51 protein-coding genes and 1 riboswitch (2 of these 52 only partly in view) are annotated in these 56518 nt (G+C 73.6%); of the genes, 17 read left to right on the top strand and 34 right to left on the bottom strand.

The window, feature by feature from the left end; translation table 11 throughout:
- A protein-coding gene (gene ileS, locus ACIGZJ_RS02220) for an isoleucine--tRNA ligase (RefSeq protein ID WP_396455495.1) crosses the window boundary here: on the top strand, nt 1-1137 show its end. It extends 1992 nt beyond the left edge of the window; the window shows 1137 of its 3129 coding nt (coding positions 1993-3129); its start codon lies beyond the left edge, outside the window; it ends in the stop codon at nt 1135-1137.
- A gap of 199 nt (nt 1138-1336) precedes the next feature.
- Here ileS and ACIGZJ_RS02215 read toward each other — a convergent pair whose 3' ends face one another.
- From ACIGZJ_RS02215 to rsmH, 16 genes are all read right to left on the bottom strand, one after another.
- Nucleotides 1337-2683: a DivIVA domain-containing protein gene (locus tag ACIGZJ_RS02215; protein WP_396455494.1), complete on the bottom strand. Its 1347-nt coding sequence runs from the start codon at nt 2681-2683 to the stop codon at nt 1337-1339.
- Nucleotides 2684-2742: 59 nt separating this feature from the next.
- Nucleotides 2743-3024 carry a YggT family protein gene (locus tag ACIGZJ_RS02210; protein ID WP_148645520.1) on the bottom strand — a complete coding sequence of 94 codons (282 nt, stop codon included), beginning with the start codon at nt 3022-3024 and terminating at the stop codon, nt 2743-2745.
- 93 nt (nt 3025-3117) lie between these two features.
- Complete coding sequence (locus ACIGZJ_RS02205) at nt 3118-3720, bottom strand: cell division protein SepF (RefSeq protein WP_392927716.1); 603 nt, start codon at nt 3718-3720, stop codon at nt 3118-3120.
- 301 nt (nt 3721-4021) lie between these two features.
- A complete protein-coding gene (locus tag ACIGZJ_RS02200; RefSeq protein WP_396455493.1) occupies nt 4022-4810 on the bottom strand; it encodes a YggS family pyridoxal phosphate-dependent enzyme in 789 nt (262 codons plus the stop codon).
- A complete protein-coding gene (gene pgeF / locus ACIGZJ_RS02195; RefSeq protein WP_396455492.1) occupies nt 4807-5538 on the bottom strand; it encodes a peptidoglycan editing factor PgeF in 732 nt (243 codons plus the stop codon). The genes ACIGZJ_RS02200 and pgeF overlap by 4 nt, the downstream gene beginning before the upstream one ends.
- A 6-nt stretch (nt 5539-5544) precedes the next feature.
- Nucleotides 5545-6774: a cell division protein FtsZ gene (gene ftsZ / locus ACIGZJ_RS02190; RefSeq protein ID WP_396455491.1), complete on the bottom strand. Its 1230-nt coding sequence runs from the start codon at nt 6772-6774 to the stop codon at nt 5545-5547.
- A gap of 364 nt (nt 6775-7138) precedes the next feature.
- Nucleotides 7139-7951, bottom strand: a complete 813-nt coding sequence (locus ACIGZJ_RS02185) for a cell division protein FtsQ/DivIB (RefSeq protein ID WP_396455490.1) — start codon at nt 7949-7951, stop codon at nt 7139-7141.
- Nucleotides 7944-9050 carry an undecaprenyldiphospho-muramoylpentapeptide beta-N-acetylglucosaminyltransferase gene (gene murG / locus ACIGZJ_RS02180; RefSeq protein WP_387940460.1) on the bottom strand — a complete coding sequence of 369 codons (1107 nt, stop codon included), beginning with the start codon at nt 9048-9050 and terminating at the stop codon, nt 7944-7946. The genes ACIGZJ_RS02185 and murG overlap by 8 nt, the downstream gene beginning before the upstream one ends.
- Before the next feature lie 6 nt (nt 9051-9056).
- Nucleotides 9057-10430, bottom strand: a complete 1374-nt coding sequence (ftsW, locus tag ACIGZJ_RS02175) for a putative lipid II flippase FtsW (protein ID WP_392927706.1) — start codon at nt 10428-10430, stop codon at nt 9057-9059.
- A gap of 132 nt (nt 10431-10562) precedes the next feature.
- Nucleotides 10563-11996 (bottom strand): UDP-N-acetylmuramoyl-L-alanine--D-glutamate ligase, encoded by a 1434-nt coding sequence (murD, locus tag ACIGZJ_RS02170; protein ID WP_396455489.1) that lies wholly within the window; start codon nt 11994-11996, stop codon nt 10563-10565.
- Complete coding sequence (gene mraY, locus ACIGZJ_RS02165; RefSeq protein ID WP_396455743.1) at nt 11993-13054, bottom strand: phospho-N-acetylmuramoyl-pentapeptide-transferase; 1062 nt, start codon at nt 13052-13054, stop codon at nt 11993-11995. The genes murD and mraY overlap by 4 nt, the downstream gene beginning before the upstream one ends.
- Nucleotides 13054-14457: a UDP-N-acetylmuramoyl-tripeptide--D-alanyl-D-alanine ligase gene (gene murF, locus ACIGZJ_RS02160; RefSeq protein WP_396455488.1), complete on the bottom strand. Its 1404-nt coding sequence runs from the start codon at nt 14455-14457 to the stop codon at nt 13054-13056. The genes mraY and murF overlap by 1 nt, the downstream gene beginning before the upstream one ends.
- Entirely contained in the window at nt 14454-16106 is a 1653-nt protein-coding gene (locus ACIGZJ_RS02155) for a UDP-N-acetylmuramoyl-L-alanyl-D-glutamate--2,6-diaminopimelate ligase (protein ID WP_396455487.1), read from the bottom strand. Before ACIGZJ_RS02155 ends, murF begins: the two co-directional genes overlap by 4 nt.
- Before the next feature lie 6 nt (nt 16107-16112).
- Nucleotides 16113-18272 (bottom strand): penicillin-binding transpeptidase domain-containing protein, encoded by a 2160-nt coding sequence (locus ACIGZJ_RS02150; protein ID WP_396455486.1) that lies wholly within the window; start codon nt 18270-18272, stop codon nt 16113-16115.
- Nucleotides 18269-18769, bottom strand: a complete 501-nt coding sequence (locus tag ACIGZJ_RS02145; RefSeq protein WP_396455485.1) for a septum formation initiator family protein — start codon at nt 18767-18769, stop codon at nt 18269-18271. Before ACIGZJ_RS02145 ends, ACIGZJ_RS02150 begins: the two co-directional genes overlap by 4 nt.
- A gap of 117 nt (nt 18770-18886) precedes the next feature.
- Nucleotides 18887-19861: a 16S rRNA (cytosine(1402)-N(4))-methyltransferase RsmH gene (gene rsmH, locus ACIGZJ_RS02140; RefSeq protein ID WP_392927694.1), complete on the bottom strand. Its 975-nt coding sequence runs from the start codon at nt 19859-19861 to the stop codon at nt 18887-18889.
- A 580-nt stretch (nt 19862-20441) separates the two neighbouring features.
- On the opposite strand from rsmH, the gene ACIGZJ_RS02135 reads away from it, so the two are divergent.
- The 4 genes from ACIGZJ_RS02135 to ACIGZJ_RS02120 all read left to right on the top strand — a co-directional run bounded on the left by ACIGZJ_RS02135 (nt 20442) and on the right by ACIGZJ_RS02120 (nt 26165).
- Nucleotides 20442-20984 carry a beta-class carbonic anhydrase gene (locus ACIGZJ_RS02135; protein WP_387940444.1) on the top strand — a complete coding sequence of 181 codons (543 nt, stop codon included), beginning with the start codon at nt 20442-20444 and terminating at the stop codon, nt 20982-20984.
- Nucleotides 20985-21431: 447 nt separating this feature from the next.
- Entirely contained in the window at nt 21432-22397 is a 966-nt protein-coding gene (locus tag ACIGZJ_RS02130) for an AAA family ATPase (RefSeq protein WP_392928305.1), read from the top strand.
- Nucleotide 22398: 1 nt separating this feature from the next.
- The gene (locus tag ACIGZJ_RS02125; protein ID WP_396455484.1) at nt 22399-23721 is read left to right on the top strand and encodes a DUF58 domain-containing protein; all 1323 of its coding nucleotides are present in this window, start codon (nt 22399-22401) and stop codon (nt 23719-23721) included.
- Nucleotides 23718-26165: a transglutaminaseTgpA domain-containing protein gene (locus ACIGZJ_RS02120; RefSeq protein WP_396455483.1), complete on the top strand. Its 2448-nt coding sequence runs from the start codon at nt 23718-23720 to the stop codon at nt 26163-26165. Before ACIGZJ_RS02125 ends, ACIGZJ_RS02120 begins: the two co-directional genes overlap by 4 nt.
- Before the next feature lie 83 nt (nt 26166-26248).
- Here the strand turns inward: ACIGZJ_RS02120 and ACIGZJ_RS02115 are convergent, their stop codons facing one another.
- From ACIGZJ_RS02115 to ACIGZJ_RS02105, 3 genes are all read right to left on the bottom strand, one after another.
- Nucleotides 26249-26635 (bottom strand): DUF3040 domain-containing protein, encoded by a 387-nt coding sequence (locus tag ACIGZJ_RS02115; protein ID WP_387940438.1) that lies wholly within the window; start codon nt 26633-26635, stop codon nt 26249-26251.
- Between the two features lie 425 nt (nt 26636-27060).
- Nucleotides 27061-27813: a methyltransferase domain-containing protein gene (locus tag ACIGZJ_RS02110; protein ID WP_396455482.1), complete on the bottom strand. Its 753-nt coding sequence runs from the start codon at nt 27811-27813 to the stop codon at nt 27061-27063.
- Between the two features lie 117 nt (nt 27814-27930).
- Nucleotides 27931-28455: an SAV_6107 family HEPN domain-containing protein gene (locus ACIGZJ_RS02105; protein WP_396455742.1), complete on the bottom strand. Its 525-nt coding sequence runs from the start codon at nt 28453-28455 to the stop codon at nt 27931-27933.
- A gap of 613 nt (nt 28456-29068) precedes the next feature.
- Between ACIGZJ_RS02105 and ACIGZJ_RS02100 the strand changes: the two genes are divergently transcribed.
- Together ACIGZJ_RS02100 and ACIGZJ_RS02095 are read left to right on the top strand one after the other, a co-directional pair.
- On the top strand, nt 29069-29692 hold the full coding sequence (locus tag ACIGZJ_RS02100) for a DUF4126 domain-containing protein (protein WP_392927686.1): 624 nt from the start codon (nt 29069-29071) through the stop codon (nt 29690-29692).
- A gap of 11 nt (nt 29693-29703) precedes the next feature.
- The gene (locus ACIGZJ_RS02095) at nt 29704-31182 is read left to right on the top strand and encodes a phytoene desaturase family protein (protein ID WP_396455481.1); all 1479 of its coding nucleotides are present in this window, start codon (nt 29704-29706) and stop codon (nt 31180-31182) included.
- A gap of 21 nt (nt 31183-31203) precedes the next feature.
- Here ACIGZJ_RS02095 and ACIGZJ_RS02090 read toward each other — a convergent pair whose 3' ends face one another.
- A complete protein-coding gene (locus tag ACIGZJ_RS02090) occupies nt 31204-32091 on the bottom strand; it encodes a hypothetical protein (protein WP_396455480.1) in 888 nt (295 codons plus the stop codon).
- Between the two features lie 134 nt (nt 32092-32225).
- Complete coding sequence (gene metF / locus ACIGZJ_RS02085; protein WP_396455479.1) at nt 32226-33140, bottom strand: methylenetetrahydrofolate reductase [NAD(P)H]; 915 nt, start codon at nt 33138-33140, stop codon at nt 32226-32228.
- 196 nt (nt 33141-33336) lie between these two features.
- Here metF and ACIGZJ_RS02080 point away from each other — a divergent pair, with 196 nt between their 5' ends.
- Complete coding sequence (locus ACIGZJ_RS02080; RefSeq protein ID WP_396455478.1) at nt 33337-34443, top strand: polyprenyl synthetase family protein; 1107 nt, start codon at nt 33337-33339, stop codon at nt 34441-34443.
- Between the two features lie 27 nt (nt 34444-34470).
- Here the strand turns inward: ACIGZJ_RS02080 and thiE are convergent, their stop codons facing one another.
- Genes thiE through ACIGZJ_RS02065 form a run of 3 tightly spaced genes read right to left on the bottom strand, consistent with a single transcriptional unit; the run spans nt 34471 to nt 36732 of the window.
- Nucleotides 34471-35118: a thiamine phosphate synthase gene (gene thiE, locus ACIGZJ_RS02075; protein WP_392927678.1), complete on the bottom strand. Its 648-nt coding sequence runs from the start codon at nt 35116-35118 to the stop codon at nt 34471-34473.
- Complete coding sequence (locus tag ACIGZJ_RS02070; protein ID WP_396455477.1) at nt 35118-35483, bottom strand: Rv2175c family DNA-binding protein; 366 nt, start codon at nt 35481-35483, stop codon at nt 35118-35120. The genes thiE and ACIGZJ_RS02070 overlap by 1 nt, the downstream gene beginning before the upstream one ends.
- A gap of 52 nt (nt 35484-35535) precedes the next feature.
- Nucleotides 35536-36732 (bottom strand): NAD(P)/FAD-dependent oxidoreductase, encoded by a 1197-nt coding sequence (locus ACIGZJ_RS02065; protein ID WP_396455476.1) that lies wholly within the window; start codon nt 36730-36732, stop codon nt 35536-35538.
- 120 nt (nt 36733-36852) lie between these two features.
- Nucleotides 36853-36965: riboswitch (TPP riboswitch) on the top strand.
- 32 nt (nt 36966-36997) lie between these two features.
- Between ACIGZJ_RS02065 and thiO the strand changes: the two genes are divergently transcribed.
- The 5 genes from thiO to ACIGZJ_RS02040 all read left to right on the top strand — a co-directional run bounded on the left by thiO (nt 36998) and on the right by ACIGZJ_RS02040 (nt 42544).
- Nucleotides 36998-38128: a glycine oxidase ThiO gene (gene thiO, locus ACIGZJ_RS02060; protein WP_396455741.1), complete on the top strand. Its 1131-nt coding sequence runs from the start codon at nt 36998-37000 to the stop codon at nt 38126-38128.
- Nucleotides 38125-38334, top strand: a complete 210-nt coding sequence (gene thiS, locus ACIGZJ_RS02055; RefSeq protein WP_396455475.1) for a sulfur carrier protein ThiS — start codon at nt 38125-38127, stop codon at nt 38332-38334. Before thiO ends, thiS begins: the two co-directional genes overlap by 4 nt.
- Nucleotides 38335-38337: 3 nt before the next feature.
- On the top strand, nt 38338-39156 hold the full coding sequence (locus tag ACIGZJ_RS02050) for a thiazole synthase (RefSeq protein WP_396455474.1): 819 nt from the start codon (nt 38338-38340) through the stop codon (nt 39154-39156).
- A 108-nt stretch (nt 39157-39264) separates the two neighbouring features.
- Nucleotides 39265-41040 (top strand): Stk1 family PASTA domain-containing Ser/Thr kinase, encoded by a 1776-nt coding sequence (gene pknB / locus ACIGZJ_RS02045; protein ID WP_396455740.1) that lies wholly within the window; start codon nt 39265-39267, stop codon nt 41038-41040.
- Nucleotides 41041-41176: 136 nt separating this feature from the next.
- Nucleotides 41177-42544: an FAD-binding oxidoreductase gene (locus ACIGZJ_RS02040; protein WP_396455473.1), complete on the top strand. Its 1368-nt coding sequence runs from the start codon at nt 41177-41179 to the stop codon at nt 42542-42544.
- 10 nt (nt 42545-42554) lie between these two features.
- Here the strand turns inward: ACIGZJ_RS02040 and ACIGZJ_RS02035 are convergent, their stop codons facing one another.
- The gene (locus tag ACIGZJ_RS02035; RefSeq protein WP_396455472.1) at nt 42555-43184 is read right to left on the bottom strand and encodes a sulfite oxidase-like oxidoreductase; all 630 of its coding nucleotides are present in this window, start codon (nt 43182-43184) and stop codon (nt 42555-42557) included.
- A 217-nt stretch (nt 43185-43401) separates the two neighbouring features.
- On the opposite strand from ACIGZJ_RS02035, the gene bfr reads away from it, so the two are divergent.
- Nucleotides 43402-43881 (top strand): bacterioferritin, encoded by a 480-nt coding sequence (gene bfr / locus ACIGZJ_RS02030; protein ID WP_396455471.1) that lies wholly within the window; start codon nt 43402-43404, stop codon nt 43879-43881.
- Between the two features lie 43 nt (nt 43882-43924).
- On the opposite strand, the gene ACIGZJ_RS02025 is transcribed toward bfr, so the two are convergent.
- Entirely contained in the window at nt 43925-44248 is a 324-nt protein-coding gene (locus ACIGZJ_RS02025; RefSeq protein WP_396455470.1) for a bacterioferritin-associated ferredoxin, read from the bottom strand.
- Nucleotides 44249-44436: 188 nt separating this feature from the next.
- Nucleotides 44437-45774, bottom strand: coding sequence for a class II 3-deoxy-7-phosphoheptulonate synthase (locus ACIGZJ_RS02020; protein WP_387940403.1), 1338 nt, complete (start codon nt 45772-45774; stop codon nt 44437-44439).
- Between the two features lie 302 nt (nt 45775-46076).
- Between ACIGZJ_RS02020 and ACIGZJ_RS02015 the strand changes: the two genes are divergently transcribed.
- Complete coding sequence (locus tag ACIGZJ_RS02015; RefSeq protein WP_396455469.1) at nt 46077-48011, top strand: anthranilate synthase family protein; 1935 nt, start codon at nt 46077-46079, stop codon at nt 48009-48011.
- 45 nt (nt 48012-48056) lie between these two features.
- On the opposite strand, the gene ACIGZJ_RS02010 is transcribed toward ACIGZJ_RS02015, so the two are convergent.
- Genes ACIGZJ_RS02010 through ACIGZJ_RS02000 form a run of 3 tightly spaced genes read right to left on the bottom strand, consistent with a single transcriptional unit; the run spans nt 48057 to nt 50832 of the window.
- Entirely contained in the window at nt 48057-48758 is a 702-nt protein-coding gene (locus tag ACIGZJ_RS02010; RefSeq protein ID WP_396455468.1) for a response regulator, read from the bottom strand.
- Complete coding sequence (macS, locus tag ACIGZJ_RS02005) at nt 48751-49947, bottom strand: MacS family sensor histidine kinase (RefSeq protein WP_396455467.1); 1197 nt, start codon at nt 49945-49947, stop codon at nt 48751-48753. Before macS ends, ACIGZJ_RS02010 begins: the two co-directional genes overlap by 8 nt.
- A gap of 33 nt (nt 49948-49980) precedes the next feature.
- The gene (locus ACIGZJ_RS02000; RefSeq protein WP_396455739.1) at nt 49981-50832 is read right to left on the bottom strand and encodes a lysophospholipid acyltransferase family protein; all 852 of its coding nucleotides are present in this window, start codon (nt 50830-50832) and stop codon (nt 49981-49983) included.
- A gap of 323 nt (nt 50833-51155) precedes the next feature.
- On the opposite strand from ACIGZJ_RS02000, the gene ACIGZJ_RS01995 reads away from it, so the two are divergent.
- Both ACIGZJ_RS01995 and ACIGZJ_RS01990 read left to right on the top strand, forming a co-directional pair.
- Entirely contained in the window at nt 51156-51950 is a 795-nt protein-coding gene (locus ACIGZJ_RS01995) for an alpha/beta hydrolase (RefSeq protein WP_396455466.1), read from the top strand.
- A gap of 10 nt (nt 51951-51960) precedes the next feature.
- Nucleotides 51961-52740 carry a hypothetical protein gene (locus ACIGZJ_RS01990; RefSeq protein ID WP_396455465.1) on the top strand — a complete coding sequence of 260 codons (780 nt, stop codon included), beginning with the start codon at nt 51961-51963 and terminating at the stop codon, nt 52738-52740.
- A 123-nt stretch (nt 52741-52863) separates the two neighbouring features.
- On the opposite strand, the gene ACIGZJ_RS01985 is transcribed toward ACIGZJ_RS01990, so the two are convergent.
- From ACIGZJ_RS01985 to ACIGZJ_RS01970, 4 genes are all read right to left on the bottom strand, one after another.
- A complete protein-coding gene (locus ACIGZJ_RS01985) occupies nt 52864-53649 on the bottom strand; it encodes an endonuclease/exonuclease/phosphatase family protein (protein WP_396455464.1) in 786 nt (261 codons plus the stop codon).
- Between the two features lie 121 nt (nt 53650-53770).
- The gene (locus ACIGZJ_RS01980) at nt 53771-54715 is read right to left on the bottom strand and encodes an ROK family glucokinase (RefSeq protein WP_396455463.1); all 945 of its coding nucleotides are present in this window, start codon (nt 54713-54715) and stop codon (nt 53771-53773) included.
- 192 nt (nt 54716-54907) lie between these two features.
- Nucleotides 54908-55267: a DUF5304 family protein gene (locus ACIGZJ_RS01975; RefSeq protein WP_396455462.1), complete on the bottom strand. Its 360-nt coding sequence runs from the start codon at nt 55265-55267 to the stop codon at nt 54908-54910.
- Between the two features lie 135 nt (nt 55268-55402).
- Nucleotides 55403-56518, bottom strand: the 3' portion of a protein-coding gene (locus ACIGZJ_RS01970) for an ArsA family ATPase (protein WP_396455461.1). The gene runs 57 nt beyond the window's last position; 1116 of the gene's 1173 nt are visible here — the last part of the coding sequence; the start codon falls outside the window, past its right edge; its stop codon occupies nt 55403-55405.

Below are 56518 nucleotides of genomic sequence, written 5' to 3'. Positions count from 1 at the left end.
GGGTGGGCCCCCTCCGCGGCCGACCCGGCGCCGGCCGACCGCCCGCAGCTGGACCGCTGGGTGCTCTCGGAGCTCAACACCCTGGTCCGGGAGACCGACGCGGCACTGGAGGCCTACGACACCCAGCGGGCCGGCAAGCTGCTCTCCGCCTTCGTCGACGACCTCTCCAACTGGTACGTCCGCCGCGGCCGCCGCCGCTTCTGGCAGGGTGACGCGGCCGCGCTCGCCACCCTGCACGAGGCCCTGGAGACGGTCACCCGGCTGATGGCCCCGCTCACCCCGTTCATCACCGAGCGGGTCTGGCAGGACCTGGTCGTCCCGGTCACCCCGGACGCCCCGGCCTCGGTCCACCTGGCCACCTGGCCGCAGGCGGACGAGACCCTGATCGACACCGACCTCTCGCGCCACATGGCGCTGGTGCGCCGGCTGGTCGAGCTCGGCCGGGCCACCCGCGCCGAGTCCGGGGTGAAGACCCGCCAGCCGCTCTCCCGGGCGCTGATCGCCGCCCAGGGCTGGGAGGAGCTGCCCGCGGACCTGCGCGCGCAGATCGCCGAGGAGCTCAACGTCTCCGCCCTGGAGTCGCTGGCGGAGGTCGGCGGCTCGCTGGTCGACACCACCGCCAAGGCCAACTTCCGCGCGCTGGGCAAGCGCTTCGGCAAGGGCGTGCAGGACGTGGCCAAGGTGGTCGCCGCCGCCGACGCCGCCCGGCTCGCCGCCGAGCTGCGCTCGACCGGCACCACCGGCGTGGAGCTGAACGGCGAGCGGATCGAGCTGGGCCCGGACGAGCTCGTCATCACCGAGACCCCGCGCGAGGGCTGGGCGGTCGCCAACGAGTCCGGCGCCACCGTCGCGCTCGACCTGCACATCACCCCGGAGCTCAAGCGCCTGGGCGTCGCCCGCGACGCCATCCGCCAGATCCAGGAGGCCCGGAAGAACTCCGGCCTGGACGTCTCCGACCGGATCGTGCTGCGCTGGCGGGCCGCCAACGAGGAGACCGCCGAGGCGATCGCCGAGCACGGCCCGCTGGTCGCCGAGGAGGTGCTGGCCACCGACTTCGCGGCCGGCGCCGCCGACTGGGAGTCGGAGACCTTCTCCGACGAGGCCCTCGGCCTCGCCTTCCAGCTCCGCAAGGCCTGACCGGAAAGCCCCGAAGCCGCCGCCACCCCCGGATGGCGGCGGCTTCGCCGTACCCCCGGCCCGAGCGCCGGCCCGCCCCGGGAGGCACCCCCGACCCCACCGCCCCCGGCCCGACCGGACCCGGACACACCGACGAGGGCGCCCCCGCCATGACCCGGAAGGTCAGACGGGGGCGCCCTCGAAGTGCCCGGCTACAACCTCAGTTGTCGCCGTCCTCGTCGATCAGGAACCCGCGCATCGGCGCCGGCGCCTGCTGCATCGGCTGCGGCGGCTGCGGCCGGACGGCGGCCATCGGCTGGGTCATCCCGGCCGGGGCCATCTGCGGCGCACCGGAGTTGCCACCGGAGGACTGCCCGCCGAAGCTCGGCGCACCGTTGTTGCCGCCGAAGGAGCTCTGCCCGCCGAACGACGGCTGGTTGCCGCCGAAGGACGGCTGGTTGCCACCGAAGCTCGGGGCACCGCTGCTCATCGCGGACGCACCGGCCGGGGCCATCGACGACGCGGCCGGCGGCAGCGAGGCGGTGGCCGGGATGCGCGGCGGGGCGAGCGAGTCGTCCGCCTGCGACTCCAGCTGGCGCAGCTGGGTCTCCAGGTAGGACTTCAGGCGCGTCCGGTACTCACGCTCGAACGCCCGCAGGTCCTCGACCTTGCGCTCCAGCGTGGCCCGGGCGGACTCCAGGGAGCCCATCGCGACGCGGTGCTTCTCCTGCGCGTCCCGCTCCAGGGCGTCGGCCTTGGCACGGGCGTCCCGCTCCAGGCCCTCGGCCCGGCTGCGCGCCTCGCCGACGATCTTGTTGGCCTCGGAACGGGCCTCGGAGATCGCCTGGTCGGCGGTCTGCTGGGCGAGCGCCAGGACGCGGGCGGCGCTGTCGCCACCGGGGCCCTGCTGCTGCATCGGACCGCCCATCGGGCCGCCCATCTGCTGCTGCTGGCCGCCCATCGGGCCGCCCATCTGCTGCATCTGCTGCTGGCCCATACCCTGGCCCATGCCCTGGCCCATGGGGTTGCCCTGGCCGGGACCCTGCTGGCCCATCGGGCCGCCCATCGGCTGGAGCATCTGACCGCCCATCGGCTGGACCAGCTGCTGCTGGCCGCCCATGGTCTGGTTCATCTGCTGCTGCGGGCCGCCCATCGGGCCGCCCTGCCCGGACGGGAGCTGCGGCGCGCCGGACGGCAGGCCGAGCGGCTGGTTGCCCATCTGCTGCTGCTGCGGGCCGCCCATCTGCTGCGGACCGCCGGGGCCACCCATCTGCTGCGGGCCGGGGCCCTGCTGCCCGGGGACCGGCGGGCCGGATATGGCGGCCGGCACGGGGGCGCCGGGACGCGAGTCCTGTGGCGGCTCCTTGCGCATGTTGGCCTGGTTCTGCGCGGCGGCACGGGTCGCGGCGGCCAGCTTGGCGCGCAGGTCCTCGTTCTCGCGGAGAAGGCGGGTCAGCTCCGCCTCGACCTCGTCGAGGAAGGCATCGACCTCGTCCTCGTCATAGCCTTCGCGCAGGCGGACGGTCGTGAACTGCTTGTTCCGAACGTCCTCGGGGGTCAATGGCATCTCTTCACCTCAACGTGATCGTCGGCACACCGGCATCCTGTCGCATCGCTCACCTACGACTAGGGCCGCACAAGCGAGATCAGGACATACACAATGATCATCAGTACGAAGAAGGACAGGTCGAGCGCCACGCCCCCGAGACGCAACGGCGGGATGAACCGCCGAAGAAGCTTGAGCGGCGGATCCGTGACAGTGTACGTGGCCTCCAGGACCAGGACCATGGCCTTGCCGGGCCGCCACGAACGCGCGAACTGGAAGACCCAGTCCATCACCAGCCGCACAAGCAGGAACACCAGGAAGACGGTCAGCGCGTAGTAGAGCACCGCCCACACGATCCCCATCGCGCTTCCCTCTCCCCTGTACTCGGGCCATTCGGCCTGTCGCCTGTCGTTAACTCACTGTCGATCAGATCCACACGTAAAGTCGTGGCCGGGTCAGCTCTGGTTGAAGAACCCACCCTCGGCGATCCGAGCCTTGTCCTCCGCCGTGACATCGACGTTAGCAGGAGACAGCAGGAACACCTTCTGCGTCACGCGCTCGATACTGCCGTGCAGACCGAAGACGAGTCCAGCGGCGAAGTCTACGAGCCGCTTCGCATCGGTGTCGTCCATCTCGGTCAAATTCATGATCACAGGGGTGCCGCCACGGAACTGTTCCCCGATCGTACGGGCCTCGTTGTAGGTCCGAGGGTGCAGCGTGGTGATGCGGTAGGGCTCTCGTTCGTTCACTACCTTGGGCATGATCACCGGGGCGCTCTTCTCCAGGTTGTGGCGGCGTTCGGGTGTGATGGACGACACTGGGGCCATCCTCGGGGGCTCCTGCCGAATCGGTACCGCGGCCGGCACCGGCTGCGGCGTGATCGAGGAGACCGGGGCGGGCGCCGGCGACGCCGGGCGGGGGATGTCCTCCGTCCGCCCCGTGCGAATCGGCTCGGGGTCCGCGTCGTAGTCGTCGTCGGGGTCGTACCCCTGGCCGTCGTACGTCTCGTCCTCCACGAGGCCGAGGTAGACCGCCATCTTGCGCATTGCGCCGGCCATGCTCCTGTCTCCTCCGCTCATGCCCACCTCGCTGCGCTCGGTGGTCGCTTCGCGAACGCGCGCCGTCGATGGTCGCTCGCTCCGCCTGCTCCGTGGTGGATCGACTCCGTCCCGACGACCGGGCCGTCCGGCCCCGTCTGCGGATACCCGCGGCCCGCCCGCGAAGGACCGTCAGGCCGACGGCCGGTCAGAGATCGTGGGTGGGTGCCGCGGAGCTGCGATCCACGGTTCGCTAGCGCTCTGGAAAGCTGCTAGTTTCTGTCCTATTTTGTCCTGCAGTCTGATCTACTACCCGGTGACGTTACCTGAGGGGTGACCGCACTCCGAGTACCGCCGTTCCGACGCGCACATGTGTCGCCCCGGCGGCAATCGCCTGCTCCAGGTCACCACTCATTCCTGCGGAAACCATCGTGGCAGCAGGATGGGCCGTGCGTACGGCGGTTGCGATTTCCGCCAGCCGCTCGAAGGCGCGGGCCGGGTCGCCGGCCAGCGGCCCGGCGAGCGGGGCGACGGTCATCACACCGTCCAGCCGCAGCCCGGGCGCGTCGGCGATCGCGTCGGCCAGCGCCGCGACGTCCTCCGGCGCGACCCCGGCCCGGCCCTCGCCCTCGCCGCTCTCCTTGTCCAGCGCCACCTGCACCAGGCAGCCCAGCTCCGGACGCTCCGACTTGAGCACCGCGGCGGAGAGCGAGCCGACCAGGCGCGCGCGGTCCACCGAGTGCACGTGGTTCGCGTACCGGACCACCGAGCGGACCTTGTTGGTCTGCAGCTGGCCGACGAAGTGCCAGTCCAGCGGAAGGTTTCTGCACTGCTCCGCCTTGGGCCCGGCGTCCTGGTCGCGGTTCTCCGCGACATCGGTGACGCCCAGCCCGGCCAGCAGCGCGGTGTCCTCGGCCGGGTAGGTCTTGGTCACCACGACCAGCCTGACCTCGTCCCGCGCCCGCCCCGCGGCCGCACAGGCGTCGGCGATCCGGCGCTCGACGACCTCGAGGTTGGAGCCGAGTTCCTCGTACCGGGCCCGCTGGCCCTCCGTCAGGGCCGCCGAGAACTCGGCGCTGCCCGGGAACGGTCCGTAGATGTCGTTCGTCATGAGAGTTCAGAGCCCAACCAGACGTAGCTCGCGAGCCGACCCGTCCGCTGCTCGCGACGGTAGGAGTAGTGATCGGCGGATTCGAGGGTGCAGACAGATGATCGCACCAACTCGGTGACCCCCGCAGCGGCCAGTTGCGCCGCCACTCCCTGCGCCACGTCCAGCGCCGGGGTCCCCCAGGAGGTCTCGGCGTACGCGGCCGGCACCGCCTCGGCCACCTCGGCCCGCAGCGCGGCCGGCACCTCGTAGCAGCGGCCGCAGACCGCGGGGCCGGTGGCGGCGGTGATCCGCCCGGGCTCGGCGCCCAGCTCCACCATCGCCCGGACCACCGCGGGCACCACGCCCGCCGCCAGCCCGGGCCGGCCCGCGTGGGCCGCGCCCACCACGCCCGCCACCGGGTCGGCCAGCAGGACCGGGGTGCAGTCGGCGGTCAGCACCGCCAGCGCCAGCGGCCGGTCGGTGACCACCGCGTCCACGGTCGGGGCCTGCCCCTGGGGTTGGCGCCCGGTCACCACCGCGACCTCCGCGCCGTGCACCTGGTTCATCCACACCACGTCCGCCGGGTCGAGCCCGAGCGAGCGGGCCGCGATCGCCCGGTTCTCCCGGACGGCCTGCGGGTCGTCCCCCACCGCGCCGCCGAGGTTCAACTCCCCGTACGGCGAAGTGCTCACCCCGCCCCACCGGTCGGTGAAGGCGAAGTGAGCACCGTTGCGTACTGCGTGTTCCACCACGGACTACTTCAAGAAGTCCGGGACGTCGAGCTCCTCGGCGGGGCTCTCCACGAACGGCTGGCGGACCGGCTGCACCTGCGGCGGCACCGGGGCCGCGGTCGCGGTGGCCGGAGCCTCGGCCTGTCGGGAGCCGACCGAACCGTCGTGGTCCGAACGGGACGTCACCGAACCGATGTTCCCGTACGGCGGCCGACCGGCCGGCCGCTCGGGCGCGGCGCTCGGCGTGCCCGCCGGGGGCGTCGCCGGGGTGGCCTTGACCACCGGGTCGCGGACGATCGCCGGCGGCTGCCCGCCGTCGAAGCCGGCCGCGATCACGGTGACCCGGACCTCGTCGCCGAGCGCGTCGTCGATGACCGCGCCGAAGATGATGTTGGCCTCGGGGTGGGCGGCCTCGCTGACCAGCTGGGCCGACTCGTTGATCTCGAACAGACCGAGGTCGGAGCCGCCGGAGATGGAGAGCAGCACACCGCGGGCGCCGTCGATGGACGCCTCCAGCAGCGGCGAGGAGATCGCCATCACGGCGGCCGCCTTGGCGCGGTCCTCGCCCCGGGCGGAGCCGATGCCCATCAGCGCCGAACCGGCGTCCGACATGACGGACTTGACGTCGGCGAAGTCCAGGTTGATCAGACCGGGGGTGGTGATCAGGTCGGTGATGCCCTGGACACCGGAGAGCAGCACCTGGTCGGCGGAGCGGAACGCGTCCAGCACGCTGACCTGGCGGTCCGAGATGGACAGCAGCCGGTCGTTGGGGATCACGATGAGGGTGTCGACCTCTTCGCGCAGGCCGGCGATGCCGTCCTCGGCCTGGTTGGCGCGACGGCGGCCCTCGAAGGTGAAGGGGCGGGTGACCACGCCGATGGTCAGGGCGCCGAGCGAGCGGGCGATGTTGGCCACGACGGGCGCGCCGCCGGTGCCGGTGCCGCCGCCCTCGCCCGCGGTCACGAAGACCATGTCGGCCCCCTTGAGGACCTCCTCGATCTCCTCGCGGTGATCCTCGGCGGCCTTCCGGCCGACCTCGGGGTTGGCGCCGGCGCCCAGGCCCCGGGTGAGTTCACGGCCCACATCGAGCTTGACGTCGGCGTCGCTCATCAGGAGGGCCTGCGCATCGGTGTTGATCGCGATGAACTCGACGCCCTTGAGACCGACCTCGATCATCCGGTTGATGGCGTTGACACCACCGCCGCCGATACCGACGACCTTGATGACTGCGAGGTAGTTCTGCGGTGCTGCCACGTCGAAGGCCTCTCGCCTCGAATTTCCGGGTCGGCTCGGCGCCTGTGGGATGCCGTGCCGACGGATGTCGATGGGTAGGGAGCCTGGTTTCTGACTGAATGTCCGAAATGCCGACCGCCGACCCCAACCCTAAACTTGACCTTTAGGGTTAGTGCTGTGCCTCCGTCACATCGCCAGAGAACACAGTCTGGTGACACAGGACACTAGGTCGCGCCGGGCTCGTGTTTCAACGAACACGCCGAGCTTCCCTTTTTCTTTTGAGCCTATGTGATCATCAACCGGCTAATGAAACCGGGGTGACCACCTAGGTTCGGGCCGACACCCAAAGGCGTCAACCCCTCCCCCAGACAGAGAACCTACCGGATCATCCCGACACCGCCGGCGCGTCCGGAGTGCTCACATCGAAGTTCGTACCCTTCTGATGCAGCAGTGCCACCAGGACCCGGGCCTTGCGATCACTCTGTTCCGGACTCCCCCAGCGCACCGTCGCACCCCCGTTGAGCTGCAGCTGAATGTCGTCGTAGGAGTGCACCAGCACCGCCCCGGCCCGCTGCGCCACTTCGGCCGGAAGTCGCGCGGCCACCATCACCGCGCCCTGCACCAGTTGCGGACGGGTGATCACCGCCTCGACGTCCTTCGCCTGCTGACTGAGTTGCAGTTCCACCACCGGCACCCCTTCGGGAGCGGCCGACTCGGTGGCGAAGCTCACGCCGCCCGCGTCGACCTGGGTGAACCGGCCGTCCTCCCCCTTGACGGCGGCCACCGCCTTCCGCTGGGTGATCTTCACCCGCAGGGTGTGCGGCCAGCCGCGCCAGACCTCGGCCGAGGCCACCCGGGGGATCGCCTCGACCCGCCGTCTGGCGTCCTCCAGGTCCACCCGGGCCAGCGGGCCGGCGCCGACCCCGCCGATCGCGGCGCGGACCTGGTCGGCCGTCAGCCGGTCGTCCTGGACGCCCTGCACCGCGACGCTGCGCACGTCCAGCACCGAGGAGAGGAACAGCACCCAGGTCAGCACGCCCAGCACCGCGGCCACCAGCGCGCCCAGCACCAGGACGCCCCGCCGGGAGAGCCGGAGCCGGGGAGCGTACTCCTCGGCCTCGAACTCCACCTCGTCCCGGGGGTGTCCGCCTCCGGCCCGTCGGGCCGGAGGCGGGTCGGCGAGGCGACCGTCAGCCACGACGGCGGCCGCCCCGCGCAGCCTCGATCGCCTCGTACACCATCCCGACCAGCAGCTCGTCGGCGTCCCGGCGGCCGAACTCGGCGGCGGCGCGGCTCATGTCCCAGAGCCGCTGCGGGTCGGTGAGCACCGGCAGCACGTTCTGCAGCACCCAGTCCGGGGTCAGCTCGGCGTCGTCGACCAGCAGGCCGCCGCCGGCCTTGACCATCGGCTGGGCGTTCAGCCGCTGCTCGCCGTTGCCGATCGGCAGCGGCACGAAGGCGGCGGGCAGGCCGACCGCCGCGAGCTCGGCCACCGTCATGGCGCCGGCCCGGCAGAGCATCAGGTCGGCCGCCGCGTACGCGAGGTCCATCCGGTCCACGTACGGCACCGCGCGGTACGGCGGCATCCCGGGGATGTCGTCGACCTGCGGCAGCTCGTTCTTCGGGCCGACCGCGTGCAGGATCTGCACGCCGTACTGCTGGAGCCGCGGCGCGATGGCGGTGACGGTCTCGTTGAGCCGGCGCGCGCCCTGCGAGCCGCCGGAGACCAGCAGGGTGGGCAGCCGCTGGTCGAGGCCGAAGTAGTGGCGGGCCTCCGGGCGGGCCGCGTTGCGGTCCAGGGTGGCGATGGTCCGGCGCAGCGGGATGCCGATGTAGCGGGAGTCCCGCAGCTTGCTGTCCGGCGTGGAGACCGCGACGAAGTCGCTGTACCTGGCGCCGATCTTGTTGGCCAGACCGGGCCGGGCGTTGGCCTCGTGCACCACGATCGGCACACCGGCCCGCTTGGCGGCCAGGTAGGCGGGCATCGCGACGTAGCCGCCGAAGCCGACCACCGCGTCCGCCTTGACCCGCTCGATGATCTCCTGGGCGGCCCGGACCGTCCCGCGCAGCCGGCCCGGAACGGTGATCAGCTCGGGGGTGGGCTTGCGGGGCAGCGGAACGGCCGGGATCAGTTCCAGCTGGTAGCCGCGCTCGGGTACCAGCCGGGTCTCCAGGCCGCGCTCGGTGCCCAGGGCGGTGATCCCGATGGACGGGTCGTGCCTGCGGAGGGCGTCCGCGAGGGCGAGGGCCGGCTCGATGTGACCGGCGGTCCCCCCGCCGGCGAGTACGACATGCACCGAAATTCACCGCTCCCTGCGTGCCGGCACCGGGGCCGGGCGCGCTGTGGTTCGTCGTCGTGGCAGCACCCGGACCAGTCGTTTCCTGAACCGGGAGTTTTTGCTCCGGGCGGCCAGGGCCGCCTTCGCTCCCGGGGTGCTGCGTGCGAGGCACAGCAGCACACCGATCGCGCTCATGGCCGACAGCATGGCGGAACCGCCGTAGGAGAACAGCGGGAGCGGGACGCCCGCGATGGGCAGCAGTCCCAGCGCCGACCCCAGGTTGACCACGGCCTGCGCCATGATCCAGGTGGTGACGGCTCCCGCGGCGTACCTGACGAAGGGGTCCTTCGTACCGATGGCCACACGGATACCCGCGTAGCCTAGTGCCGCGAAGAGACCGATCACCGACAGCGTCCCCACCAGTCCGAGTTCCTCGCCCGTCGCGGCGAAGATGAAGTCGGTGTGCGCCTCCGGCAGCTGGCCCCATTTCTCGACCCCGGCGCCCAGGCCCGAACCCCAGGGGCCGCCGAGCGCGAACGAGTAGACGCCGTGCAGGGCCTGGAAGCAGGCGCCGTTCGGATCGAGCTTGGTGACGCCGATGCAGGAGAGCCGCTCGGCCCGGTGCGGGACGGTGACCACCAGGGCGGTGCAGACCACGACCGCGACCCCGACGGTGGCGACGAACAGCCGCAGCGGGGCTCCGACCATCCAGAGCAGGCCGAACAGCATGGCCACCAGGATCATCGAGGTGCCCATGTCGCCGCCGAGCATGATCAGCGCGAGCAGCAGCAGGGCGCCCGGCACCAGCGGGACCAGCAGGTGCTTCCACTGGTCGAGGGTGCCGTTGCGCTGTTTGCGGGCGAGCAGGTCGGCGGCCCAGAGCACCAGGGCGAGCTTGGCGAACTCGGAGGGCTGGAACTGGAAGAAGCCGAGATCCAGCCAGTTCCGGTTGCCGTTGACCTCCACCCCGACGCCGGGCACCGCGACCAGCGCGAGCGCGCCGATGACGGCGAGCAGCACCGGGTAGACGATCACCCGCAGTACCGCGACCGGCACGCTGGCGAAGCCGATCAGCAGCACCGCGCCGAGCATGGCGGCGACCAGCTGCTTGAGGAAGTAGAACTGCGCGGAGCGGTGCTGGCCGAGGGCCAGGATCTGCGAGGCGGAGAAGACCATCACCAGGCCGAGCACCACCAGCAGCAGCACCGAGCCGAGGATCAGGTAGTAGGGCGTGAGCGGCCGCTCCAGGGTGTACCGCAGCCGGGCCCGGAAGGCCTGCACACGGGCCAGCGGGCCGGCCGACTTGTAGGCGGTCGTGGTGGCCGAGATCAGTCTCAGCGGGTGGGCGGCGCCCTTTTCCGGCGCGCCGGGACCGCCCGCCCTGCCCTGACCCGCCACCACGTTCTCCTCTTCTGCGACGCGCCCTGCGCGGGGTCGCTCCCGGCCCGGTACCGGCGGCCCGCCTGCCGCGCCCGGCCACCGGGCGGGCCGCGCGGCGGGGCTGCCGGCCGGCGGCCCCGCCCGGTCCCGCTAGCGGGGCGACAGCTCCCGGACCGCGGCGGCGAACAGGTCGCCGCGCTCGCCGTAGTTGGTGAACATGTCCATCGACGCGCAGGCCGGGGCCAGCAGCACCGTGTCACCCGATTGGGCGAGTGAGGCGGCCGTGCGGACCACCTCCGTCATCGCCACCGCGCCAGTCTGGCTCTCGGCCGCCTCGATCACCGGGACATCCGGCGCGTGTCGCGCCAGCGCCTCGCGGATCACCGCGCGGTCCTGGCCGATCAGCACCACGGCGCGCAGCCGCTCGGCCGCGCCCTGGACCAGGTCGTCGAAGGCGGCGCCCTTGGCCAGGCCGCCGGCGATCCAGACGATCGGCCGGTAGGCCGCCAGCGAAGCCGCGGCGGCGTGGGTGTTGGTGGCCTTGGAGTCGTCGATGTACGTGACCCCGTCGACCACGCCGACCTCGGCGATCCGGTGGGCGTCCGGGCGGAAGGCCCGCAGGCCCTCCCGGACGGCCTTGGCGTCCACGCCGTAGGCGCGGGCCAGGGCGGCCGCGGCGAGCGCGTTGGCGATGTTGTGCGGGGCCGGCGGGTTCACGTCCTCGACGGAGCCCAGCTCGGCGGCGTTCTTGGTCCGGTCCGGCACGAAGGCGCGGTCCACCAGCAGGCCGTCGACCAGGCCGAAGTTCGACGGGCCGGGCGCGCCGAGGCCGAAGCCGATCGCCCGGCAGCCCTCCTCGACGTCGGCCTCGCGGACCAGCGCCTCGGTGGCCGGGTCGGCCAGGTTGTAGACGCAGGCGACGACGTTGCCCTCGTAGATCCGGCCCTTGTCGGCGGCGTACGCCTCCATCGAGCCGTGCCAGTCCAGGTGGTCGGGGGCCAGGTTGAGCACGGCCGCCGCGTACGGGCGCAGCGAGGGCGCCCAGTGCAGCTGGTAGCTGGAGAGCTCGACGGCGAGCACCTCGTAGGGCTCCTCGGCGAGCACCGCGTCCAGGACGGAGACCCCGACGTTGCCGACGGCGGCGGTCCGCCGGCCGGCGGCGGTGAGGATCGAGGCGAGCATCTGGACGGTGGTGGTCTTGCCGTTGGTGCCGGTGACGGCCAGCCAGGGGGCGGGCTCGCCGGTGGACTCCAGCGGCCTGCGCAGGCGCCAGGCGAGTTCGACGTCGCCCCAGACCTCGACGCCGGCCGCCTCGGCGGCGGCGAACAGCGGGCTGCTCGGCGGCCAGCCGGGCGAGGTGACGATCAGCCGGGTGCCCTCGGGCAGGCTGTCGCCGTCCTGGAGGCGGACGGTGATGCCCTCGGCCGCCAGCTCGTCGGCGCGCGCCTGCAGGCCCGCGCCGGAGCCGCCGTCCACGACGGTGACCCGGGCGCCGAGGCCGTGCAGCGCGCGGGCGGCGCTGATGCCGGAGACCCCGAGTCCGGCGACGGTGACCGGCAGTCCGGTCCACTGGAGGTCGGTCATCCGGCAACCCATCCCGCGTAGAAGAGGCCGAGGCCGACCGCCACGCAGAGGCCCTGGATGATCCAGAACCGAACCACGATCAGGACCTCGCTCCAGCCCTTGAGTTCGAAGTGGTGCTGCAGCGGCGCCATCTTGAAGACGCGCTTGCCGGTCATCCGGAAGGATCCGACCTGGATGATCACCGAGAGGGTGATGATCACGAACAGGCCGCCGAGCAGCGCGAGCAGCAGCTCGGTGCGGGAGCAGATCGCCAGGCCGGCCAGCGCGCCGCCGAGGGCGAGCGAGCCGGTGTCGCCCATGAAGATCTTCGCGGGCGAGGTGTTCCACCAGAGGAAGCCGAAGCAGGAGCCCATCAGGGCGGCGGCGACCACCGCGAGGTCCAGCGGGTCGCGGACGTCGTAGCAGCTGGCGGTGGCGGAGATCGTGTACGCGCAGCTCTGCCCGTACTCCCAGACGCCGATGAAGGTGTAGGCGCCGAAGACCATCACCGAGGCGCCGGTGGCGAGGCCGTCCAGACCGTCCGTCAGGTTCACGCCGTTCGACATCGCGGCGATCATGAAGTACGCGAAGATGACGAACAGCACCGGGCCGATCGACCAGCCGAAGTCGCGCACGAAGGACAGGTGCTGGGACGCCGGGGTGAGCCCGCGGCTGTCGCTGAACTGGAGCGCCAGGATCGCGAAGGCCAGCGCCACGGCCGACTGGCCGACCAGCTTCGCCTTGGCCCGCAGGCCGAGCGAGCGGCGCTTGACGACCTTGATGTAGTCGTCCAGGAAGCCGACCAGGCCCAGGCCCACCGTCAGGAACAGCACCAGCAGCCCGGAGGCGGTCGGGGCCTCGCCCGTTATCGCCTTGGTCCCGAAGTACGCGATCAGCGTCGCCAGGATGAAGGCGATGCCGCCCATGGTGGGCGTGCCCTTCTTGCTGTGGTGCGCCTTGGGTCCGTCGTCGCGGATGTACTGCCCGTAGCCGTTCTTGGCGAGCACCTTGATCAGGGCCGGGGTGCCGAGCAGCGACAGGATCAGGCCGATGATGCCGGAGATGAGGACTTGCTTCATCATGATGCGGCACCGTCCGCGAGCAGTTCCTCGGCCACCTTCTCCAGACCCACCGAACGGGAGGCCTTCACCAGGACCACATCCCCCGGCTGAAGCTGACTGCGCAGCAGTTCGACCGCCGCGTCCGCGTCGGACACCAGCACCGACTCCTCACCCCACGAACCTTCGTTCCTCGCGCCCAGTTCCATACAGGCCGCCTCGCGTCCGCCGACCGCCACCAGCTTGGTGACGTCCAGCCGTACCGCGAGCCGCCCGATGGCGTCGTGCTCGGCCAGGCTCTCCTCGCCGAGCTCCCGCATCTCGCCGAGCACCGCCCAGGTGCGGCGGCGCTCCGGGCCGCGTCCCCCCATCGAGACCAGCGCCCGCAGCGCGGCCCGCATCGAGTCGGGGTTCGCGTTGTAGGCGTCGTTGACGACGGTGACACCATCGGCCCGGTCGACGACCTCCATGCGCCAGCGGGACAGCGCATCCGCCTCGCTCAGCGCTTCGGCGGTGTCGTCGACGGACATCCCGAGCTCCACCGCCACCGCTGCGGCGGCGAGGGCGTTCGAGACGTGGTGCTCACCGTACAGGCGCAGCTGCACGGGTGCGGAACCGGCCGGGGTGGTCAGCGTGAACGATGGCCGTCCGGTGGAGTCGAGGCGAACATCCTGCGCCCGGACGTGGGCCTCCCGGGACTCCCCGAAGAACACCACCCTGGCCCTGGTGCGGGAGGCCATCGCGCGCACCAGCGGGTCGTCGGCGTTGAGGATCGCCGCGCCGTCGGCGGGCAGCGCCTCGACGAGTTCGCCCTTGGCCTCGGCGATCGCCTCCTGGGAGCCGAACTCGCCGACGTGCGCGGTGCCGACGTTCAGCACCAGGCCGATCCGCGGCGGGGTGATCGAGGTCAGGTACTCGATGTCGCCCTTGTGCCGGGCGCCCATCTCCATCACCAGGTGCCGGGTGCCGGCCTCGACCCGCAGCGCGGTCATCGGGTGGCCGATCTCGTTGTTGAGCGAGCCGGGCGGGTAGACGGTCAGGCCGCGGCGCTGGAGCAGCTGGGCGATCATGTCCTTGGTGCTGGTCTTGCCGGCCGAGCCGGTCAGTGCGACGACGGTGGTGTCGTCGGCGCGGGCGACCACGGTCCTGGCCAGCTTGCCGAGCGCGTCCACCACGCTGTCGACCAGCACGGCGGGCACGCCTAGCGGGCGGGAGGCGAGCACCGCGACGGCGCCGGCCGCGACCGCGGTGTCGGCGTAGTCGTGGCCGTCCACGTGCTCGCCGACGAAGGCCGCGAACAGGCCGCCGGGCCGCACCTTTCGGGAGTCGACCTCGACCGGTCCGGTCACCACGGTGTCGGGGTCGGCGCCGTCCAGGGTGCCCCCGACTGCTGCGGCCACCTCTGCGAGGGTCAGTGCGATCACGGCTGGTCTACTCCTCCGGTGCCCCGGGCGGCCGTGGTCCGCACGATCGACTCGCGCAGCACCTCCCGGTCGTCGAAGGGGCGGATCTCGTCTCGTACGTACTGGCCGAGCTCGTGGCCCTTGCCGGCCACCAGCACGGTGTCGCCGGCCTGGGCGCGGGCGACCGCGAGCCCGATCGCCTCGGCCCGGTCGGGGACGACCAGGACGGCGCCCCGCTCGGCCTCGGGCACCGAGGCGGCGCCGGTCAGCATGGTGGCGAGGATCGCCAACTGGTCCTCGCTGCGCGGGTTGTCGCTGGTCAGCAGGGCGGTGTCGGCGAGCCGGGCGGCGATGGCGCCCATCGGACCGCGCTTGTGCGGGTCGCGGTCGCCGCCGCAGCCGACGACGACGTGCAGCCGGCCCTTGGTGACCTCGCGCAGCGAGCCGAGGACGGCCTGCAGGGCGTCCGGCTTGTGCGCGTAGTCGACCACCGCGACGTACGGCTGGCCGGCGTCCACCCGCTCCAGCCGGCCGGGCACCCCGGGTACCGCGGCGATCCCGGCGACGGCCTGCTCCAGCGGCAGTCCGGCGGTGACCAGCAGGGTGATCGCGGCCAGCGCGTTGGCGACGTTGAACGGGCCGGGCAGCGGCACGGAGGCGTCCGCCTCGGCGCCGTCGGGGCCGAGCACCCGGAAGGTGGAGCCGACCGGGCCGAGCTGGACGTCCACGGCCCGCCAGTGGGCCTCGGGCGCGCCGGTCGCGGAGAACGAGGTGATCGGGATCTTCGCCTCGGCGGCCAGCCGGCGCCCGTACGCGTCGTCCAGGTTGACCACGCCGCTGCGGGACTTTCCGGGCTGGAACAACCGGGCCTTGGCCTGGAAGTAGTCCTCCATGTCCGGGTGGAAGTCGAGGTGCTCGGGGGTGAGGTTGTTGAACAGGGAGACGTCGTAGACCACGCCGTCGGTGCGGCCGTAGACCAGCGCGTGGCTGGAGACCTCCATGGTCACCGCGTCCGCGCCGCGCTCGCCCATCACCGCGAGGATCGCGTGCAGGTCGGTGGCCTCGGGGGTGGTCCGCTCGCTCTTGATCCGCTCGGTGCCGACCCGCATCTCGACGGTGCCGATCACCCCCGGGCTGCGCCCGGCGCCGAGCAGGCCGCCCTCGACCAGGTAGGAGGTGGTGGTCTTGCCGTTGGTTCCGGTCAGCCCGATCATCAGCAGCCGCTCGGAGGGCCGGCCGTAGACGGCGGCCGCCAGCTCGCCCATCCGGGCCCGCGGCCGGTCGACCAGCAGCAGCGGCAGGCCGGTGTCGGCCGCCAGCTCGGCGCCCGCCGGGTCGGTGAGCAGCGCCACCGCGCCCGCCGCGGCGGCCTGGCCCGCGAAGGCCGCGCCGTGGTGGTTGGCGCCCGGGAAGGCCACGTACACGTCGCCGGGGCGCACCGCGCGGGCGTCGTGGGTGACGCCGGTGACCGGGCCCCCCTCGACGGGCGCGAGGCCCAGCAGACGGGCCAGCTCGGCGAGCGGCAGGGCCCCGGCCCGGGCGGGGCGCGGCGGGCTCACGGTGATTTGATCGGGTTTCGGCACGGCGGGAAGGCTATCCGCCGAAGGGTGTCCAGGGCCAAACCGGGCCTTCGCCGCGCCGTCGTCCAAACCGGCCCGCTTGTCGCTCATGGTCGATCACGGCTTCCAGTCGACGGCCAGGTTGGGGGCCTCGCTACCGCTCGGCGGGATCTGCAGGGTCTTCAGCGTGAACTCCATCACCTGCTTGAACACCGGCCCGCAGAGCTGGCCGCCGAAGTGGCCGTTGACCGGGTCCTGGATGGTGCAGGAGACGGTGACCCGGGGCGCGTCGGCCGGGGCGAAGCCGATGAAGGAGGCGGTGTAGCCGCGGTATCCGCCGGTCTTCGGGTCCACCCGATCGGCGGTGCCGGTCTTGCCGGCGACCCGGTAGCCGGGGATGGCGGCCTTGCCGCCGGTGCCCTGCTCGTCGGAGACCACCGACTCCAGCATCTCGGTGAGGGTCCTGGCGGTCTCCTCGCTGACCACCCGGGTCTCCTTGCCGGGCGCGGCCGGGGTGTACCGGCCGTCCGGCGAGGTGGTGCCCTGGACGACGCCGGGCGCCACCCGCACACCGCCGTTGGCGATGGTGGAGTACACCGAGGTCGCCTGCAGGGCGCTGACGGACAGGCCCTGCCCGAACGGGATGGTGAACTGCTTGGAGGCCTTCCAGTCCTCGGGCTTCTCCAGCAGTCCGGCCGTCTCGCCGGGGAACCCGAGCCCGGTGGTCTCGCCGATGCCGAACTTGCGCAGGTAGTCGTAGAGGATCCTGTTGGACTCCGGCTGGGTGGCGCCCAGCTGCTCGGCGGCCTCGATGGTGCCGATGTTGGAGGACTTGGCGAGCACCCCGGCGAGGGTCAGGTACCAGGTCTCGTGGTTGACGTCGTCCTTGAACTCCTGGCCGCCGCGGACCAGCCGGTTGGGGACGGTGACCTTGGTGTCCCAGGTGGCCTTTCCGGAGTCCAGCACGGCGGCCAAGGTCATCAGCTTGGCGGTGCTGCCGGGCTCGTAGACGTCCTGGAGGGCCGCGTTGCCGAGCTGGCCCGGCTTGGCCGAGCGCAGGTCGTTGGGGTTGAGGCCGGGCGAGGTGGCCATCGCGAGGACCTGGCCGGTCTTCACGTCCTGGACGACGACATAGCCCTTCTCCGCCCCGGCGTTGGCGACCTGGTCGGTGATGGCGCGCTGGGCGGCCCACTGGATGTCCCGGTTGACGGTCAGCCGCAGGTCGGTGCCGGGCACGGCCGGGTCCAGCGAGCCCCCGGCGGTGGGCACCAGCCGGCCGCCCGCCTGGGCGTAGCTGCTCCTGCCCTCCTTGCCGGCCAGCACCGACTGGTACTGCGACTCCAGACCGCCCGCACCCTCGCCCTCGGCGTTGACGAAGCCGACCAGGTTGGAGGCCAGCCCGTCCGAGGGGTAGACGCGCTTCTGGGTCTCCCGGTTGAAGACGCCGGCCAGCGGGTTGACGCACTCGTTGTCCAGCCTGCTCCGCCCGCCCTCCTCGGCGGACTTGTTGAGCAGCCGCCGCTGGGCGGCGCAGGCCTTGGAGCCGGCCTGCCGCTCCAGGCCCGACTTGAGGTCGCTGATCTGGTTCTTGGTGTCCGGGGTCTGCTGCGCGGCGAGCCGCTTGTAGCGGGTCTTGGGGGTGTGCAGGTCCGCGGCGATCTTCTCCTTGGGCACGCCCAGGATCGGCGCCAGCAGCGCGGCGGCCTGCTCGGGGGCGTCCGGGATGCCGGAGGCCTCCGGGGTGAACATGGCCGGGTCGGCGGTGATGTCGTACGCGTCGACGGTGGTGGCCAGCGCCACGCCGTCGGCGGTCGTTATCGAGCCGCGCTCGGCCGTGATCGGGATGTTCTGGTAGCGGTTGGTGTTGGCATCGGCGGCCAGGGCGTCCGAGTCCAGCAGCTGGAGCTGGATCAGCCGGCCGGCGAAGACCGAGAACACCAGCGACATGACCACGGTGATGACCCGCAGCCGGCGACGCGGGTCGGCCAGCCGGATCGCCTTCGGCTGCGGGCGCAGCGGCGGGCGGGCCTTCGGACGGGCCTTGGCCGGTGCCTGGCCGCGGGCGGGCGGACGGCCCTCCGGGCGGCGCTGCTGCGGGGTCCGGGCGGCGGCCTTCGGGGGCTGCTTGGCGCGGGCGGGCTGCGGCTTCGCGGGCTGGGCCTTGCCGGGCTGCGCCTTGGGGGCCTGCGGCCTGCCGGGCTGGGCGCTGCCGCCCTGGCCACGGGGCGCCGGACGGCGGCCGCCGGACCCGCCGGAGGGCTGTCGGGGTGTGCTCATCGGCCGGCACCCCCGCTCGGGACGGCCGGCGCCACCGGGTTGATCTGGACGGTGGTGTCACCGCCGGCCGGGGCGGTCGGCTGGGCGCCCGGCTTCGGCTGCCCGCCCGGCCACGGCTCGGTGGTGGAGCGCTTGACCGGTGGATTGTCCTGGGCCGCGCCGGGTTTGCCGAGCACCGTGCCGTCCTCCTGGAGGAAGGCCATGCCGCCGGCCGGCACCATCCCCAGCTCGCGGGCCCGGCGCTCCAGCGCGTCCGGTGCGGAACCCTGGTCGATCTGGTGCTGGAGGCCCTGCTGCTCGTCCGTCAGCACGGTGGTCTGCTTCTGCAGCCTGGACAGCTCGAAGGAGCCCTCGTTGAGCGCGGTGTTCAGCGCCAGCAGCCCGAGCAGGCCCGCCGTCAGCAGGACCACCACCAGGACCGCGAAGGGCGTCCGCCCCCGGACGGGTCGCCGCCCGGGCCGGACCGTGATCCGTGCTCTGCCCTGACCGGGGAGCACGCCGCTCCCCGCCCGGGCCCGTCCGCCCCGCCCGCCCTCGGGCAGGAGGGACCCACCGCCAACCACCGGCGCCACCACTGTGTTCTTCCTCCGCCCCTAGGACCGCCCGTTGCCTGGTCAGCGCCGGGTGCTTCGGTCCCTGATCCTCTCCGCCACCCGCAGCCGCACGGGTGCGGCACGCCGGTTCTCCTCGATCTCCTCCTCGGTGGCCATCTCGGCACCGCGGGTGATCAGCTTCAGCCAGGGCTGGTGCTCCTCCGGGACGAACGGCAGCCCGGGCGGGGCCGTGGTGGTCGCCCCGGCCGCGAAGTACTGCTTGACCAGGCGGTCCTCCAGCGACTGGTAGGACATCACGGCGATCCGCCCGCCCAGTGCCAGCACGTCCAGCGCCCCCGGGATCGCCCGGTCCAGCACCTCCAGCTCGCCGTTGACCTCGATCCGCAGCGCCTGGAAGGTGCGCTTGGCCGGGTTGCCGCCGGTGCGCCGGGTGGCGGCCGGGATGGCATTGCGTACCAAGTCCACCAGACGCGCGCTGGTGGTGAACGGTTCCTTCTCGCGCTCCCGCACGATCACCGAGGCGATCTTCCCGGCGAACCGCTCCTCGCCGTAGACCTTGAGGATCCGGGCCAGCTGGCCGTGGGTGTAGGTGTTCAGCACCTCGGCCGCGCTCAGCCCCCGGGTCTGGTCCATCCGCATGTCGAGCGGGGCGTCCTGGGCGTACGCGAAGCCGCGCTCGGCCTCGTCCAGCTGCATCGAGGAGACGCCGAGGTCGAACAGGACGCCCTGGATCTCGGGGATGTCCAGGCGCTCCAGCACCTCGGGGATCTCGTCGTAGACGGCGTGCACCAGGGTGGCGCGGTCTCCGAAGGGGGCCAGCCGCTCGCCGGAGAGCTTGAGCGCCGCCGGGTCGCGGTCCACCGCGACCAGCCGGACCTCCGGGAACTGGGTCAGCAGGGCCTCGCTGTGCCCGCCGAGGCCGAGGGTGGCATCGACCACCACCGCGCCCGGTCGCGAGATCGCCGGGGCGAGCGCGTCCATGCACCGCTGCAGCATCACGGGGACGTGCTTGGGGGCCGGATCGTTGGTGCTCATGCGCTGTGGCGCCCTTCTTCGGTGCGAAGCCGCCCGAGGTCCGGGGGCTTCGACCATTTTGGCCCACCGCGCACCGGAGCCGACGCAAGGGCCTGCGGCCGGGCGGACGCGGCCCGTGGTCCCCGCCCGCTCACTGGGGAAGATCGTGACCGCCCGGCACCGGGGAAGGTGCGCCAGGAGGCACGGGAGCGGGTGGAGGCCACGGGCCGCGTCGGCCGCCGCACCGACCGGAAAGACCCGGTTGACGGGCCCTGGCGGCTGTGCTCCACTGCGCCGCAACTCTATCGCCCACACCCCGTCAGTCAATGGCCCGCTCCGGCGCACCACCCGGGCGGCGGTACGGATCACCGCAGGTCGCGGCGGCCCGGCGCGGCCCGTCGGGGTCGGCCTCCGGTCCGCGCGGCGCCCCCGCGCGCCCCTGCCCACGCGGCCGCCGTACCCCGCCCGCACCCGGACCGGGCAAACCAGGACAGAACGCCCCGCCGGGCCCGGCCGTTGTCGATATGCACTCGGTCACAGCCTCGCGCTCTGTAGGCCTCGGCCCCACCATCGGCACCGGAATCGCACTAACGTCTCCGATATGACAGTGACCCCCGACCGGCCCACGCCGACCGCCGCTGCCGACACCACCGGATCCGACATCATCGACCGCTTCGTCTCGGCCAACCGCGAGTACGCGGTCACCTTCCGAGACGGCGGCATGGACGCCCGCCCCGTCCAGAAGGTCACCGTGGTGGCCTGCATGGACGCCCGACTCGACCTGTTCGCGGCGCTCGGCCTCGAACTGGGCGACGCCCATGTCATCCGCAACGCCGGCGGCGTCGTCACCGACGACACCATCCGCTCCCTCACCATCAGCCAGCGTGCCCTGGGCACCCGCTCGATCGCGCTGATCCACCACACCGGCTGCGGCCTGCTCGGTCTCACCGAGGACTTCCGCCGCGAGCTGGAGCAGGAGGTCGGTCAGCGCCCGCAGTGGGCGGTGGAGTCCTTCGTCGACCTCGACAGCGACGTCCGCCAGTCCATGCAGCGGGTGCGCACCTCGCCGTTCCTGCTGCACACCGACGACGTCCGGGGCTTCGTCTTCGACGTCCACACCGGGCTGCTCCGCGAGATCCACTGAGCCCGGCCGTCCCGCAGGCCCGGCCAGCGTCGTCCGGGCCTCCGCCGGGGCCATCCCCCGGCAACCCCGCCGCGCCCGACCGGCGTTGCCCCCGGATCCGCCGCCCCTCCCCGCCGTCCGGTCGACGCCTGCGCGCCGCCCCGCCGGTGTTTCCCCCGTGCTTCCGGGCCGGATGGTGACTTCTGGCCACCGGCCGGGGGAGAATGCGCCTGCCGGTCAGGCCCCGAACCACCTGGGGCGGCCAGGCCGCAGGCCACACCCCGGTACCGGCTCCCCCACGGAACCGCTCCCGGAGGGGCCGCGTCAAGCATGGGGTGGGGGCCCGCCTCGGGGTGAGGCGGGCACGGTGTGCCAGGGAGCGTACGGGTGACGAGCTACAACGATCAGGCCGGTCTTGAGGGTCGTGCGGGGGGCGACCAGGGGGCCGACGGGTACCACCGGGTCGGCCTGCCCGAGCTCGGCGCGGTCGTGGACCGGGTGCGGGCCAACATCGAGAGCGTCATCGAGGGCAAGCCGGAGGCCGTCCGGATCGCGCTGACCGTCATGCTCGCCGAGGGCCACCTGCTGCTGGAGGACGTGCCGGGCGTCGGCAAGACCATGCTGGCCAAGGCGCTCGCCAGGTCCGTCGACTGCACCGTGCGGCGCATCCAGTTCACGCCCGACCTGCTGCCCTCGGACGTCACCGGCACCAACATCTACGACCAGCAGCAGCGCGACTTCGAGTTCCGCCCGGGTGCGATCTTCGCCCAGATCGTGGTCGGCGACGAGATCAACCGGGCCTCGCCCAAGACCCAGTCCGCGCTGCTGGAGTCGATGGAGGAGCGCCAGGTCACCATCGACGGCACCAGCTACGAGCTGCCGTCGCCGTTCATGGTGGTGGCCACCCAGAACCCGGTCGAGATGGAGGGCACCTACCCCCTCCCGGAGGCCCAGCGGGACCGCTTCATGGCCCGGATCTCGATGGGCTACCCGAGCCCCGAGGCCGAGTTCGCCATGCTCGACGTGCACTCCGGCGCCAGCCCGCTCGAGGACCTCCAGCCGGTCGCGCACGCCGCCGACATCCTCAAGCTGATCGAGCTGGTGCGCACCGTGCACATCGCGGACCCGGTCCGCCGCTACGCCGTCGACCTGGTCTCCGCCACCCGCACCAGCCCCGAGCTGCGCCTGGGCGCCTCGCCGCGCGCCACCCTGCACCTGGTGCGGGCGGCCCGCGCCGCCGCGGCGCTGGACGGCCGCGACTACGTCACCCCGGACGACATCCAGCGCCTGGCCGTCCCGGTGCTCGCGCACCGGCTGATGCCGACCGCCGAGACCCAGCTCAGCCGCCGCACCTCCGAGCAGATCGTGGCCGACCTGGTCGCCCGCCTGCCGCTGCCGCGCCCGCAGGGCGGCCCGGCCGTCCGGAGGGGCTGAGGTGGGCCCGTCCGACGCACCGTCGGGCCTGCGCGCCGGCCTGCGCGGCCTCACCACCCGGGGCCGCTCCTTCCTCGCCGCCGGCGTGACGGCGGTGCTCTGCGCGTACCTGCTCAACCAGGACGCGCTGCTGCGCGTCGGCGTGCTGCTCGCCGCGCTGCCGCTGGCCGCCGCGCTGCTGCTGGCCAACACCCGCTACCGGGTGGCCAGCGGCCGGCGGCTCAGCCCGCGCCGCGCCGTGGCCGGCCAGGAGGCCCGGGTCCACCTGCGGGTCGACAACGTCTCCCGGGTGCCCACCGGCCTGCTGCTGCTGGAGGACAAGGTCCCGTACGTGCTCGGGCCGCGCCCGCGCTTCGTGCTGGACCGGGTCGAGCCGCACGGCAACCGCGAGGTCTCCTACCGGGTCCGCTCCGACCTGCGCGGCCGCTACCCGCTCGGACCGCTCCAGCTGCGGCTGTCCGACCCGTTCGGCATGTGCGAGGTGAATCGTTCGTTCGCCGCCTCCGACGTGCTCACCGTGGTGCCGCAGGTCCAGACCCTGCCTCAGGTGCGGCTGAGCGGCGAGTGGGCGGGCCAGGGCGAGAGCCACACCCGCAGCCTCGCGCTGGCCGGCGACGACGACGTGATCCTGCGCGAGTACCGCCCCGGCGACGACCTGCGCCGGGTGCACTGGAAGTCCACCGCCAAGTACGGCGAGCTGATGGTGCGCCGCGAGGAGCAGCCCCAGCGGGCCCGGGCCACCGTCCTGCTGGACACCCGGGAGACGGGCCACCGGGGCAGCGGTCCGGCGTCCTCCTTCGAGTGGGCCGTCGGCTGCGCCGCCTCGGTCGCCGTCCACCTGCTGGAGCGCGGCTACCAGACCCGTCTGCTCACCGACATCGGCCACAGCGTGCCAGGGCCGGACGCGGGCGGCCGGAGCAGCGCCGCCGACACCTCGGGCCTGATCCTCGACGCGCTCGCGGTGGTCGACCTCTCCGACGGCGGCGGGCTGTCCCGCGCCGAGGAACCGCTGCGGGCCGGGGGCGAGGGCCTGCTGGTCGCCGTCCTCGGCGAGCTCGACGAACCGCAGACGGCCCGGCTGGCCAGGCTGCGCAACCGCACCGGCGGCGCCGTGGCCTTCGTCCTGGACACCGGCACCTGGGCCGGCCTGCGGCTGCTCGCCCCGGAGACCGGCGGCGACGAGTTCCGCGCCCGGGTCCAGCAACTGCGCGAGGCCGGCTGGACGGTCCTGCCCGTCCGCGCCGGGGACTCCGTCCCCGACCTGTGGCGGGCCGCCGACCGCACCGAGGCGCCCTCCCCCTACCGACAAGGAGCCGGTGCGTGACCGCTCGGGCCAAACTGACCGGGTACTCGGCGCTGGCCACCGCACTGGCCGCGCTCTGTCTGACCCCGCTGCTCACCACCAAGGGCTGGATCACCCACGCCTTCCTGGTGATCGCCGTCATCGCCGCGGCCGGCGCCGGCCTGCGCCGGACGCCCTTCTACCGCTGGACGGTGCCGGTCGGGCAGCTGGCCGTCCTGTTCCTGCTGCTGCTGATCGGCTTCGCCGCGGACGGCGCCCTCTGGGGCGGCCTGGTCCCCGGGCCGCAGTCGCTGCGCACCCTGGACCACGTGCTCTCGACCGGCCTGGACGACATCCAGGAGTACGCCATCCCGGCGCCGCCGAACGCGGGCCTGCGGCTGATCCTGGTCGCCTCGGTCGGCCTGATCGCCATCGTCGTGGACACCGTCGCGGTGACCTACCGGCGCTCCGCGCTGGCCGGGCTCCCGCTGCTGGCGCTCTTCTCGATCGGCAACGGGCTGGCCGGCAACGGCGGCGGCTGGCTCTGGTTCGCCCTCGCGGCCGGCGGCTACCTGCTGCTGCTCTTCGCCGAGGGCCAGGACCGGATCTCCCGCTGGGGCCGGGTCTTCCGCGGCAGCTCGCGCGGCACCGAGGGCGGCGGCGCGCTCAGCCTCGGCGGCCAGCGGGTCGGCGTGCTGGCGCTGGCGGTCGCACTGCTGCTGCCGGCCTTCCTGCCGCGCTGGGACTTCGGCCTGATCCGCGGCAACGGCGGCCCCGCCGCCGGCGGCGGCCTCGGGGGCGGGGCCGTCACCACCCTCGACCCGCTGGTCACGCTCGCCTCCAACGTGACCAAGTCCAGCAACGACGAGCTGCTCACCTACACGATGGACAGCTCCCTCGCCGACACCGCCTACCTGCGCACCGGCTCGCTGGACGCCTTCGACGGCACCGAGTGGAAGCTCAGCGGAGCCGGCACGGCCGACCTCAGGGAGACCCTCCCCCTTCCCGAGGGGCAGAGCGACCTCAACGTGCTGTCCGTCCCCGGCGAGTTCCGGATCAGCGACCGGCTGGACTCGGCCTGGCTGCCGATGCCGTACCCGGCCAAGAGCGTCACCGTCCCCAGGTTCTCCGACTGGAAGCTCGACACCCTCACCGGCAGCGTGCTGCCCGCCAAGGACAAGCCCAACGCGATCAAGGGCCTGAGCTACAAGGTCACCGCCCTGGACGTCCGGCCCACCGCCACCGAGCTGCGCCAGGCGGGCGCGGCCCCGGCCAGGATCGCCGAGCGCTACACCGAGCTGCCCAAGGACCTGCCGCCGGTCGTCCGGGAGCAGGCGCTCGCCGTCACCAGGAAGGCCGCGACCCCCTACGACAAGGCGGTCGCACTGCAGGACTGGTTCACCGGCCCCGAGTTCACCTACACCACCGCCATCAAGGGCGGCTCCGGCAACGCGGCGATCGAGACCTTCCTGCGGGACCGCAAGGGCTTCTGCGTGCACTTCGCCTCCACCATGGCGGCGATGGCCCGCAGCCTGAACATCCCCGCCCGGGTCGCGGTCGGCTTCACCCCCGGCGAGGCCAAGGGCGCCGACCGGTACCTGGTGACCGGGCTGATGTACCACGCCTGGCCCGAGCTGTACTTCCAGGGCTACGGCTGGATGCGCTTCGAGCCCACCAAGAGCCGCGGCGTGGAGCCCCGCTACACCGACCCGGTCGCCGCCCCCGTCACCGCGCCGACCCAGCAGCCGACCGCCCTGCCGCAGAGCGCCGCGCCCGTGCCGGTGCCCTCCAGCAGCAGCGACTGCGACGCGAAGCTGCGCCGAACGGGTGACTGCGGGGACCAGAAGAAGGCCTCCGGCGGCGCCGCCGAGGAGTCCTGGCTGCTCTCCGGGCAGGTGCTCGGCACCCTCGGCGGCGTCCTGCTGCTGATCGCGCTGCTGCTCACCCCGATGGTCTGGCGGACGCTGCTGCGCCGTCGCAGGCTCGGCACGGGCGGGCGGCGCCGACCCGGCGCGGACGGCGCGGCGGAACTCACCGACGCACAGGTGCTGGCCGCCTGGGAGGAGTTGACCGACTCCGCCTGGGACCTCGGCATCCCGCCGGACGACTCGCGCACCCCGCGCTCGGCCGCCCGTCGGATCGCCGAGACCGCCGAGCTCGACGAGACCTCGGCCGCCGCCGCCGGCCGGGTGGCGCTGGCCACCGAGCGGGTGCTCTACGCAAGGTCCGCCGAGGTCGCCGCCCCGCTGGCGGCGGACGTCCGGACCGCCAGGGACGGCCTGCGGGCCGGGGCCAAGCGGACCGAGCGGGTCCGCGCGGTGCTGCTGCCGCCCTCCTCCGCCAAGCTGTGGTGGCGGACGGCCGACGCGGTGCTGGCCGCCCGGCTGGCAGGCCGCCGCCGCCTCGGCCGGGTGACCGGGGCCGTCACCGGACCGGTCCGCCGGGCCTGGGGGAGGCTGCGCCGGAGTGGGCGCAAGCCCTCCTGAGCACCGCACACAGGAAGACGCCGAGGGCGGGCAGTCGAATCGATTCGACTGCCCGCCCTCGGCATCCGTCGTTCAGCGGGGTTTCAGAGACCGCTCTGCTCGTCCCGGCGGCGCTGCCAGCGCTGCTCCACCCGGTCCATCATCCCGGCCTTGCGGCGGGGCGCGGCGGCCGGACGGGGGCCCGAGCCCTGTCCGGCGGGCCCGCGCCGCCAGCCCGTGACGGCGAAGACCGCACATCCGAGCATCACCAGGAAGCCGACGATGCTGACCCAGATCTGGTCGGGGACGACCATGCCACCCATCAGCAGGCCGACGCCGACCACGAAGCCCGCCACGGCCAGGTAGACCCGCCGACGGGTGTAGGTGCGCAGCCCGGTTCCCTCAAGCGCCGACGCGAATTTGGGATCTTCGGCATACAGCGCTCGCTCCATCTGGTCGAGCAGTCGCTGCTCGTGCTCCGAGAGCGGCACGGAGTCCTCCTACTCGTCGGTCGCGGATGCGACCGGTCCACCGCCCCGGTCGGGGTGGCAAAGTCCAATCAGCCTTCAGAACAAACGGTCGGACGCCTGTGCGGAGGACCCGGCCCGTGTCGTCCATATGCCCCATGCATCCGGCTGTCATGCTTTCCGGCTTTACCCAGATCATACGGTCCAGGGTCCCGTTGCGGGGTGGTCGGCCACGCGTGGGCCGGGCCACGTCAGCGGGTCCTGGGCTGCACTGGGCTCAACGCGGCGGCCCCCGGACAAGTGCCCGACCCGATGGAATCGGCCGGGAGCTGGGGAGCTTCCGAGGAGACGGGGAGGAGATGGGCGGGAGACCGGCCGGGGAACGGCCGCCGGACGGTGTGCGAAACGAGGGCCGCCCCGGGCTGTCGGGGCGGCCCTCGCTCGGCGGCTCAGGCCAGGGTGGCGAGCAGGTGCAGCTGGGTCGCGACGGCGTGGAAGGCGGGCTGCCCGGCGGCGGCCTCCTCCAGCTTGAGCAGCGCGTCCAGCGCGCCGGGCTCGGCGTCCACCAGCACGCCGGGCACCAGGTCGGCGAAGACCCGCACGCCGTGCACCGACTCCACCCGCAGGCCGGCGCCGGTCGCCAGGCGGGCGAGCTCGTCGCCGGTGAAGCGGCGCGGCATCGGGTCGCCCTCGCCCCAGCGGCCGTCGGCGGCCTCCAGGACGGTTCGAGCATCGTTGAAGTGGCCGGCGAGCGCGCGGGCCAGCACCGCGCCGTTGCGGTTGGCCGCCAGCAGGCTGACCAGGCCCCCGGTGCGCAGGGTGCCGGCCAGGCTGCCGAGCGCGTCGGCCGGGTCGTCCACGACCTCCAGCACGCCGTGGCAGAGCACCGCGTCGACGCTCTTCGGGGCGACCAGCTCGGGCAGCGTCTGGGTGTCGCCCTGGACGGCGCGGACCAGGTCGGTGACGCCGGCCTCGGCGGCCCGGCGCTCCAGCGCGAACAGCGCGTCCGGGCTGGGGTCGACCACGGTGACGCGGTGGCCGAGCCGGGCGACCGGCACGGCGAAGTTGCCGGTGCCGCCGCCGGTGTCGACCACGTCGAGCACGGGCTGGTCCAGCTCGGCGGCCCGCTTCTCCAGGGCCGCCCGCACCACCTCCCACACCACGGCGGTACGCAGGGCGCTGCGGGGACGCGTCGGGTACACGGTGGAACTCCTTGGCACGTGCAGATCGATCTGGATGCCACCACCTTAGACCGGCCGGGCGCCCGGGCCGCGCCGCTGGTCACCGGGCACGCCCCGGGTCGGACCGCCCGGCGCCCGCTACCCCGCGCCCTCGTCGAGCGGCAGCCGCGGGGCCGGCGGCCGCGGGTGCAGGCCGAGCAGGCGTTCGACCAGCCGTAGGAAGAGTGCGGAGTTGCGGATCAGGTCGTCGGCGTCCCGGGCCGACGCGGCGCCGCGGATCCCGGCCTCGGCGGCGGCCCGGCGGCGGGCGCCGGCCGCGAAGTAGACGGCCCACTCGGCGAGCTCCGGCGCCATCTCGGGCAGGACCTCCCAGGCGCTGCGGATGGCCTTGCGCCGACGGGGGCTCTTCTCCGGGCGGCCGCGCACCGCGAGCACCGCCGCGACGGTGCGCAGCGCCGCCAGGTGCGCGGCGGCGTAGCGCTCCAGCGGGTCCTCCAGGTCGCGGGCCCGGGCCAGGGTGCGGTGCGCGTCGGTCAGCAGGTCGAGGGCGGCGGGCGGGGCACCGACCCGGCGCAGCACCGGGTGGACGTCCCCGCCGGGGCGGCGGTCGGCGGGTTGGGCGGCGGAGTGGAGGCGGGCGGTGACGGGCTCCGGGTGGCTGATGGTCATGGTCTCCCCCGATCCGAGGCAGCGCACGGGCCGGGTGGTCCGTACCCCTCCATCGTGAACGGCACCACTGACAACGGGCTCCGGTGGATTCGCATGCCCGTACCGGCCTCGGACGCGGGTACGGGAACGGGCGGCAACCGGCCGCCGGGTACCCCCGTCCCGGTCCCGCCCGTGTGTCGCCGTGTGCCGCCGCCCCGAACCAGCCGCAGCGCCGTCCCCTCAGGGCGGCGCTGCGGAACTCCCCGGGTCGCCGGTCCCCCCGGCGCGCTCCGCCGCCCCGTGTCGGCGGTGCGCGGACCCTGACCGGCTCCGGTGCGGACCCCCCGGTGCCCTCCGCCGGCCGTTTCCGACCGGGTGGACGACACCTGTCCGCGTCCCGGGCCGAGGCGCCCGACGCGCCGCTGACCCGGTGCCACTACTTTCCCGTCTGCGCAGGTCGGAGGCCATCCGTTGACGTACTCAACCGCGTTTCTGAGTATCCGTACTCAGTTCCCCCCGATGCCCCCCGACTCCAGGACGGGGCCGGGAACCGGGCGGCGCCCGCCGCGCGTCCCGGTACGGTACGGCGAGGCCGGGCGGACCGGTCGGCACTGCAAGGAGGGGACCGATGTCGATCCTTCCGCTGATCTTCACCAGCGGGCTGGCCAGCGGGATCAACGCGTACGCCGTGGTGCTGCTGCTCGGCCTGCTGGGCCGCTTCGCCGACGCGGAGTCGGTGCCGGCCGCGCTGGAGCGCACCGACGTGCTGATCGCCGCCGGCGTGCTGTTCCTGCTGGAGGCGGTGGCCGACAAGATCCCCTACGTGGACTCGCTCTGGGACACCGTCCACACCGTGATCCGCCCGATCGCGGGCGCCACCGTCGGCGCGCTGCTGGCCAGTGCCGACCCCGGCTCGCTCGGCGAGGTCGCGGCGGGCGCGATGGGCGGCACCACGGCGCTGGTCAGCCATCTGGTGAAGGCCTCGCTGCGGATGGCGGTGAACACCTCGCCCGAGCCGGCCAGCAACATCGCGGTCAGCCTGGCCGAGGACGTCTCGGTCGCCGCCCTGGTGACCCTGGCGATCTTCCACCCCTGGCTGGCCGCCTCGATCTCCGCGGTGCTGCTGGCCGTCGGGCTGCTGCTGGTCTGGTTCGCGATCAGCCGGATCCGCCGGTTCCGGGCCCGCCGCCGCGAGCGCCGGGCCGCCCGCGCGGCGGGCACCCGTCCGGAGCAGGGGGCTTACGCGCCATAGGATCGGGTGCCATGGCACGGATCGTCATCATCGGCGCAGGAATGAGCGGGCTCGCGGCGGCCTCCCGGCTGGCCACCCTCGGACACCGGGTCACGGTCTGCGAGGCGGGCGTCACCTACGGCGGCATGGTCGGCCGGTACGAGCGCGACGGCTTCGCGTTCGACACCGGCCCCGGTCTGCTCACCCTCCCCGCGGTCTACCGCGACCTGGCGCTGAAGACCGGCCGGGAGCCGCTGGAGGAGCTGGTCGAGCTGACCCCGGTCGATCCGGAGAGCCGGCACCTGTTCCCCGACGGCACCGGCCTGCTGCTGCCCAACGCCTCCCGCGGCGGTGTGATCCAGGCGCTGGACGGCGCGTTCGGCCCCGGCTCGGGCGCACGCTGGAGCGAGGTGATGAACCACGGCCGGACGGTGTGGGAGGCCACCCGGCGCCCGCTGCTGGAGGAGCCCCTCCCCGCCGACCCGACGCCGCTCCACACCGATCCCTACCCCGCCCCGCCCCGCAGGGGCCTGGCCCGGCTGCGCCGCGCGCCCTGGACCCTCGCCGACGTGGCCGCCCGCGAGCTCGGCGGCCACCCCGGGCTCACCGCCCTGCTGCACGAGCACGCCCTGCGCTTCGGCCTCGATCCGCGGACCGCTCCGGCGAGCGCGACGGTGCTGCCGTACATGGAGCAGTCCTTCGGCGTCTGGTACGTCGGCGGCGGCATCCGCGCGCTGGCCGACGCGGTGTACCGCCGGTGCGAGCAGCGCGGGGTGGCGTTCCGCTTCGAGAGCCCGGTCGAGGAGGTGCTGGTCGACGGGGGGCGCGCGGTGGGTGTCCGGTTGGCGAAGGGCGGGGAGCTGCCCGCCGACGTGGTCGTCTCGGCCGCCGACGCCCGGACCTCGGGCATCACCGGCATCTCCGGCACCGGCCCGCAGCCGCACGGGGAGGCGCCGCCGCCCGGCCGGCTCTGCGTGCTGCTCGCCCTGCGCGGCGCCCGGCCGGCCGGTACCGCGCACCGGACGGTGGTGCACGCCGCCGACCCCGCCGCCGAGGCGGCCGCGGTCTTCGACGGCCTCCCCCCGGCGGACCGTCCGACCGTACAGGTCATGCGTCCTGACGATCCGTCGCTGCGGCCGGACGGTGCGCACGAGAGCGTCGTCCTCACCGCCACGGTGGGGACCACCGGCACCGACTGGTCCGACCCGGCCGTCGGCGAGCGCTGCGCCGACCGGATGGTCGCCGCCGTGGAGGCCGCCGGGATCCCGCTGCGGGACCGGATCCTGTGGCGGGTCGTCCGCACCCCCGCCGACACCGAGCGCGAGACGGGCGCCTGGCGCGGCTCCGTCCCCCGCCCCGCCCTGGCCGGCCTGCACGGCGGGTACCTCCAGGCGGCCAACGAGCCGGCCCCGGGCCGCTATCTGATCGGCGGCACCGCCCACCCCGGCGGCGGCCTGGCCCGGGTCGGCATGTCCGCCTGCATCGCGGCCAACCTGATCGGGCCCGCGTAAGGCAGGCCCGGCGCGGGCCGGTCAGCCCTGCTGCTGCCAGGTGGGCTGCTGCTGGTAGCCGTAGTCGTAGGTCGGCTGTGCGGGGATGCCCTGCTCGGGCTGCCACTGCTGCTGTTCCGGCTGCTGTTGCTGCTGCTCGTAGCCGTACGCGTCCGGCTGGGCCTGCTGCTGGTAGCCGCCGTACTGGTCCTGCTGCGGGGCGTAGCCGCCGTACGGATCCTGCTGGGGCTGCTGCTGGTAGCCGCCGTAGCCCTGGTCGTAGGCGAAGGCCGGCTGCTGCTGGCCCTGCCACTGCTGCTGCTGTTGCTGCTGCTCGTAGCCGAAGGCGTCCGGCTGAGGCTGCTGCTGGATGTCGTAGCCGGACTGGTAGGCCCCGGCGTAAGCGTCCTGGGCGGGCTGCTGCTGCTCGTAGTACCCGGCGGCGTAGACGCCGTCCTGGGTGAGCTCCTGCATCTGGAAGGCGGCGGTCTGCTCGACGGCCGGGACGTCCTCCGCGACCGCGACGGGAGCGGCCACCACGGCCTCCTCGACCGCGCTGACCTCGCCGATCCGGTCCGCCGCCACCGCGGCGGCCGCCACGGCCGCCGCCCCGCCGGTCAGGGCGCCGAGCAGCGGGACCTTGGCGAGCGGGCCGGGCAGGGTTCCGTCCGGCTTGCGCAGCGACCAGCCGGACCCGTAGCCGCGCTTCACGGAGAGGGTGACGAAGACCTGGCCGACCGCGAACATCGCCGCGCCCGCGCCGATCACCACGACGGAGCCGAGCGCCATGCCCCCGGCCACCCCGAGGAAGCCGGCCAGGGCGAGGGCCCGCCAGTGCAGCGGGGCCCGGTTCTGCAGCAGCAGCTCGGCCACCAGCCAGAGCGCCACCACCGCCAACGCGCCGTACAGCAGCAGGTATCCGATGCCCATCCGCCCGCTACCTCCGAGTCGCGTGCCCGCGCCCGCCGCGCGTGTGCGGCGACTGTACCGGTTCAACGCCCCGGGCACCGCATCGCGTTCCCGCCCGGCTCCGGCGGGAGCCGGGCAGGCCGCGTACGGACGGCTCAGCGCTGGTGCAGGCCGAGGTTCTGGTAGATCTCCAGCGTCGCCGTCGAGTGGTTGAGCGTGATGAAGTGCAGCCCGGGTGCGCCCTCGGCGAGGAGGCGCTCGGACATCGCGGTGGCGTGCTCCATGCCGACCTCGCGCAGCGCCGCCGGGTCGTCGACCACGGCCCGCAGCCGGGACTCCAGCTCGGCGGGGAAGGCCGCCCCGCTCAGCTGGGGGAACCGGTCCAGCTGCTTGGCGTTGGTGACCGGCATGATCTCCGGGATGATCGGCGTCTCGCAGCCGGCCGCCGCGACCCGGTCGCGCAGCCTCAGGTAGTCGTCGACCTCGAAGAACATCTGGGTGATCGCGTAGTCGGCCCCGGACCGGATCTTCGCGACGAAGTGGCGGATGTCCTCGTCCCAGTCGGTCGAGCGCGGGTGCATGTTGGGCGAGGCCGCGACACCCACGCAGAAGTCGCCGATGCCCTTGATCAGCTCGACCAGCTCGTACGCGTACGTGACGCCCTGCGGGTGGCTGATCCACTCGCCCATCGGGTCGCCGGGCGGGTCCCCCCGCACCGCGAGGACGTTGCGCACCCCCTGGTCGGCGTACTGGCCGATGATGTTGCGCAGCTCGGCGATCGAGTGGTCCACCGCCGTGAGGTGGGCGACCGGGGTCAGCGTGGTCTCGGTGGCGATCCGGCCGACGATGTTGACCGTGCGCTCGCGCGAGGAGCCGCCCGCGCCGTACGTCATGCAGACGAAGTTGGGGTCGAGCGGTTCGAGCCGCCGGATGGCGTCCCACAGCCGCTGCTCGCCGACCTCGGTGCGCGGGGGCATGAACTCGAAGGAGAAGGACCGCTTGCCGGCCGCCAGGAGCTCGCGAACCGTCAGCGCGCGGTCTGGTCTGGTGGAAGCGATACCGAGTGCCATGCTGGCAGGTTAGCCGTGCCGCGCTGGACACGGACAACTCGGGTCCACGGATTGAGACACCTGGTGGACGGGGTTCCGCTTCTGTTCGAACACCCGTCGGAGGCCCGCCGGAGCCCGCGCCGGACCGCCGTCCGTACGGCTGTTCCCGGCCGCCCGGCTAGGCTTGCCGCATCCCAGCGACCCCCGGAGCCTCATCGTGACCTCGTCCAGCAACCGGCCGGCCAACCCCATTGACCTGGAGGACGTGCGGGCCCGCGTCAACGCCGCCCTCGCCGGGTTCATGGACGGCCAGTCGGCCCTGCTGGGGAAGATCTCCCCGCAGCTCGCGCCCGCCGCCGACGCGCTGCGCGACTTCCTGCTGGACGGCGGCAAGCGGCTGCGCCCGGCCTTCTGCTACTGGGGCTGGCGCGGCGCCGGCGGACCGTCCGAAAACGACGGGATCGCACACGCGGCGGCCGCCCTGGAGCTGCTCCAGGCGAGCGCCCTGGTGCACGACGACCTGATGGACCGCAGCGACACCCGGCGCGGCCTGCCCTCCGTCCACCGCCGCTTCGAGGCGCTGCACCGGGAGAGCGGCTGGCGCGGCGACCGCGAGCAGTACGGCGCCTCGGCGGCGGTGCTGCTCGGCGACCTGCTGCTGATCTGGTGCGACGAGCTGTTCCTGCGCTCGGGCCTGGAGCCGGCCGCGGTGCTGGCCGCCAAGCCGGTTTTCGACCTGATGCGCACCGAGGTCATGGTCGGCCAGTACCTGGACGTGCTGGAGCCGGTCGCGGGCGACTCCACCGACGAGGGCGCCCTGGAGCGGGCGCAGACCGTCCTGCACTACAAGTCGGCGAAGTACACGATCGAGCGCCCGCTGCAGGTCGGGGCGCTGCTGGCCGGGGGCGGACCGGAGCTGGTCGAGGCGTACTCGGCGTTCGGCCTGCCGCTGGGCGAGGCGTTCCAGCTCCGCGACGACCTGCTGGGCGTCTTCGGCGACCCGGCGGTCACCGGCAAGCCGGCCGGGGACGACCTGCGCGAGGGCAAGCGCACGCTGCTGGTCGCGCACGCGATGCGCGCCCTGCCCGCCGCCGACGCCCGCCACCTGGACGAGCGGCTCGGCGCGCCGGACCTGGCGCCCGAGGAGGTCGCCGGGCTGCGCGCCCTGGTGGAGCGCAGCGGCGCGGCCGAGAAGGTGGAGCGGCGGATCGAGGAGCTGATGCGCCAGTCGCTGGCCGCGCTGGCCGCCGCGCCGCTGGCGGACGAGCGGGCCCGCGCCGCCCTGCTGGCACTGGCCGAGGCCGCCACCGTCCGCAAGTACTAGGCCCTGCGGTCGGCGGCGGCCGGGCGGTCAGGCCCGCAGCCGCCGGGACAGCTCGGCGGCGGCCGCCTGCGGGTCGTCCGCGCCGGTGATCGCGCGCACCACCACGACCCGGCTCGCCCCGGCCGCCAGCACCTCGTCGAGGTTGCCCAGGTCGATGCCGCCGATGGCGAACCACGGCCGGTCGGTGGTCTGCCGCGCCGCGTACGAGACCAGGCCGAGGCCCGGCGCGTGGCGGCCCGGCTTGGTCGGGGTGGGCCAGACCGGGCCGGTGCAGAAGTAGTCCACGCCGGGCTCGGCGATCGCCGCGTCCACCTCGGACTCGGCGTGGCAGGACCGTCCGATGACCACGTCCTCGCCGAGGATCGCCCGGGCGGCCGACACCGGCAGGTCGTCCTGCCCGAGGTGCAGCACCTCGGGGCGGGCCGCGTGCGCGACGTCGGCGCGGTCGTTGACGGAGAGCAGCCGGCCGTGCCGGCGGCAGGCGTCGGCGAAGACCTCCAGCGCCGCGAGCTCCTGCCTGGCCTCCAGGCCCTTGTCCCGCAGCTGGACGATGTCCACCCCGCCGGACAGCGCCGCGTCGAGGAACTGCTCCAGGTCGCCCTGCTCGCGACGGGCGTCGGTGCAGAGGTAGAGCCGGGCGTCGGCGACCCGCCGGCGCAGGGTGTCCGCCGCCATCAGATCAGCATCGCCTGGGCGCGGCGCTTCACCTCGGTGCCGCGGTTCTCCTGCAGCGCCTGGATCGGGCTGCCGGGCAGCGACGGGTCCTCGGTGAAGAGCCACTCCAGGATCTCCACGTCGTTGTACCCGCAGTCGCGCAGCACCGTCAGGGTGCCGGACAGGTGCTTGACCAGCCCGGCGCCGTCGATGAACGCGGCCGGCACCTGGAGCGACTTGTTGGGGCCGCGCCGGACGGCGATCAGGCCGCCGCTCTTGACCAGGTCGCGCACCTCGGTGACCCGGACCCCCCACTGCTCCGAGATGTCGGGCAGGTACATCCACTCGGTGACCAGGGATTCAATCTTGCTTTCGATCTCACTCACGCCACCAGACTGCCACCTCCGCGGCCCGCCGCGCACCAAACGGCCGTCCGCACTACCCCGCGACGGCCGACTTCAGCGGTACGGCGGGGTCCGCCGCGCGGGCCGCGTCCAGTGCCGTGCCGCGCTCGATCAGCCGCCGCCCCTGGGTCAGGTCGCGCGGGCGGTCCACCGTGAGCAGGGCGCGCAGCACGCCGTCGCGCAGCCAGAGCACCGCCCAGGTCGGGTCCTGCGGGGAGCCGCGGCGGACGATCTCGTCGCCCTCGCCGTGCTGTCCGGCGTACTGCACCATCCGGCCGAACTGCTCCGACCAGAAGTACGGCACCGGGTCGTACGGCGCGTCCGAGCCGAGCACGGAGGCGGCCGCCGCCTCGCCGGACTGCAGCGCGTGGTCCCAGTGCCGGACGGCCAGCCGGGCGCCGGAGCGCGCCGACGGGTAGCTGACGCAGTCCCCCGCGGCGAAGACCCCGGGCAGGCCGGTGCGCAGCCGCTCGTCCACCAGGACGGCGCCTGCGGCGTCCAGTGCGACCCCGGAGCCGGCCAGCCAGCCGGTCGCCGGGCGGGCCCCGATCCCGACCACGACCTCGTCGGCGGGCAGGTGCGAGCCGTCCTCCAGCAGGACCGCGCCGGGCTCCACGGCCGCGACGCCGACGCCGCAGCGCAGCCCGACCCCGGCCTCGGCGTACCAGGCGGCCATCGCCCGGCCGATCTCGACGGGCAGCGCGGCGGGCACCGGCGCCGGGCCCGTCTCGACCACGGTGACCTCGCAGCCGGCCGTCCGGGCGGCGGTGGCCACCTCGGCGCCGATCCAGCCCGCCCCGACCAGCACCAGGCGCAGGCCGGGCCGGAGCAGGGCGCGCAGCGCCAGCGCGTCGTCCAGGGTGTGCAGCAGATGGGCTCGCTCGGCGCCGGGCAGGGCGCGCGGGGCGGCCCCGGTGGCGATCACCAGGGCGTCGTACGGCAGATCGCCGCCGTCGGTGTGCAGCGTGCCGGGGGTGAGGCCGGTGGCGCGGCGGCCGGTGAGCAGCTCGACGCCCAGGTGTGGGAGGTCGATGTCGAGGGTGGTGGCGTCGGCCTTGCCGAGCAGCACCTCCTTGGAGAGCGGCGGCCGGTCGTACGGCGCGTGCGCCTCCTCGCCGACCAGGGTGATCCGCCCCTGCCAGCCGCCCCGCCGCAGCCCCGCGGCGCACTGCGCCCCGGCCAGCCCGGCGCCGACGACAACCACCCGATCCGTCCCGCTCAGCTCTCCCACGCCGTCACTGTACTCAGCCGTCCCGGACGCCCGGGCGGGCCCCCGGACGGGCCCGGGGTGCGGGCGCCGTCCACCGTTCGTACGCGCCTTCGGTGGCGGCAACCCCCGGAGTTAAGGTGGGGGCACCATCACGGGAGCCCGGCGAACCGGGCTGAGAGGCGGGCTGGCACGGCCCGCGACCGTCCGAACCTGATCCGGGTCATTCCGGCGAAGGGAGAGCGCGACCTTGACACGCTCGGCTCCGGGTACCCACGCCGACGTCCTGATGATCGGCGGGGGCGTCATCGGCCTCGCCGTCGCCTGGCGGGCGGCACAGCGCGGACTGCGCAGGATCGTCGTGGTCGACCCGCACCCCGGCGGCGGCGCCGCCCGGGTCGCGGCGGGCATGCTCGCACCGGTCACCGAACTCCAGTACGGCGAGGAGCCGCTGCTGCGCCTCGGGATGGCCTCCAACGAGCGGTACGCCGCCTTCGCGGCCGAGCTCACCGAGGCGAGCGGCGGCGAGGACACCGGTTACCGCCGGTGCGGCACCATCGCCGTCGCCCTCGACTCCGACGACCGCGAGGAGCTCCGCGAGCTGCACGCCTTCCACCGGCGGCTCGGCCTGGACTCGCACTGGCTGACCGGCCGCGAGGCCCGCAGGCTCGAACCCATGCTGGCCCCCGGGGTCCGCGGCGGCCTGCACGTCACCGACGACCACCAGGTGGACGGCCGCCGGCTGCTGACGGCGCTGCTGCGGGCCGGCGAGGCCGCGGGCGTCGCCGTCCACCGTGCCGAGGCGGTCGAGCTGCTGGTCGAGGGCGACCGGGCGGTCGGTGCCCGGCTGAGCACCGGCGAGACGGTGACCGCCGACCGGACGGTGCTCGCCGCCGGCCCCCACAGCCATCTGCTGCCCGGTCTGCCCGAGGGCGTGCTGCCCGCGATCCGCCCGGTCAAGGGCCAGATCCTGCGGCTGCGCGTCCCCGCGCCCTACCGCCCGTTCCTCTCCCGCAACGTCCGCGCGGTGGTCCGCGGCCAACACCTCTACCTGGTGCCGCGCGAGGACGGCGAGCTGGTGATCGGCGCGACCAGCGAGGAGCAGGGCTACGACACCACCGTCACCGCCGGCGGGGTGTACGAGCTGCTGCGCGACGCCCACGAGCTGGTGCCCGGCATCACCGAGCTGCCGCTGGTGGAGACCTCCGCCGGCCTGCGCCCGGGCTCGCCGGACAACGCGCCGCTGATCGGTCCGACCGCACTGCCCGGCCTGGTCGCCGCCACCGGGCACTACCGCAACGGCGTCCTGCTCACCCCGGTGACGGCCGACCTGGTCGCCGAGTACCTGGCCACCGGCACGATGCCCGAGCTCGCCGAACCGTTCTCCCCCACCCGCTTCACCACGAAGGTCCCCGCATGAGCGAGATCGAACTCACCGTCAACGGCGAGCCCCGCCAGGTGCCCGCCGCGACCACCCTCGCCGAGGTGGTGGCCGCCCTCAGCCAGGCCAACTCCGGCGTCGCCGCCGCACTCAACGAAGCCGTGGTGCCCCGTGGTTCGTGGCCGATCACGCAGCTCTCGGCGGGCGACCGGGTCGAGATCCTCACCGCCGTCCAGGGGGGCTGAGCGATGACCGGCACCCGCCTCGGCAATGCCTTGGACACCCTGACGATCGCCGGCACCGCCTTCGGCTCCCGCCTGATCATGGGCACCGGCGGCGCCCCCAGCCTGGAGGTCCTGGAGCAGGCCCTGCGGGTCTCCGGCACCGAGCTGACCACCGTCGCGATGCGCCGGGTCGACGCCACCACCCAGGGCTCGGTCCTGGACGTGCTCACCCGCAACGGCATCCGCATCCTGCCCAACACGGCCGGCTGCTTCACCGCCGGCGAGGCCGTGCTGACGGCCCGGCTGGCCCGCGAGGCGCTCGGCACCGACTGGGTCAAGCTGGAGGTGATCGCCGACGAGCGCACCCTGCTGCCGGACCCGATCGAGCTGCTGGACGCCGCCGAGACCCTGGTCGACGACGGCTTCACCGTCCTGCCCTACACCAACGACGACCCGGTGCTGGCCCGCAAGCTGGAGGACGTCGGCTGCGCGGCGATCATGCCGCTGGGCTCCCCGATCGGCTCCGGCCTCGGCATCCGCAACCCGCACAACTTCCAGCTGATCGTGGAGGGCGCCGGCGTCCCGGTGATCCTGGACGCGGGCGCCGGGACCGCCTCGGACGTGGCCCTGGCGATGGAGCTGGGCTGCTCCGCGGTGATGCTCGCCTCGGCGGTGACGCGCGCTCAGGACCCGGTGCTGATGGCCGACGCGATGCGCCACGCCGCCGAGGCCGGGCGCCTCGCGTACCGGGCGGGCCGGATCCCGCGCCGCTTCCACGCCGAGGCCTCCTCGGCGATGGCCGGCCGGGCCGACCTGGACACCCGGGAGCGCCCCGCCTTCTGACCCTCCCACCCGGCAGGTCGGACGTGTCACAAGCCGGGCACAGAGCCCCCGGGGACGGTGTCTCCCGGGGCCCTTGCCCGGCCGCGCCACTACACTCGCCGGGTGGACATGGCATTGCACGACCCCCTGATCGGTACCCTGCTCGACAACCGGTACCGGGTCGAGCAGCGCATCGCGACCGGCGGGATGTCCACCGTCTACCGGGGCACCGACACCCGGCTCGACCGGGTCGTGGCGCTCAAGGTGATGCACCCCTCGCTCGCCGGGGACGACGGTTTCACCAGCCGGTTCATCCGCGAGGCCAAGGCGGTCGCCCGGCTCGCGCACCCCAACGTGGTCAACGTCTTCGACCAGGGCGCCGACCGCGGAAACGTTTTCCTCGCCATGGAGTACGTACCCGGCCGCACCCTGCGCGACCTGCTGCGCGACCGCGGCGCGCTCTCCATCCGGGCCGCCCTGGACATCCTGGAGCCGGTGCTGGCCGCCGTCGGCGCCGCCCACCGGGCCGGGCTGGTCCACCGGGACGTCAAGCCGGAGAACGTGCTGATCACCGACGACGGCCTGGTCAAGGTCGCCGACTTCGGCCTGGTCCGGGTGCTGAACACCGCCGACGGCGCCGTCACCTCCGCCACCGACACCACCGGCACGGTGCTCGGCACGGTCTCCTACCTCGCCCCCGAGCAGATCCGCCCCGGCGCCGACACCGACCAGCGGGTCGACGTCTACGCGGCCGGCATCCTGCTGTACGAGATGCTCACCGGCCGGCGTCCGCACACCGGCGAGAACCCCGTCCAGGTCATGTACCGCCATCTGAACGAGGACGTGCCCGCGCCCTCGCTCACCGTGCCCGGGGTCGTCCCCGAGCTGGACGCGATAGTGGCCGGCGCCTGTGCGCGCGACCCGCAGGCCCGCCCGTACGACGCGGTCGAGCTGTTGGCCGCCCTCCAGCGGGTCCGCCGCACGCTCACCGCAGCCCAGCTGGACGCCGAGCCGCCCGCCTCCACCCGGCCCAGCCCGCGGTTCCCGACCAGCGAGCCGACCTCGGTGATCCAGCCGGGCGCGGCGGTCCGGCCGCCCACCGAGCGCACCAGCGTGCTGGACGTGCCGCCGGAGCTGATGGAGCAGCTGCTCACCGAGCCGCGCCCGTACGACGAGCCGGCGCCGGTGCGCACCCCCCGCCGCGCGGCGGGCCCGCTGCGCCGGCTGCCGCGCAAGCCGCTGATCTGGGTCTCCGTGCTGGCCGCGCTGGTGCTGCTGGTCGGCGGCACCACCTACGCGCTCTCCGGGGCGCTGTACGCGGCGGTGCCCGGCGTACTGGGCAAGGACCGCGCCGAGGCGCAGCGGATCCTGGACGGCGCGGGCATGCACGGGCGGTTCACCGAGGTGTACAGCGAGAGCGTGCCGGCCGGGCAGGTGATCTCCACCGATCCGGGGGTCGGCACCCGGGCCCGCAAGAGCGACGCCGTCACCGTGACCGTCTCCCGGGGGCCGAAGCGGATCGCCGTACCGGACGTCACCGGCAAGCCGGCCGACCAGGCCGCGTCCCTGCTGGCCGGCGCCCAACTGTCCACCGGCGCCACCACCGAGACCTACCACGACACCGTGCCGGAGGGTTCGGTGATCAGCAGCTCACCCGTCGCCGGGGCGCAGGTGCCGGAGAACACGGCGGTCGCGCTGGTGGTCAGCAAGGGCATGGTGCCCGTCCCGGACGTCACCGGGATGTCCAAGGACGACGCGGCCAAGGCCCTGCAGGCCGCCGGGTTCTCGATGCAGAGCAGCGGCGTCAACCTGTTCGGCACCGGCAAGGTCTCCAGCCAGTCCCCCGCGGCGGGCGAACGCCGGCCGCAGCGCACCGTGGTGACGGTGACCTTCCCGTTCCTCTAGGGGCTGTCCGGCGGGGTGCCGGGCCCGGGCGTAGCGTGGAACCAGGCCTGCCCGGCCCCGCGTGCCGCCCCGCGGGCTGCGCCGGGACCTCCGGACGGGGCTGCGCGGCGGCCGCTACCCGAGGAGTGTGGTCGCCATGGGCGGGCCCACCGTCGAGGACTTGAGGGAGCGCGTGCGGGGCGTGGTGACCACGCCCGCGGACGAGGGGTACGAGGAGGCCCGACGGGTCTACAACGGCATGATCGACCGGCGGCCGGCCGCAGTGGTCAGGGTCGCCAACGCCGGGGACGTGATCACGTCCGTGCAGTTCGCCCGGGAGACCGGGTTGGAGCTCGCCGTGCGCGGCGGCGCCCACAGCGCGCCGGGCTTCGGGACCTGCGACGACGGCCTGGTGATCGACTTCTCCGGCCGGCGCGGCGTCCGGATCGACCCGGAGCACCGGACCGCCCGCTGCGAGGGCGGCGTCACCTGGGGCGACCTGAACTCCGCCGGGTACGCCTTCGGGCTCGGCGTCACCGGCGGGATCATCTCCACTACCGGGATCGCCGGTCTCACCCTGAACGGGGGCTTCGGCCATCTGGCCCGCGGACTGGGCCTGAGCTGCGACAACCTGATCTCGGCGGACGTCGTCACCGCGGACGGCCGGTTCCACACGGTGAGTGCGGAGCAGGAGCCCGACCTGTTCTGGGCGCTGCGCGGCGGCGGCGGCAACTTCGGCGTGGTGACGTCCTTCGAGTTCCGGCTGAGCCCGGTCAAGGACGTGATCGCCGGGCCTATGGTCTTCGAGCTGGAGTACGCGGGCGACGTGCTGCGGTTCTACCGCGAGTTCATCAAGGACGCCCCCGAGCAGCTGGGCCTCTTCCCCGGCTTCCACATCGCACCGCCGCTGCCGTTCGTCCCGGAGGACCGGGTGGGCGACAACTTCATCCTGCTGGTGCCCTGCTGGTCCGGTCCCCCGGAGGACGCCGACAAGGTGCTGGCGCCGCTGCGGGACGCCGCCCCGATGGTGGCCGAGGGCGTCGGCCCGGTGCCGTACCCGGCGTTCGGCGCGGCCTTCGACCCGCTGCTTCCGCCGGGCCTGCAGCAGTACTGGAAGGGCGTCTTCGCGGGCGAGCTGACCGACGGGGCGATCGAAACCCACCTGGCGCACGGCGGCCTGGTGCCGACGGTCAACTCGGGGGTGCACATCTACCCGATCAACGGCGCCTGCCACCGGGTGCCCGCCGACGGCACGGCCTTCGCCTACCGCGACGCCACCTTCGCCACCGTGATCGTCGGGGTCTGGCCGGACCCGGCCGACGACGCCGCGAACACCGCCTGGGTCCGCGACTACTACGCCGACCTCGCACCGCACTCCGAGTCGGGCGGCTACATCGGCTTCATGGACCACGACGACCAGCACCGGATCCGGGCCAACTACCGGGGCAACTACGACCGGCTGGTGGAGCTGAAGCAGCGCTACGACCCGGACAACCTGTTCCACCTCAACCAGAACATCCAGTAGCCACGGGCCTCTAGCGGAGCGGGCCGTCGCCCGGTTCCTCCTGGTAGGAGTAGCGCTGCTCGCTCCAGGGGTCGGCGAGGTTGTGGTAGCCGCGCTCCTCCCAGAAGCCGCGCCGGTCGGCCCGCATGTACTCGACCGCCCGGACCCACTTGGGCCCCTTCCAGGCGTACAGCTGCGGGACGACCAGGCGGACGGGGAAGCCGTGCTCGGCGGTGAGCGGTTCGCCGTTGCGGTGGGTGGCGAAGACCGTCCGGGGGTCGGCGAAGTCGGCGAGCCGCAGGTTGGCGCTGTAGCCGTACTCCGCCCAGACCATGACGTGGGTGACGCCGGGCGCGGGGGGCACCCGTTCTAGGACGAGCGAGGCCGACACGCCCGTCCACTCGTTGCCCAGCATCGAGAACCTGGTCACGCAGTGGAAGTCGGCGTGCACGGTGGCGCGCGGCAGGGCGGTGAAGCCGGCGAAGTCCCAACTGTGCTTCTCCGCCGAGGCGGTCGCGCCGAAAACCTGGAAGTCCCAGGTCAGCGGCTTGAAGCGGGGTACGGGCCCGTAGTGCAGGGCGGGCCAGCCGCGCTGCGGGCGCTGGCCCGGAGGGAGCCTCGGGTCAGACGGCGGAAGCGGTTCTTGTTCGGACTGACCCATGGCTCCATGGTGACAGACGGCGGACGGCGCCCAGCGCGCGCCCCTTTCAGGTGGTGTGCGCCCGCCTGAACGGGTTAATAGAGGAGCAAATCGGATATTCCGACACATGTCCGAGTGAGTGTGAACTTACTGGAATTTCGTCCCATCCCGGTGCCAGGATGCGGGAAGCCGGTGGGTACGGCCGCGATTCCCGGACGCAGAGCAGGAAGGCACCGCCATGAAGGGCGACGCAGAGGTCATCGAGTTCCTCAACGAGCAGCTCACCGCCGAGCTGACCGCGATCAACCAGTACTTCCTGCACGCGAAGATGCAGGAGAACTTCGGCTGGACGAAGCTCGCCAAGTACACCCGGCACGAGTCGTTCGACGAGATGAAGCACGCCGAGGTGCTCACCGACCGGATCCTGTTCCTGGACGGACTGCCCAACTACCAGCGGCTCTTCCACGTCCGGATCGGCCAGACCGTCAAGGAGATGTTCGACGCGGACCGCCAGGTCGAGGTCGAGGCGATCGACCGGCTGCGGCGCGGGATCGTGGTGATGCGGGCCAAGAACGACGTCACCTCGGCGAACATCTTCGAGTCCATCCTGGCGGACGAGGAGCACCACATCGACTACCTCGACACCCAGCTGGAGCTGCTGGAGAAGCTCGGGGAGCCGCTCTACCTCGCCCAGCTGATCGAGCAGCCGGAGTCGTAGCCGCGCGCGGTCGCCCGGGCCGGGCGCAGGCGCTCGGCTCGGCTCAGGCCGCGCGCAGCGGTATCGCGACGGCCGGCAGCGGGGCCTGCGGGAGCGGGGCGTGCGGCAGCGGGGCCTGCGGGAGCGGCTGCGAGGCCTGGAGCTCCTCGGCCTCGGGGTCGGCCAGGCCCAGCCGGGCCGCCAGCCGGGCGGTCGGGCAGGGGCGCGCGCCGTGCTCGCCCAGCAGCGCCTGGATCCGGCGCACACAGGAGCCGCAGTCGGTGCCGGCCTTGCAGCCCTTGGCGATCTGGCGCGGGGTGTTGGCACCCGCGTCGATCTCCTGCTTCACCTGGGCCTCGGTGACCGCATGGCACATGCACACGTACATCGCGGTCTCTCCCGGGGTGGTGCGAGCTGGTCGGCCAAGTGATCTTGACTAAGGCTTGCCTTAGTTCACTGAGCCTCACCTTACCTGGCGATCCGGACATGAAAAAGCCCCTCCGGGCTCGGGAGTCCCGAATCCGGAGGGGCTTTCGTCACATCAACGCCCGGTGCGGGCGCGGGGCCGGTGCGAGGTCAGTGACCGCCTCGGTACATCTCCGCCACCAGGAACGCGAGGTCCAGCGACTGGCTGCGGTTGAGGCGCGGGTCGCAGGCCGTCTCGTAGCGCTGGTGCAGGTCGTCGACCAGCACCTCGTCGCCGCCGCCGACGCACTCGGTGACATCGTCGCCGGTCAGCTCCACGTGGATGCCGCCCGGGTGGGTGCCGAGGGCGCGGTGCACCTCGAAGAAGCCCTTGACCTCGTCGAGCACGTCGTCGAAGCGGCGGGTCTTGTGGCCGCTGGAGGCCTCGAAGGTGTTGCCGTGCATCGGGTCGCAGATCCACACCGGCTGGGCGCCGGAGGCGGTGACCTTCTCCACCAGGGTGGGGAGGTGGTCGCGGACCTTGCCCGCACCCATCCGGGTGATGAAGGTGAGCCGACCGGGCTCGCGCTCCGGGTCCAGCCGCTCGATCAGGGTGAGCGCCTCGTCGACCGAGGTGGTCGGGCCCAGCTTCACACCGATCGGGTTGCGGATCTTGGAGGCGAACTCGATGTGCGCCTGGTCCAGCTGGCGGGTGCGCTCGCCGATCCAGACCATGTGGCCGGAGACGTCGTACAGGTCGCCGGTGCGCGAGTCCACGCGGGTCAGCGCGGTCTCGTAGTCGAGGATCAGCGCCTCGTGCGAGGAGTAGAACTCGACGGTCTTGAACTCCTCCGGCGCCACGCCGCAGGCGTTCATGAACGCCAGCGCGTTGTCGATCTCACGCGCCAGCTGCTCGTAGCGCTGACCGGCCGGCGAGTTGCGCACGAAGTCCTGGTTCCAGGCGTGCACCTGGCGCAGGTCCGCGTAACCACCGGTGGTGAAGGCACGCACCAGGTTGAGCGTCGCAGCGGAGGCGTTGTACATCCGCTTGAGGCGCTCCGGATCCGGGATCCGGGACTCGGGGGTGAAGTCGAAGCCGTTCACCGAGTCGCCGCGGTAGACCGGAAGGGTCACACCGTCGCGGGTCTCGGTCGACTTCGAACGCGGCTTGGAGTACTGGCCGGCGATCCGGCCGACCTTCACCACGGGGACGGAGGCGGCGTACGTCAGCACGGCCGCCATCTGGAGCAGGGTCTTCAGCTTGTTGCGGATGTGCTCCGCGGACACGCCGTCGAACGCCTCGGCGCAGTCGCCGCCCTGCAGCAGGAACGCCTCACCACGCGCCACGGCACCGAGCCGGGCGCGCAGCTGGTCGCACTCGCCGGCGAAGACGAGCGGCGGATAGGAGGCGAGCTCCGCAAGGGTCTTGCGCAGAGCCTCTTGGTCCGGCCATTCAGGCTGCTGCGCCGCGGGCAGGGACTGCCAGGAGTGGGGATTTGTCACGGTCACACGGCAAGGCTACGGGGTGCGGCAACCAATTTGTGACCACCGCCCGATGGGTGAGACACATCTCGGACAATCACGTGACCCGGCTCACCCGGTCCGCGGCATCCGCTACGCTCGACGCATGAACGCGCCGCACAGCCACTCCTGGTGGTGGGCCTACCCCAAGGGTGGCCCACAGATCTCGCGTTCCTAGACGAACACGACGGCCGCCCCTCGGGGCGGCCGTCGGCGTCTGAGCAGTCGGCCCTCCCGGGAGCGGAGCACAGCACCGCACCCCGCATTCCACCCGGAAGGAAGCCGCCACCGTGACCACCCCCGCCGACCTGCTCGCCCGACTGACCGGCCCCGACGCGCCCGCGTTCGCACTGTTGCACCGCCGCACCCCCCGCCTCGCCCCGGACACCGTCGAGGTGCTGGTGGGCACCGTCGGCGCGTACGAGCAGCTGGCCGATCTGCCGGTCCGCTCGGGCGTCCCGGCCGGCGGACCGGTGCACGACCTGCTCGCCCTCGTCCCGTACCGGCAGATCCGCGAGCGCGGCTTCGAGGCGCACGACGACGCCACCCCGCTGCAGGCGCTCTCGGTGACCGAGCAGTACGCCTTCCCGCTCGCCGCGCTGGCCCCCGAACTCCCGCACCTGCCGGTCTCGCTGTCCGGCGGCGCCTTCGACATCGACGACCGGGAGTACGCCGGGATCGTCCGCCGGGTCATCGAGGACGAGATCGGGCGCGGCGAGGGCGCCAACTTCGTCATCCGCCGGGACTTCACCGCGACCCTCGACGGCTTCTCCCCCGCCCTCGCGCTCTCGCTGTTCCGCCGACTGCTGGAGCAGGAGCGCGGCGCCTACTGGACGTTCCTGGTGCACACCGGGGAGCGGGTCCTGGTCGGCGCCTCCCCCGAGGTGCACGTCCGCCAGAGCGGCGGGACGGTCGTGATGAACCCGATCTCCGGCACGTACCGCTATCCGGCCGGCGGCTCCGACATCGACTCGCTGCTCGAGTTCCTCCACGACCCCAAGGAGCTCGAGGAGCTCACCATGGTGGTCGACGAGGAGCTCAAGATGATGTGCACCGTCGGCGACCTCGGCGGCCAGGTGCTCGGGCCGCGCCTCAAGGAGATGGCCCACCTCGCCCACACCGAGTACGAGCTGCGCGGGCGCACCTCGCTGGACGTGCGCGAGGTCCTCAAGGAGACGATGTTCGCCGCCACCGTGACCGGCAGCCCGGTGCAGAACGCCACCCGGGTGATCAGGCGCTACGAGCGCGGCGGGCGCGGCTACTACTCCGGCGCGCTGGCCCTGATCGGCCGCTCCGCCAGCGGCGGCCAGCTGCTGGACTCCCCGATCTGCATCCGCACCGCCGACATCGACCCGGCCACCGGGAGACTGGTGGTCCGGGTCGGCGCGACCCTCGTCCGCCACTCCGATCCGGACTCCGAGGTCGCCGAGACCCACGCCAAGGCCGCCGGAGTGCTCACCGCGATCGGTGCCCGCCCCACCCCGGCCCGGGTCCCCGGTCCGAGCGGCCCCCGACTGGCCGACGACCACCGCGTCCAGGCCGCGCTCGACGCCCGGCGCGCCAACCTCGCCCTGTTCTGGCTGCGGATGCAGGAGCCGGCCCAGGCCACCGAGCCCGAACCCACCCTGGTGGTGGACGGCGAGGACACCTTCACCTCGATGCTCGCCCACCTGCTGACCTCGCTCGGCCACCGGGTCGCCGTCGTCCGCTTCGACGAGCCGGGCCTGCGCGAGCGGGTCGCCGCCCATCGCGGTCCGCTGGTGCTCGGCCCCGGCCCGGGCGACCCGGCCGCCGCGGAGGACCCCAAGATGGCCGTGCTGCGCCCGATCGTCGCCGACGCGCTGGCCGCCGTCCGCTCGGGTGCCCGGACGGCGCCGCTGCTCGCCGTCTGCCTCAGCCACCAGCTGCTGTCGGACGCGCTCGGCCTGCCGCTGGCCCGCAAGGCCGTCCCCTACCAGGGGGCGCAGGAGACGGTCGACCTGTTCGGCACCAAGCGCACGGTCGGCTTCTACAACACCTTCACCGCGCGCTGCTCGGACGAGGACGCGGCCCGGCTGGCCGCCGAGGGCGTGGAGGTCTCCCGCGACCCGCTGACCGGCGACGTCCACGCGCTGCGCGGCGCGGGCTTCGCCGGGCTGCAGTTCCACCCGGAGTCGGTGCTCACCCGGGAGGGCGTCGACATCGTCGCCGGGGTGCTGCGCGAGGCGGCGGCGCTGCGCGGCTGACCCGCCGGTTCCACCGCGGGCGGGCGCGCCGACCGGCGCGCCCGCTCAGATCTCGTCGTCGAGGCCCTGTTCGATGGCGTAGCGGACCAGCTCGACCCGGTTGTGCAGCTGGAGCTTGCCGAGGGTGTTCTGGACGTGGTTCTGCACCGTGCGGTGCGAGAGCACCAGCCGGTCGGCGATCTGGCGGTAGGACAGCCCCTTGGCGACCAGCCTCAGCACCTCCGTCTCCCGGGCGGTGAGCTGCGGGACGGCGGGCGCGGTCGGGGCGGCGGGCTCGGCGGCGAGGCGGCGAAACTCGCCGAGGACCAGGCCGGCCAGGCCCGGGGTGAAGACGGCGTCGCCGACGGCGGTGCGGCGCACCGCGTCCAGCAGTTCCTCCCGCCCGGCGGACTTGACCAGGTAGCCGGTCGCACCGGACTTCACCGCCTCCAGCACGTCCGCGTGCTCGCCGCTCGCGGACAGCACCAGCACGCGCACCGACGGGTCCTGGGCCACCACCTGGCGGCACGCCTCGGCGCCGGACAGGCCGGGGAGGTTGAGGTCCAGCACCACCACCTGCGGGCTGCAGGCGCGGGCCCGGCGGACGGCCTCCTCGCCGTCGCCCGCGGTGGCCACCACGTCCAGCCCGGCCTCGGCGAGGTCGCGTGAGACGGCCTCGCGCCACATCGGGTGGTCGTCCACGACCATGACCCGCACCGGCCGGCCGGTCGGCTGGTCGGTCGGCCGGGCAGCCTGCTGGTCAGTCATCAGAACCCCTTCTCGGGACGCGCAGTTCGACCTCGACGCCCTCTCCGGGCACCGAGTACAGCTCGGCCGTGCCACCGAGGTCCAGCAGCCGCCCGCGGATCGACTGGGAGACCCCGAGCCGGCCGGCCTGCTCCGCCTCGCCGAGCCGGCCCGGCGCGAAGCCCGGGCCGTCGTCACGGATGCTGACCGTGACGGCCTCCGGCTCGTCCTCGACCAGGATCCAGGCGCTGGCCTGCGGACCGGCGTGCCTGCGGACGTTGTCCACGGCCGCGCCGACCGCGGCGGCCAGTTCGCCGGCCGCCGGGGCGGGCAGCAGCACCGGGGTACCGGGGGCGGACAGCGTGATCCGCTCCCCCGCGTACCCGCCCAGCAGGGTGCGCAGGTCCTGCGGTTCGAGCGGTCGGCGCTGGGCGGGCAGCGGTCCGCCGCTCATCAGCGTCCGCAGGGCCCGCTCCTGCTCGCCCGCGAGGCGGCCGAGTTCGGCGAAGTCGCCGCCGCCGGGGCGGCCCTCGCCCTGCTCCCCGCCGCGGCGCTGGACCAGCGCGAGCACCTGGAGCACCCCGTCGTGGATGTCCCGGGAGAGCCGCTCGCGCTCGCGGGTGGCCGCCTCCACCTGGAGGGCCCGGGTGAGCGTCGCCTCGCTGGCGCGGGCGATCTCGATGACGTAGCCGATGGCGCAGCCCGCCACCATCAGCAGCACGATGTTGTGGATGTTGTCGCCGGTCGGGCCGCCGTGGCCGAGGATGTTGGCCAGCCCTATCAGCGAACCGGCCGCCGCCGCCCAGCGCCAGCCGCCCTTGCCCGCGAAGCCGAGCACGGTGCCGGCCGCCCAGATGGTGGGCAGGGTGGGAGCGCCGTGGCTGATCCTGGCCGGGTCGTCGGTCATCCCGCTCATCACGATGCCGGTGACGGCGAGGGTGAGGTCGGTGCCGAGCACGTACCAGGTGCAGCGCTGCGGTCCGGCGAAGGCGCGGGTGCTGGCGAGCGTCCAGAGGATCAGTGCGCCGAGGTAGATCCAGCCCGCGACGGGGTGCAGGAAGTGCAGATAGGAGTAGAGGTAGCGCAGTACCGCGTAACAGAGCGCCAGGACCCGGAAGTAGGAGATGGCGCGCCAGAGCGGCAGTTCGACGGACATGCCGCCGGCCGCGAGAGTCCCGCCGACCGCCCCGGTTCTGCTGCCGTCCGACATCTGCGCTGCCCCTCCCCTGACGGCCGGCCGGGTCTAGGCCGAGCCGTCCTTCTGCCCCTGGTCGCCCTGCTCGGCGGCCTTGGCGGCCTCGGCCTTCTCGGCCTCCGCCGCCTTCTCGGCCTTCTCGATCCTGTCCGCCTCGGCCTTCTCGGCCTTGGCGGCGGCCTGCTCGGCCTTCTGGACCGCCTTGCGCTCGGCGTCGGCGCGCTTCTTGTCGTCGGCGATCTGCCGCTTGGCGGCGGTCGCGTAGATGTCCACGTACTCCTGGCCGGAGAGCCGCATGATCTCGTACATCACCTCGTCCGTCACCGAACGGAGGATGAAGCGGTCGTTCTCCATGCCGTGGTAGCGGGAGAAGTCCAGCGGGCGGCCGATCCGGATTCCCGGGCGGATGCCGAAGTTCGGGACCACCTGGCCGGGGGGCTGGACCTTCTCGGTGTCGATCATGGCGACCGGGATGACCGGCGCACCGGTGGCCAGCGCGACGCGGGCCAGGCCGCCGACCTTGCCCCGGTACAGCTTGCCGTCGGGCGAGCGGGTGCCCTCCGGGTAGACGCCGAACAGCTCGCCCTGCTCCAGCACGGCGATCGCGCTGCGGATCGCCGCCTCGCCCGCGCCGCGCACACCCGACCGGTCCACCGGCAGCTGGCCGACGCCCTTGAAGAAGGCGGCGGTCAACTTGCCCTTGATGCCGGGCGTGTTGAAGTACTCCGCCTTGGCGATGAAGGTCACCCGGCGCCTGATCAGGGCAGGGAAGAAGAAGGAGTCCGAGAAGGACAGGTGGTTGCTCGCGATGATCGCGGCACCCTCGGTGGGGATGTTCTCCTCACCCTCGATCCACGGCCGGAAGAAGATCCGAAGCAGCGGCGCGACGATCATCTTCATCAGTCGGTAGAACAACCGGGGCCTCCTGTTATGCGGACCGGTCGATCCTAATGCCCCGCGGCGCCCGCCCGCGCCCGCCCCGCCCCGCCGGATCTCCGACGAGGCGTCCGACGGGCGTACGGCGACCGCCCGAGGCCTGGTCTGCGGGTGCCCGACCCGGGCACCCGCAAGGGGGTCCAACCGCTGCTCGGCAGGGGTGTACGACGTGGCAGGACCCGTGGGACGATGCGGTTTTCCCGCGTGTTTCCCGCATGTTCGCGGTGAACCGCGTTGCCCCCACAGCGTTTTCCTCTCCAGCGACCCTGCCCGCAAAGGAGCCCGCCATGCCTCTGCTGCCCGGTGCCGAACCGTACCGCCACCGGGGCGGGCCGGTCGGCGTGCTGCTCTGCCACGGCTTCACCGGCTCGCCGCAGTCGCTTCGCCCGTGGGCCGACGAGCTGGCCGCCGCCGGGTTCACGGTCTCGCTGCCCCTGCTGCCCGGCCACGGCACCCGCTGGCAGGACATGCAGCTGACGCGCTGGGAGGACTGGTACGCGGAGGTCGAGCGGGAGCTGCTGGCGCTGGCCGCCGAGTGCGAGCAGGTCTTCGTCTGCGCGCTGTCGATGGGCGGCTCGCTGGCGCTGCGACTGGCCGCGGTACACGGCCCGGCGATCTCCGGACTGGTGCTGGTCAACCCGTCGGTGCGCTCGGACAACCCCGCGAGTGTGCTGCTTCCGGCCCTGCGGCACGTGCTGCCGAGCCTGCCCGGGGTGGCCAACGACATCGCCCGCGCGGGCTCGGTCGAGGTCGGCTACGACCGCACACCGCTGCACGCCGCCTGGTCACTGGCCCGGCTCTGGAAGGACGTCCAGGAGCGGCTGCCACAGGTGACCCAGCCGGTGCTGCTGTTCCACAGCCCGCAGGACCACGTCGTCTCGCCGGCCAACTCGGAACTGGTGCTGGCCCGGATATCCTCGACCGATGTGACGGAGCGGCTGTGCCAGCGCAGCTACCACGTCGCGACGCTGGACCACGACGCGGCGGAAATATTCGAGGCCAGCCAGGACTTCATCCGACGGCTGGCTCCCGCGCATGCGGCGGGCGTCACCCGGGTCGAATCCGACGATCACCAAGGCTGAAGGGCCGGAAGTGCACGAGAGCAGCACGGCGGGCGGCGAGGACGAGGCACCCCGCGAGGACGGCGCAAAGGGCGAGCCCACCGGCCGGAAGGACCCGGGCCCGCGCTCGGGGTCCGACGCGGGCCCCGACTCCGCTGCGGGCCCGGCCACCGGCTCCGGCCCAGGCACCGGCGCGGGTGGCGGCTCAAGCACCGGCTCAGGCGCGGGCGGCGGCTCAGGCCCGGCTGCCGAGGAGCCCCGGCTCCGACGCGCGCCCGAGCGCAGCCAGGCCGAGCAGGACGAGATCTTCGCCGCGCTGGTCGCCCAGTTCGACGACCCCGTCGACCTCAACAATCCGAACTGGCCGGAAATCGAGGATCTTCGGGCGCGCGGCGAGCTCAAGGGCGGCTACAAGGAGGGGTCCGAGCAGGGCACCGGCCCGGCCGACCCGGGCGACCTCGCCGATCTGGCTCCGCAGCCCCGCCCCCGCTCCACCCGGCCCGTGATGCCTGCGGCCGGCACCGGTCCGCGCGACTTCGAGCTGACCGAGGACCCTGACGAGGGCCACTTCGTCCCGCCGGAGCCCCCGCCGCTGCCGCCCGCCGACACCACCGCCAAGTTCGCCTGGCTCGCCGTCCTCGGCGGCCCGGCGCTGCTGCTGTTCGACGCGGTCGTCTGGCGCGAGGTCTCCGGCTGGCCCGCCTGGGTCGGCGTCACCGCCTTCCTCGGCGGCTTCGCCACCCTCGTCGCCCGGATGAAGGACCGCGACGAGGACGAGCCCGAGGACCCGCACGGCGGCGCCGTCGTCTGACGGCCGGGTCGGTACCCCTGGAGTGGGAAGTCGGCCGGTCCGACCTCCCACTCCACGGCCGTCCGGCGCCACGCCCCTGACCGGCGACCGGTCGGCGTACAGGAAGTCGGCCGGTCCGACGTCCTACTCCTGTACGGACCGGGCCCCGGCGGTCGCCCGGGCCGGCGGGATCTCCAGGGCGGCGAGGACCGGCAGGTGGTCGGTGGCGGCCCGGAGGTCGGCGTCGGTGACGCCGGGGAGTTCGTGCGGGACCCCGCAGCCGAGGACGCGGATGCCCGCGGTGGCGAACACCGCGTCGATCCGCTGGTAGGGGTTCTCCGGCACGGAGGTGAAGGTCCCGCCCCAGGGCGCGGCGAGGTGGCCGTCCTGCAGCCGGTCGGCCAGCAGCCGCCAGCCCCGGCCGTCCGGGTGCTCGTTGAAGTCACCCGCGATGACGCCGAGTTCGGCGAAGGCGAGCTGGTCGAGGAGCAGCTCGAACTGGGTGTGGCGCTCGTCCGCGTCCAGGCTGAGATGGCAGCTGGTGACGGTGAACGGCGCCGAGTCGGCGACCCGGACCAGTGCGCTCGCGAAGCCGCGCGCGTGCAGGCCGCGGGTCTTGGGCAGCAGCCGGTCGTGGACGGCGAGCACCTCGGTGCCGAGCCGGCCGAGCAGCAGCGGGCCCGCCGCGATCCGGCCGCCACCGGCCAGGATCACGGTGCCGGTCTGCTGCGCCAGCCAGGCCGCCTGGCCCCCGGGCCGCCAGTAGCGCGGCGACTCCTGGATGCAGACCAGGTCCGGCCGACAGGCCCGGATCACCCGGACCAGGGCGTGCCGGTCGTCACGCAGCGAGCGGATGTTGTAGCTGAGCAGCCGCACCCGGCGGCCGTCCGGTCCCGGACCGGACGGTGGCAGTGTTTCGTCGACGGCCATGGCCCTCCCCTTTCGTCCGGTGACGACCGTACGACAGGGGGAGGGCCGGGCCTCGGCGGCGCGGCCGGTTCAGGCCGCAGGGGTGCAGAGGTGCAGAGGTGCAGTGGTGCAGGGACCCGGGTCAGATGGTCCGGGCCAGGTCCGCCGCGCCGGCGATCCCGGCGGCCGAGCCCATCGAGGCGAGCACGACCTCCGCACGCGGGCGGTGCACGCCGCCGGTCAGGTAGTGCTCGAAGGCCTTGGCGACCGGGTCGAGCAGCAGCCGCCCGGAGTCGGAGACGCCCCCGCCGAGCACGAAGACGCCCGGGTCGAAGAGCGCGGCGAGGTCGGCCATGCCCCGGCCCAGCCAGTCGGCCAGCTCGGCGTAGCACTCCAGGGCGAGCGGGTCGCCCTCCTCTGCGGCCTCGGTGATGTGGATGCCGCGGATCGTCTCGGCGACGCCGTCGTTCAGCTCCAGCATCCGGTGGCCGCGGACCGTGTCGGCGGCGGCCTTCTCCCGGCCGTAGCGGCGCAGCGCCCGGCCGGAGCCGTACTGCTCCCAGCAGCCCCTGCCGCCACAGCCGCAGTCCAGGCCGTCCGGGACCATGTTGAGGTGGCCGATCTCCCCGGCCACACCGAACCGGCCGCGGTGCAGCCGCCCGTCCAGGACGATCCCGCCACCGATGCCGGTGCCGACGGTGATCAGCACCATGTCGTCGTGGGAGGCGGCGGCGCCGAAGCGGAACTCGGCCCAGGCGGCGCAGTTGGCGTCGTTCTCCACCACGGTGTCCAGGCCGGTGAGCTCCTCGATGCGCCCGCGCAGCGGCTCGTCCTCCCAGTCGATGTTGGGGGCGAAGATCACCGTCGAGCGGTCGCGGTCCACGAAGCCGGGGGCGCCGACACCGGCCGCCACCACATCGGGGTACTGCTCCCTGAGCTCGCGCACGGCCTGCGCAATGGCGTCGACCGCCCATTGCGGGTCGGCCGGGGTGGGCACCCTCGTCCGGGCGAGGATCTCGCCCGCCTCGTTGACCACGCCTGCCGCGATCTTGGTCCCGCCGACGTCGACGCCGATGGTCAGAGCCATGTGTCCCTCAGCTATTCACTCGTTCCCGCTGGACGGAACGGTACCGCCCAACCACGCCCCCGTACACACCGTCGCATACATTATCCGAAGACAATCTGAGGAAAGCCCGGCCGAGACACTTCAAAAGTCGTACATTAACCACCCCTCCGTCACGCGAAGTGACAACGACCCCACCAGCCCGTGGCGGTGTTTTCACTCCTTGTCGGACGCCCCGTCAGGCGTGTCGAGGTCGATCCGCTCGCTGCGCGCGCCCTCACCGGAGGTCCAGCGCCGCTCGTGGCCGGTGACGGCGGCGCGGTAGGCGGCCACCAGCTCGCTCCCGGCGGCGGCCAGTCCGCTGCCCGCGGCGGCCAGGTGGCCGTAGACGTCGGGCTGCTGCTCGCGCAGGCGGTCCGCGAGGCCGGCCAGCGAGATCAGGGTGTCGGCGCTCGCCTCCTGGGCCTTCTGCCCGACGACGGTGGCGAACCGGCGGACCTCGTCCACCAGCGGGCCCAGCTCCGGCCCGAACGGGTGCTCCGCGGCCTGCTCGGTGCGGTCGTCGGCAGTGGTCATCGGGGGCGCCTCCTCAGCTGTGGCCGCACCCGCGGCCACCGGCCCCGACGCTACCGGACCGGCCGCAACCCCCCGGTCGGCCGCCGTTGCCCGGCTCCCGGTACTCCGTACCGCACTCAGCCCCGGGGACCGCGCTCAGCCCCGGGGCCAGAGCGCCGGGTCGGGCGCGAACCGCACCGCCAGCACCCCGTCGTGCAGCCCCGCCCCCGCGACGGTGCAGCGGCGCAGCGCCGAGGGCAGCACCAGGACCCGCCGGTGGGCGCCCAGGCCGACCACCAGCTCGTCGCCGCGCCGGACCAGGTCGAGGTCGGCCCGCTCCGCGCCGGGCAGCGGCAGGTGCCAGACCAGCAGGCCGTCCTCGGCGAGCCGGTCCTCGACGGCCCACGGCTCGGCCGTGAGCGGCTGCGGGCCGGGCCCCGCGCCGTAGAGGCGGTCGGCGACGGCCTCCAGGGTGAGCTCGGCCAGGCCGGTGACCAGCACGGGGACGTCGCTCGCGGCGGTGAGCGCGGAGAGCTCCTCCTGCCGGCGGTGGGCCAGTGCGGCCAGCCACCCGTCCGGCGATTCGACGGCGGCGGCCGGCAGCGCGCCGTGCACCACGACGGCGTCCGGCCGGTGTCCGTGCAGCGCGAGCCCGGCGCGGACCCGGTGCAGCTCCCCGTACGGGTGGGCGTCGGCGCCGACCACCAGCCGGACGGAGGTGCCGGGCGCGGTGATCGCGGCCCGGGCCTCGGCAAGCACCCGGCCCGCCGTGCCACGGGCCTCGTACAGCCAGTCGGCGGGCATCGGGACCCCGGCCAGGCCGGCCAGCAGCGGGCGCAGGGCGCGGGCCGCCTGGCGCTGCTCGGGGACGAGCCTGGCGAGGTAGCGCTCCAGCTGCTCGGGCAGGGCGAGCGCGGCGATCAGGTCGGCGGGCGGCGGCGCGAGGACGACCAGGACGTCCGCGTCGGCGGCCGGCAGGGCGCGCAGCAGGGCCAGCCTGGCGGTGCCGGGGAGCGCGGTGAGCTCCTCCGGGTCGAGCGGTTCGGCGCCGAGCAGGTCCAGGGCGGGCTTCAGCCGGCCGCCGATCTCGCCGAGGGCGTGCCGGAAGGCGGCCTGTTCGTCGATCCGGGCCACGGTGAGCCCGGGCGCGTACCCGGTCGGCTCGGCCTCCACCCGGGTGCCGAGGACGGCATCCAGGGTGCGGTGCGGGTCGTCGGCGGCCAGCAGCAGGGTGCGGTGGCCCTGCCGGGCGGCGTGCAGGGCGGTGGCGGC

The sequence above is a fragment of the Kitasatospora sp. NPDC052868 genome, from assembly GCF_044547105.1.
Classification (GTDB): domain Bacteria; phylum Actinomycetota; class Actinomycetes; order Streptomycetales; family Streptomycetaceae; genus Kitasatospora.
This window is presented reverse-complemented; position numbering and strand designations above follow the sequence as displayed.

Coding starts and splice junctions, on each gene's coding strand:
- ACIGZJ_RS02205 (WP_392927716.1), bottom strand. CDS start 3,720: ATGGCCGGCGCAATGCGCAAGATGGCGGTCTACCTCGGCCTCGTGGAG.
- ACIGZJ_RS02100 (WP_392927686.1), top strand. CDS start 29,069: ATGTCGATCCTTCCGCTGATCTTCACCAGCGGGCTGGCCAGCGGGATC.
- murD (WP_396455489.1), bottom strand. CDS start 11,996: ATGACCGACCTCCAGTGGACCGGACTGCCGGTCACCGTCGCCGGACTC.
- ACIGZJ_RS01985 (WP_396455464.1), bottom strand. CDS start 53,649: ATGGCCGTCGACGAAACACTGCCACCGTCCGGTCCGGGACCGGACGGC.
- mraY (WP_396455743.1), bottom strand. CDS start 13,054: ATGAAGCAAGTCCTCATCTCCGGCATCATCGGCCTGATCCTGTCGCTG.
- ACIGZJ_RS02150 (WP_396455486.1), bottom strand. CDS start 18,272: ATGAGCACACCCCGACAGCCCTCCGGCGGGTCCGGCGGCCGCCGTCCG.
- ACIGZJ_RS01995 (WP_396455466.1), top strand. CDS start 51,156: ATGCCTCTGCTGCCCGGTGCCGAACCGTACCGCCACCGGGGCGGGCCG.
- ACIGZJ_RS02155 (WP_396455487.1), bottom strand. CDS start 16,106: ATGAGCGACAAGCGGGCCGGTTTGGACGACGGCGCGGCGAAGGCCCGG.
- ACIGZJ_RS02095 (WP_396455481.1), top strand. CDS start 29,704: ATGGCACGGATCGTCATCATCGGCGCAGGAATGAGCGGGCTCGCGGCG.
- ACIGZJ_RS02090 (WP_396455480.1), bottom strand. CDS start 32,091: ATGGGCATCGGATACCTGCTGCTGTACGGCGCGTTGGCGGTGGTGGCG.
- macS (WP_396455467.1), bottom strand. CDS start 49,947: ATGTCGGACGGCAGCAGAACCGGGGCGGTCGGCGGGACTCTCGCGGCC.
- ACIGZJ_RS02200 (WP_396455493.1), bottom strand. CDS start 4,810: ATGACGAACGACATCTACGGACCGTTCCCGGGCAGCGCCGAGTTCTCG.
- ACIGZJ_RS02215 (WP_396455494.1), bottom strand. CDS start 2,683: ATGCCATTGACCCCCGAGGACGTTCGGAACAAGCAGTTCACGACCGTC.
- ACIGZJ_RS01975 (WP_396455462.1), bottom strand. CDS start 55,267: ATGACCACTGCCGACGACCGCACCGAGCAGGCCGCGGAGCACCCGTTC.
- ACIGZJ_RS02135 (WP_387940444.1), top strand. CDS start 20,442: ATGACAGTGACCCCCGACCGGCCCACGCCGACCGCCGCTGCCGACACC.
- thiS (WP_396455475.1), top strand. CDS start 38,125: ATGAGCGAGATCGAACTCACCGTCAACGGCGAGCCCCGCCAGGTGCCC.
- rsmH (WP_392927694.1), bottom strand. CDS start 19,861: ATGAGCACCAACGATCCGGCCCCCAAGCACGTCCCCGTGATGCTGCAG.
- ACIGZJ_RS02025 (WP_396455470.1), bottom strand. CDS start 44,248: ATGTACGTGTGCATGTGCCATGCGGTCACCGAGGCCCAGGTGAAGCAG.
- ACIGZJ_RS02010 (WP_396455468.1), bottom strand. CDS start 48,758: ATGACTGACCAGCAGGCTGCCCGGCCGACCGACCAGCCGACCGGCCGG.
- ACIGZJ_RS02000 (WP_396455739.1), bottom strand. CDS start 50,832: ATGAAGATGATCGTCGCGCCGCTGCTTCGGATCTTCTTCCGGCCGTGG.
- ACIGZJ_RS01980 (WP_396455463.1), bottom strand. CDS start 54,715: ATGGCTCTGACCATCGGCGTCGACGTCGGCGGGACCAAGATCGCGGCA.
- thiE (WP_392927678.1), bottom strand. CDS start 35,118: ATGGCGGCGGACACCCTGCGCCGGCGGGTCGCCGACGCCCGGCTCTAC.
- bfr (WP_396455471.1), top strand. CDS start 43,402: ATGAAGGGCGACGCAGAGGTCATCGAGTTCCTCAACGAGCAGCTCACC.
- ACIGZJ_RS02050 (WP_396455474.1), top strand. CDS start 38,338: ATGACCGGCACCCGCCTCGGCAATGCCTTGGACACCCTGACGATCGCC.
- ACIGZJ_RS02210 (WP_148645520.1), bottom strand. CDS start 3,024: ATGGGGATCGTGTGGGCGGTGCTCTACTACGCGCTGACCGTCTTCCTG.
- ACIGZJ_RS02035 (WP_396455472.1), bottom strand. CDS start 43,184: ATGGGTCAGTCCGAACAAGAACCGCTTCCGCCGTCTGACCCGAGGCTC.
- metF (WP_396455479.1), bottom strand. CDS start 33,140: ATGGCACTCGGTATCGCTTCCACCAGACCAGACCGCGCGCTGACGGTT.
- pknB (WP_396455740.1), top strand. CDS start 39,265: ATGGCATTGCACGACCCCCTGATCGGTACCCTGCTCGACAACCGGTAC.
- ACIGZJ_RS02040 (WP_396455473.1), top strand. CDS start 41,177: ATGGGCGGGCCCACCGTCGAGGACTTGAGGGAGCGCGTGCGGGGCGTG.
- thiO (WP_396455741.1), top strand. CDS start 36,998: ATGATCGGCGGGGGCGTCATCGGCCTCGCCGTCGCCTGGCGGGCGGCA.